At 69.4% G+C, this 57,671-nt stretch carries 46 protein-coding genes (2 of these 46 cut by a window edge); 16 read left to right on the top strand and 30 right to left on the bottom strand.

The genetic code is table 11. The features are described from left to right. A protein-coding gene (locus tag BUR99_RS01235) for a hypothetical protein (protein ID WP_143231324.1) crosses the window boundary here: on the bottom strand, window positions 1-1,812 show its 5' portion. 42 nt of this gene lie to the left of the window's left edge; the window shows 1,812 of its 1,854 coding nt (coding positions 1-1,812); it begins with the start codon at window positions 1,810-1,812; its stop codon lies beyond the left edge, outside the window. A gap of 84 nt (window positions 1,813-1,896) precedes the next feature. Here BUR99_RS01235 and rfbA point away from each other — a divergent pair, with 84 nt between their 5' ends. From rfbA to BUR99_RS01215, 4 genes are read left to right on the top strand one after another with little or no spacing between them, the layout of a single operon-like run. Next, complete coding sequence (gene rfbA, locus BUR99_RS01230) at window positions 1,897-2,769, top strand: glucose-1-phosphate thymidylyltransferase RfbA (RefSeq protein ID WP_074258569.1); 873 nt, start codon at window positions 1,897-1,899, stop codon at window positions 2,767-2,769. Next, on the top strand, window positions 2,766-3,764 hold the full coding sequence (rfbB, locus tag BUR99_RS01225) for a dTDP-glucose 4,6-dehydratase (protein ID WP_074258568.1): 999 nt from the start codon (window positions 2,766-2,768) through the stop codon (window positions 3,762-3,764). The genes rfbA and rfbB overlap by 4 nt, the downstream gene beginning before the upstream one ends. Beyond that, window positions 3,764-5,179, top strand: a complete 1,416-nt coding sequence (locus BUR99_RS01220) for a sugar nucleotide-binding protein (RefSeq protein ID WP_074258567.1) — start codon at window positions 3,764-3,766, stop codon at window positions 5,177-5,179. The genes rfbB and BUR99_RS01220 overlap by 1 nt, the downstream gene beginning before the upstream one ends. Before the next feature lie 3 nt (window positions 5,180-5,182). Next, window positions 5,183-7,180, top strand: a complete 1,998-nt coding sequence (locus BUR99_RS01215) for a DUF7657 domain-containing protein (protein ID WP_074258566.1) — start codon at window positions 5,183-5,185, stop codon at window positions 7,178-7,180. 96 nt (window positions 7,181-7,276) lie between these two features. Here BUR99_RS01215 and BUR99_RS01210 read toward each other — a convergent pair whose 3' ends face one another. Both BUR99_RS01210 and BUR99_RS01205 read right to left on the bottom strand, forming a co-directional pair. After that, complete coding sequence (locus BUR99_RS01210) at window positions 7,277-8,098, bottom strand: glycosyltransferase (RefSeq protein ID WP_074258565.1); 822 nt, start codon at window positions 8,096-8,098, stop codon at window positions 7,277-7,279. Then, a complete protein-coding gene (locus BUR99_RS01205) occupies window positions 8,095-9,045 on the bottom strand; it encodes a glycosyltransferase (protein WP_074258564.1) in 951 nt (316 codons plus the stop codon). Before BUR99_RS01205 ends, BUR99_RS01210 begins: the two co-directional genes overlap by 4 nt. Before the next feature lie 149 nt (window positions 9,046-9,194). Here BUR99_RS01205 and BUR99_RS01200 point away from each other — a divergent pair, with 149 nt between their 5' ends. After that, entirely contained in the window at window positions 9,195-10,343 is a 1,149-nt protein-coding gene (locus tag BUR99_RS01200; RefSeq protein WP_074258563.1) for a glycosyltransferase family 4 protein, read from the top strand. Between the two features lie 90 nt (window positions 10,344-10,433). On the opposite strand, the gene BUR99_RS01195 is transcribed toward BUR99_RS01200, so the two are convergent. The 3 genes from BUR99_RS01195 to BUR99_RS01185 all read right to left on the bottom strand — a co-directional run bounded on the left by BUR99_RS01195 (window position 10,434) and on the right by BUR99_RS01185 (window position 13,510). Then, entirely contained in the window at window positions 10,434-11,804 is a 1,371-nt protein-coding gene (locus BUR99_RS01195) for an LCP family protein (protein WP_074258562.1), read from the bottom strand. Further along, the gene (gene purE / locus BUR99_RS01190) at window positions 11,801-12,268 is read right to left on the bottom strand and encodes a 5-(carboxyamino)imidazole ribonucleotide mutase (protein ID WP_200802675.1); all 468 of its coding nucleotides are present in this window, start codon (window positions 12,266-12,268) and stop codon (window positions 11,801-11,803) included. The genes BUR99_RS01195 and purE overlap by 4 nt, the downstream gene beginning before the upstream one ends. Before the next feature lie 111 nt (window positions 12,269-12,379). Further along, window positions 12,380-13,510, bottom strand: a complete 1,131-nt coding sequence (locus BUR99_RS01185) for a 5-(carboxyamino)imidazole ribonucleotide synthase (RefSeq protein ID WP_074259396.1) — start codon at window positions 13,508-13,510, stop codon at window positions 12,380-12,382. 87 nt (window positions 13,511-13,597) lie between these two features. Between BUR99_RS01185 and BUR99_RS01180 the strand changes: the two genes are divergently transcribed. Further along, complete coding sequence (locus BUR99_RS01180; protein ID WP_234980705.1) at window positions 13,598-14,158, top strand: GtrA family protein; 561 nt, start codon at window positions 13,598-13,600, stop codon at window positions 14,156-14,158. 1 nt (window position 14,159) lies between these two features. On the opposite strand, the gene BUR99_RS01175 is transcribed toward BUR99_RS01180, so the two are convergent. From BUR99_RS01175 to BUR99_RS01165, 3 genes are all read right to left on the bottom strand, one after another. Further along, entirely contained in the window at window positions 14,160-14,906 is a 747-nt protein-coding gene (locus tag BUR99_RS01175; protein WP_159440930.1) for a DarT ssDNA thymidine ADP-ribosyltransferase family protein, read from the bottom strand. A gap of 190 nt (window positions 14,907-15,096) precedes the next feature. Next, a complete protein-coding gene (locus tag BUR99_RS01170) occupies window positions 15,097-15,660 on the bottom strand; it encodes a PH domain-containing protein (protein WP_074258560.1) in 564 nt (187 codons plus the stop codon). Between the two features lie 6 nt (window positions 15,661-15,666). Then, a complete protein-coding gene (locus BUR99_RS01165) occupies window positions 15,667-16,599 on the bottom strand; it encodes a biotin--[acetyl-CoA-carboxylase] ligase (protein ID WP_084183506.1) in 933 nt (310 codons plus the stop codon). 124 nt (window positions 16,600-16,723) lie between these two features. Here BUR99_RS01165 and BUR99_RS01160 point away from each other — a divergent pair, with 124 nt between their 5' ends. Together BUR99_RS01160 and BUR99_RS01155 are read left to right on the top strand one after the other, a co-directional pair. Then, a complete protein-coding gene (locus tag BUR99_RS01160; protein WP_074259394.1) occupies window positions 16,724-18,322 on the top strand; it encodes an acyl-CoA carboxylase subunit beta in 1,599 nt (532 codons plus the stop codon). Between the two features lie 10 nt (window positions 18,323-18,332). After that, window positions 18,333-18,560, top strand: coding sequence for an acyl-CoA carboxylase epsilon subunit (locus BUR99_RS01155; protein WP_074258558.1), 228 nt, complete (start codon window positions 18,333-18,335; stop codon window positions 18,558-18,560). Window positions 18,561-18,952: 392 nt separating this feature from the next. Here the strand turns inward: BUR99_RS01155 and BUR99_RS01150 are convergent, their stop codons facing one another. The 4 genes from BUR99_RS01150 to BUR99_RS01135 form a co-directional block, all read right to left on the bottom strand. Then, the gene (locus BUR99_RS01150; protein ID WP_234980704.1) at window positions 18,953-19,843 is read right to left on the bottom strand and encodes a hypothetical protein; all 891 of its coding nucleotides are present in this window, start codon (window positions 19,841-19,843) and stop codon (window positions 18,953-18,955) included. A gap of 112 nt (window positions 19,844-19,955) precedes the next feature. Continuing rightward, window positions 19,956-21,185, bottom strand: a complete 1,230-nt coding sequence (locus tag BUR99_RS01145) for a sensor histidine kinase (RefSeq protein WP_143231320.1) — start codon at window positions 21,183-21,185, stop codon at window positions 19,956-19,958. Then, entirely contained in the window at window positions 21,172-21,879 is a 708-nt protein-coding gene (locus tag BUR99_RS01140; RefSeq protein ID WP_074258556.1) for a response regulator transcription factor, read from the bottom strand. Before BUR99_RS01140 ends, BUR99_RS01145 begins: the two co-directional genes overlap by 14 nt. A gap of 2 nt (window positions 21,880-21,881) precedes the next feature. Next, entirely contained in the window at window positions 21,882-23,129 is a 1,248-nt protein-coding gene (locus tag BUR99_RS01135; RefSeq protein ID WP_074258555.1) for a class I SAM-dependent RNA methyltransferase, read from the bottom strand. Window positions 23,130-23,267: 138 nt separating this feature from the next. Between BUR99_RS01135 and BUR99_RS01130 the strand changes: the two genes are divergently transcribed. Continuing rightward, window positions 23,268-23,918: a Maf family protein gene (locus BUR99_RS01130; RefSeq protein WP_074258554.1), complete on the top strand. Its 651-nt coding sequence runs from the start codon at window positions 23,268-23,270 to the stop codon at window positions 23,916-23,918. A gap of 96 nt (window positions 23,919-24,014) precedes the next feature. After that, entirely contained in the window at window positions 24,015-25,787 is a 1,773-nt protein-coding gene (locus BUR99_RS01125; protein WP_074258553.1) for an acetyl/propionyl/methylcrotonyl-CoA carboxylase subunit alpha, read from the top strand. A gap of 81 nt (window positions 25,788-25,868) precedes the next feature. On the opposite strand, the gene BUR99_RS01120 is transcribed toward BUR99_RS01125, so the two are convergent. The 5 genes from BUR99_RS01120 to BUR99_RS01100 form a co-directional block, all read right to left on the bottom strand. After that, window positions 25,869-27,302 (bottom strand): flavin monoamine oxidase family protein, encoded by a 1,434-nt coding sequence (locus BUR99_RS01120; RefSeq protein WP_159440929.1) that lies wholly within the window; start codon window positions 27,300-27,302, stop codon window positions 25,869-25,871. A 212-nt stretch (window positions 27,303-27,514) separates the two neighbouring features. Beyond that, window positions 27,515-28,942, bottom strand: a complete 1,428-nt coding sequence (locus BUR99_RS01115) for a flavin monoamine oxidase family protein (protein WP_074258551.1) — start codon at window positions 28,940-28,942, stop codon at window positions 27,515-27,517. Window positions 28,943-29,114: 172 nt separating this feature from the next. Then, window positions 29,115-29,882, bottom strand: a complete 768-nt coding sequence (locus BUR99_RS01110; protein ID WP_074258550.1) for a hypothetical protein — start codon at window positions 29,880-29,882, stop codon at window positions 29,115-29,117. A gap of 148 nt (window positions 29,883-30,030) precedes the next feature. Then, window positions 30,031-31,551, bottom strand: a complete 1,521-nt coding sequence (locus BUR99_RS01105; RefSeq protein WP_074258549.1) for an APC family permease — start codon at window positions 31,549-31,551, stop codon at window positions 30,031-30,033. Between the two features lie 45 nt (window positions 31,552-31,596). Further along, on the bottom strand, window positions 31,597-33,027 hold the full coding sequence (locus BUR99_RS01100; RefSeq protein ID WP_074259393.1) for an NAD(P)H-quinone dehydrogenase: 1,431 nt from the start codon (window positions 33,025-33,027) through the stop codon (window positions 31,597-31,599). 84 nt (window positions 33,028-33,111) lie between these two features. Between BUR99_RS01100 and BUR99_RS01095 the strand changes: the two genes are divergently transcribed. Beyond that, window positions 33,112-33,939 (top strand): purine-nucleoside phosphorylase, encoded by an 828-nt coding sequence (locus tag BUR99_RS01095; protein WP_143231314.1) that lies wholly within the window; start codon window positions 33,112-33,114, stop codon window positions 33,937-33,939. Window positions 33,940-33,949: 10 nt separating this feature from the next. Further along, on the top strand, window positions 33,950-35,653 hold the full coding sequence (locus tag BUR99_RS01090; RefSeq protein ID WP_074258547.1) for a phospho-sugar mutase: 1,704 nt from the start codon (window positions 33,950-33,952) through the stop codon (window positions 35,651-35,653). A gap of 68 nt (window positions 35,654-35,721) precedes the next feature. Here BUR99_RS01090 and BUR99_RS01085 read toward each other — a convergent pair whose 3' ends face one another. The 11 genes from BUR99_RS01085 to BUR99_RS01035 form a co-directional block, all read right to left on the bottom strand. Beyond that, window positions 35,722-36,006 carry a PTS sugar transporter subunit IIB gene (locus BUR99_RS01085; RefSeq protein WP_074258546.1) on the bottom strand — a complete coding sequence of 95 codons (285 nt, stop codon included), beginning with the start codon at window positions 36,004-36,006 and terminating at the stop codon, window positions 35,722-35,724. Next, entirely contained in the window at window positions 36,003-36,461 is a 459-nt protein-coding gene (locus BUR99_RS01080) for a PTS sugar transporter subunit IIA (RefSeq protein WP_074258545.1), read from the bottom strand. Before BUR99_RS01080 ends, BUR99_RS01085 begins: the two co-directional genes overlap by 4 nt. A gap of 56 nt (window positions 36,462-36,517) precedes the next feature. After that, entirely contained in the window at window positions 36,518-37,630 is a 1,113-nt protein-coding gene (locus BUR99_RS01075) for an adenosine deaminase (protein WP_143231486.1), read from the bottom strand. 153 nt (window positions 37,631-37,783) lie between these two features. Continuing rightward, on the bottom strand, window positions 37,784-39,085 hold the full coding sequence (locus BUR99_RS01070; RefSeq protein ID WP_074258543.1) for a thymidine phosphorylase: 1,302 nt from the start codon (window positions 39,083-39,085) through the stop codon (window positions 37,784-37,786). Beyond that, the gene (locus BUR99_RS01065; protein WP_074258542.1) at window positions 39,082-39,501 is read right to left on the bottom strand and encodes a cytidine deaminase; all 420 of its coding nucleotides are present in this window, start codon (window positions 39,499-39,501) and stop codon (window positions 39,082-39,084) included. The genes BUR99_RS01070 and BUR99_RS01065 overlap by 4 nt, the downstream gene beginning before the upstream one ends. A gap of 52 nt (window positions 39,502-39,553) precedes the next feature. Beyond that, the gene (locus BUR99_RS01060; RefSeq protein ID WP_394327823.1) at window positions 39,554-40,852 is read right to left on the bottom strand and encodes an ABC transporter permease; all 1,299 of its coding nucleotides are present in this window, start codon (window positions 40,850-40,852) and stop codon (window positions 39,554-39,556) included. Then, complete coding sequence (locus BUR99_RS01055) at window positions 40,849-42,138, bottom strand: ABC transporter permease (protein ID WP_084183504.1); 1,290 nt, start codon at window positions 42,136-42,138, stop codon at window positions 40,849-40,851. Before BUR99_RS01055 ends, BUR99_RS01060 begins: the two co-directional genes overlap by 4 nt. After that, window positions 42,135-43,679: an ABC transporter ATP-binding protein gene (locus tag BUR99_RS01050; protein WP_074258541.1), complete on the bottom strand. Its 1,545-nt coding sequence runs from the start codon at window positions 43,677-43,679 to the stop codon at window positions 42,135-42,137. Before BUR99_RS01050 ends, BUR99_RS01055 begins: the two co-directional genes overlap by 4 nt. Before the next feature lie 166 nt (window positions 43,680-43,845). Continuing rightward, window positions 43,846-44,946 (bottom strand): BMP family lipoprotein, encoded by a 1,101-nt coding sequence (locus BUR99_RS01045; RefSeq protein ID WP_074258540.1) that lies wholly within the window; start codon window positions 44,944-44,946, stop codon window positions 43,846-43,848. Window positions 44,947-45,124: 178 nt separating this feature from the next. Then, complete coding sequence (locus BUR99_RS01040) at window positions 45,125-46,186, bottom strand: BMP family lipoprotein (protein ID WP_200802643.1); 1,062 nt, start codon at window positions 46,184-46,186, stop codon at window positions 45,125-45,127. A gap of 67 nt (window positions 46,187-46,253) precedes the next feature. Continuing rightward, the gene (locus BUR99_RS01035; protein ID WP_074258538.1) at window positions 46,254-47,372 is read right to left on the bottom strand and encodes a mannose-1-phosphate guanylyltransferase; all 1,119 of its coding nucleotides are present in this window, start codon (window positions 47,370-47,372) and stop codon (window positions 46,254-46,256) included. A 194-nt stretch (window positions 47,373-47,566) separates the two neighbouring features. Between BUR99_RS01035 and sdhC the strand changes: the two genes are divergently transcribed. From sdhC to BUR99_RS01015, 4 genes are read left to right on the top strand one after another with little or no spacing between them, the layout of a single operon-like run. Next, entirely contained in the window at window positions 47,567-47,989 is a 423-nt protein-coding gene (sdhC, locus tag BUR99_RS01030; protein WP_074258537.1) for a succinate dehydrogenase, cytochrome b556 subunit, read from the top strand. A 13-nt stretch (window positions 47,990-48,002) separates the two neighbouring features. Then, window positions 48,003-48,449: a succinate dehydrogenase hydrophobic membrane anchor subunit gene (locus BUR99_RS01025; protein WP_074258536.1), complete on the top strand. Its 447-nt coding sequence runs from the start codon at window positions 48,003-48,005 to the stop codon at window positions 48,447-48,449. Window positions 48,450-48,456: 7 nt separating this feature from the next. Beyond that, on the top strand, window positions 48,457-50,265 hold the full coding sequence (sdhA, locus tag BUR99_RS01020; protein ID WP_074258535.1) for a succinate dehydrogenase flavoprotein subunit: 1,809 nt from the start codon (window positions 48,457-48,459) through the stop codon (window positions 50,263-50,265). Between the two features lies 1 nt (window position 50,266). After that, a complete protein-coding gene (locus BUR99_RS01015) occupies window positions 50,267-51,022 on the top strand; it encodes a succinate dehydrogenase iron-sulfur subunit (RefSeq protein ID WP_074258534.1) in 756 nt (251 codons plus the stop codon). Between the two features lie 155 nt (window positions 51,023-51,177). Here the strand turns inward: BUR99_RS01015 and BUR99_RS01010 are convergent, their stop codons facing one another. Beyond that, window positions 51,178-57,671, bottom strand: partial view of a VWA domain-containing protein gene (locus BUR99_RS01010; RefSeq protein WP_074258533.1) — the 3' portion only. 2,950 nt of this gene lie beyond the right edge of the window; the window shows 6,494 of its 9,444 coding nt (coding positions 2,951-9,444); its start codon lies off the right edge, out of view — the gene reads right to left on this strand; it ends in the stop codon at window positions 51,178-51,180.

Below are 57,671 nucleotides of genomic sequence, written 5' to 3'. Positions count from 1 at the left end.
CTCGCCCGCATCGGGGCACGTCGCGACGGCGGCATCCCGGATCGCCTCATCGGCGGTGACCACCGTGACCGGGGGGTGCATGAGTTCCCGGATACGGCAGAGATCGTCGACGGAATCGAGGTCGCGCTGGTACGCGAAGATCCGAAGGTCGTAGTCGGTCGCCCCCGGCGATGCGAGCTGGATCGCCCAGAAGATCGTGCGGGCTTCGTCGGGGTGGCCGGTCTTCCACGGAAGCACGAGCGGGTCGGCGTCCGCGTACTTCATGATGTGCTGTGCCAGCTCGTCGCCTCCGGCGCCTGAATACGTTCCGGTGGCGATGCGCACCAGCGGCGAATCCGCCTGTTCCGAATAGACGTCGGCCCCTGGAACCCACGCAGCCCTACTGAGGACCGTGACCGCGACCGCCCCGGACGCCACGAGGAGGAACGGGAGCAGCCGTACCGAAGCTGTCAGGGCCAGCGCGATCGCCGTGATCAGGAGGATGACGGCGACCAACCACAGGATCTTCAACGTGTAATAGCCCCAGAACGTCTCGGCGTCCCGCCGGAGCCACATGAGGGCGGCCAGACCGATCGCACCGCCGATCGGCACTGGAGCGAGCGACCACACGGCGCGCCAACCCGCGAGCACCCCGTGAGCCACGGCGGCTGCGCTCCAGCACACTGCGATGGCGATGAACAGCCAGTGCTCGAACGTGAACGACCCGCCCGACGCGTCGGCGAGGACCGAGCCGAAGGAAAGCAGACTGCGCAACGGGAGAACAATGGCGAATCCCAGCATGACCGCGAGCGAGCCGCAGACCGCGACGACACGCAGCCGGCCCGAGCCGAGCAGGATTCTGCGCTCTCGAACGAGCACCAGAAGCAGCATCAGGCCGGGGATCAGGACGAGCGGGCTCCAGGTGGCGAGCACGAGCGTCGCCCCGAGCGCGAGACCGATCGCGGAGAGCACCGGATTCCTGCCCGAACCGAGCACGAGAATCGCGCAACACAACAGCAGGAGCAGGATGAGATGCACATTGATGAAGCCCCGCTCGACCGACGGCGCGAGAGCGAACCACGACAACGGCAGCAAAGACACCAGAGCCGCCCCGACGCGACCGAGCGGGGTGTCCGCCCGCTGCAACTGGCGCACGAGCAGGCCGCTCGCGACGGCGCACGCCGCGATGGTGAACGACCACATCTGGACCAGGCCCGAGATGTCGCCTGCCGCCGTGGGTGCGGCGAGGGTCCGTCCCGGGAGGATGAACGATGAGACGAGCGCCGCGGTCAGCGGCACCGGGTCGCTCCCGACGCTCAGCGCCACGCCGTTGGCGTCGATGAGCGCGCGAGCGAACAATGTGACGTTCGCGGCGTCGCCCGCCAGCGCCCACGACATCCCGCTGCCACCGGTGAGGTTCGCGACCAGGAGAACGGCGAGCCAGACGAACGCGCCGGTCGCCGCCACCGCCATGCCCGAGAGTTCCCGCTTCCACGCGAATCCAGCGCGCGGGGTACGTCGAGAGAGGAGCGGGAGGGCGCCTGCCAGCGCCTGGGCGATCACCAAGGTGACGAGGGCGGGAACCACGGGAAGCAGCCAGCTCACCACCAAGGCGGCGAGCACGGCGCCGAGACTCGCAAGCGCTCCTGCCGCTGCCGCCACGGGAAGTCCGCTGTTCGGTGCGAGGGCGAACACCCAGGCGGCTGTGCAGACCACGATTGCGAGCCAGAACGGGGCCCCGAGCGACACCGCGAGCGCAGTGAGGACGAGGACCGCGACGACCACCGCCACCGCGAGAGTCCGCCTCGACGGCGCCGTTGCGTATGAGGACAACTCCGAATCCTCCAAGCTCCGCGGATCTGCGGAGAGACAGCATGGGCAGGGGCAACGTTTGGCTACATGGCAGGATAGACGATTGTGAAGGGCATCATTCTCGCGGGCGGCTCAGGCACCCGGCTCCACCCGATTACGCTCGGGGTCTCGAAACAGCTCATTCCCGTGTACGACAAGCCGATGGTGTACTACCCACTGTCGACGCTCATGTTGGCCGGCATCAGCGAGATCCTCGTGATCACGACTCCGCACGACGCGCCGTTCTTCGAACGGCTCCTCGGCGACGGGTCGCAGTTCGGCATCTCGCTGACGTTCGCCCAGCAGCCGTCGCCCGACGGACTCGCCCAGGCGTTCACGATCGGCGCCGACTTCATCGGCGACGACAAGGTCGCGCTCGTCCTCGGTGACAACCTGCTCTACGGCCCGAGCCTCGGCACCCAGCTCAAGCGCTACACCGACGTCGATGGCGGTGCGGTCTTCGCGTACTGGGTGGCCGATCCGCAGGCGTACGGCGTCGTGGAGTTCGATGCCGAGGGACGAGCGATCTCGCTCGAGGAGAAGCCCGTCGCACCGCGCAGCAACTACGCCGTCCCCGGGCTCTACTTCTACGACAACAGCGTCATCGAGATCGCTCGCGGTCTGAAGCCGAGTCCGCGTGGCGAGTACGAGATCACCGACATCAACCGCGCCTACCTCGAGCGGGAGAAGCTCCAGGTCGAGGTCCTCCCCCGCGGCACGGCATGGCTCGACACCGGCACCTTCGACCAGATGACCGACGCCGCGGAGTACGTCCGCACCATGCAGCGCCGCACGGGCCTCTCCATCGGCGTCCCCGAAGAGGTCGCGTGGCGGCAGGGCTTCCTCAGCGACGACGGCCTCCGCGAACGCGCCGAGAAGCTCGTGAAATCGGGCTACGGCACCTACCTGCTCGACACCCTGGAAAGAGGCCACGCATGACCCGCCTGCTCGTGACGGGAGGCGCCGGTTTCATCGGTTCCAACTTCGTCCACCACGTCATCGACCACACCGATCACGACGTGACGGTGCTCGACAAGCTGACCTACGCGGGAAACCGCGCGTCGCTCGACGGCATCCCGGCCGACCGGCTCTCCTTCGTGCACGGCGACATCACGGATGTCGCCGTGGTCGACGAACTCGTCGCCCAGGCGGATGCCGTCGTCCACTACGCGGCCGAGTCCCACAACGACAACTCGCTGCACGACCCGAAGCCCTTCCTCGACACCAACATCGTCGGCACGTACACGTTGCTCGAAGCGGCTCGTCGGCACGGTACTCGGTACCACCACATCTCCACCGATGAGGTGTACGGCGACCTCGAGCTCGACGACCCCGCACGGTTCACCGAGTCCACGCCGTACAACCCGTCGTCGCCGTACTCGTCGACGAAGGCGGGCAGCGACCTGCTCGTGCGCGCCTGGGTGCGTTCGTTCGGGGTGCAGGCCACGATCTCGAACTGCTCCAACAACTACGGGCCGTACCAGCACGTGGAGAAGTTCATCCCGCGACAGATCACCAACGTCGTCCGCGGCATCCGCCCGAAGCTCTACGGCGCAGGTGAGAACGTGCGCGACTGGATCCACGCCGACGACCACTCGTCGGCCGTGCTCACCATCCTCGAGCGCGGCGCGATCGGTGAGACGTACCTCATCGGCGCCGACGGCGAGCGCAACAACAAGCAGGTCGTCGAACAGATCCTCGAGCTCATGGGGCAGCCGCGCGACGCCTACGATCACGTGACCGATCGTGCGGGCCACGACCTCCGCTACGCGATCGACTCCTCGAAGCTCCGCGCCGAGCTCGGATGGCAGCCGAGGTACAGCGACTTCGACGCCGGGCTCGCCGCCACGATCGAGTGGTACCGCGCGAACGAAGCGTGGTGGACCCCGGCCAAGGATGCGACCGAGGCGTTCTACGCCTCGAAGGGACAGTAGTGGCAGAGTTCGGCAAGCAGCTCCGCACCATCGAGACGCCGATTCCCGGTCTCGTCGTCTGGGAACTCCCGGTGCACGGGGACAACCGCGGTTGGTTCAAAGAGAACTGGCAGCGCGCGAAGATGACCGCACTCGGGCTCGAGGACTTCGGCCCGGTGCAGAACAACATCTCGTTCAACGACGCCGTCGGCACGACTCGCGGCATCCACGCCGAGCCGTGGGACAAGTGGGTCTCGATCGCCACCGGACGCATCTTCGGCGCGTGGGTCGACCTGCGCGAGGGGCCGACGTTCGGTGCCGTCTTCACGACCGAGCTCGATCCGTCTCGCGCGATCTTCGTTCCGCGGGGCGTCGGCAACGCCTACCAGACGCTCGAACCCGACACCGCGTACACCTACCTCGTCAACGACCACTGGTCGCCCGACGCGCAGTACACCTTCCTCAATCTCGCCGACGAGACCGCCGACGTGCCCTGGCCCATCGCGCTCTCGGACGCGGAGGTGTCGGAGAAGGATCTCGCACACCCCCGTCTGGCGGAGGTGACGCCGGTGCCGCCGAAGAAGATCCTCGTCGTCGGCGCAGGTGGCCAGCTCGGCACGGCGTTGCGCGCCGAGTTCGGCGGGTCCGACCGCGTCGAGTTCGCCGGACGAGCCGAGCTCGATCTCACGTCGCCGGAACTCGACGGCGCACGCCGGTGGGGCGACTACGCCGCCATCGTCAACGCTGCCGCCTACACCGCCGTCGACCTCGCAGAGACCCCCGAAGGGCGACGCGACGCATGGGCCGCCAACGTGGCGGGCGTCGCGGCGCTTGCGCGTGTCGCAACCGCTCACCGAATCACGCTCGTGCACGTCTCGAGCGACTACGTGTTCGACGGCACACTCGAGCGCCCCTATCGCGAGAGCGACCCGTTCTCCCCGCTCGGCGTCTACGGGCAGACGAAGGCCGCCGGCGACGCGATCGTCTCGACAGTGCCGGGCCACTACGTCGTCCGCACGTCGTGGGTCATCGGCGAGGGCAAGAACTTCGTCTCGACGATGGCATCGCTCGCCGACCGCGGCATCGACCCGAAGGTCGTCTCCGATCAGATCGGCCGGCTCACGTTCACCGACGACCTCGCCCGAGGCATCCGCCATCTCCTCGAGACCCGGCCCGCGTACGGCGTGTACAACCTCTCGGGTTCCGGCGAACCGATGTCGTGGGCGGATATCGCCCGACGAGTCTTCTCGCTCACGGGCCACGATCCTGCGCGCGTCTCGTCGGTGTCGACCGACGACTACTTCCGCGACACGACGGCTCTGGTCGCTCCGAGACCTCGAAACAGCGTCCTCGAGCTCGCGAAGCTCGAGGACACGGGTTTCACGACCACGCCGATGGTGGACTCACTGACGAACTATCTGACCGCGGAGCAGTAGCGGATGACTGAATCGTCGCGGACCGGCGCCACTCGCAGCACGTTCCGGAAGTGGTCGACGCGCGCGGTGGTGTGGCTGAGCGTGAACGATCGTTGGGCGCACGTCCTGCTGTTCGCGGTCTTCGCGGCGCTCGTCCTCACCGGCACGACCACGTCCAACCTCACTCAGGACTACCTGCAGCAGACAACGGGCGGTCGCGACGGAATCCTGGCCGGCAACGCTCAGGAGATCCGCTGGGACGAGTACCTCGGCGGCACGCCGACGTTCCTGTCGATCATGTCGACCAATGGGTTGCCGTCGTTCCCGCCCCTCGCGGAGCAGGCCGGGCTCGCCATGCGCTACAGCGAGGGCGGCCCCGTCGGCGCCCTCGTCTTCTTCGATGGGACGATCCTCCGTCTCGCGGGGATCATCCCCGACGCGATCCTGTTCAGCCTCCACTGGTGGCTGCCGACGATCCTGTTCCTGGCGTGCATGCCGATCTGGTTCCGGCAGCTCGGATTCAACAGCAGACTCGGGTGGCTCGCCGGCCTCCTCATCGCGGCCTCGCCCGCGGTCGCGTGGTGGTCGCTGCAGCCCGTCAACGTCATGGGATTCACGCTCGCGGGGTGCGTCGCCCTCCTGGCCGGGTACCGGCGAATCGCTGCCGGACGGATCTGGCGCGCCCTGCCGTTCGGCATCGTCGCGGCCATCCTGCTCGCGGGAATCCCTTCGGCCTACCTGCTCTGGTCGCTCCTGCTCGGTGTCCCGCTCCTCATCGTGAGCGCCCTGCGCATCCTCCTCGACCGCGAGGCCCGGCCGAGGATCCGATGGGGCTATCTCGTCGGAGTCGGTCTGCTCACCGTCGTCCTGATGATCGGCATGCTGGCCGATGTCCGCGATGGCCTCGTCGCGATGGGCAACACGCTCTACCCGGGTGACCGCCGGCTCCCCTCGGCCCCGACCATCTTCGAGATGCTGTTCGGGGCTCCGTCGGCGCTCGCGGTCGATCGCGGTGAACTGACCTCGTTCGGCGGGATGACCAACAAGAGCGAACTCGCCGCATCGTGGACGGTCGCGTTCGTCATGGTCGCGCTGCTCGTCACCGGAGCATTGGTGCGCCTCGTGAAGCGCGAATGGCGGCTCTGGCTGCCGGTCGGCGTCCTCCTCGGCTGGGGCCTGGTGTGGCTCGCATGGGCCTCGCTGGCATTCGGTGACGCGAGCGCCCGGCTTCCGATCTTCAGCCAGATGCCGTCGCAGCGTGCCGCGCAGGTCGTCGGCATCATCGGCGTGCTGGTGCTGTGCCTGATGCTCTCCCGCATACGCACGAGCACGGCGCGCGCGGCCGGCATCGCGGTGGTGGTGGCCGCGATCGGTCTGTACGCGGGTTCCCTCCTGCAACGGTTCATCATTCCCGACATGTCGACGGCCGCGGTCTGGATCGCCGGCATCCTGTCGGGTGCGGCCGCCTTCCTCATGGTCCGATGGGGCGACAAGGTCTGGGCGATCGCGATCGTCGCACTCCTCGCCGCCGGGTCGACCGCAACCGTGAATCCGATCACGGTCGGGCTCGGCGGATACCGGGATTCGGATCCGGCGCGCTATTTCGCCGCTGCGGCCGACGACGTCCGTGCGGCGGGCGAGGTCTGGGCCAGCGACTTCCGGGCCATGGACGCGATCATGCTCGCCAACGGATTGCCCTCGCTCTCGGGGCCGCAGCCGTCAGGTCCGCGAGCGGAGCAATGGGAGCGGCTCGATCCCTCCGGCGCGGCAGAGGAGGCCTGGAATCGCGGTGGCAGCCGGATCCGGATCGTCTGGACCGAGGAGCCGGGCGTCGAGGTCGAGGCGACGAACTACAACGTCATCACGATCACCGCGAACCCGTGCAGCCTGCGCGAGTCCTACCCCGAGCTGACGACGGTGATGTCGCGCGACGAACTGCCCCAGGGCTGTCTCGTCGAGCGCGACGTGATCCAGTGGAAGGACACCCCCGTGCACGTCTACGAGTTCGACGACGCCGAGTGACTCCCCTGATGCTGTTCCGGGCGTGTCCGCGCGGAACAGCATCGGGCGGCCTCCCGACGACCGGGTCGTGCGCGTCGCACACGACCGATCGCCGGATCAGCCCTTCGCGATGAGTCGCCGGTAGGCGATCTTGCGCACGCCTTCGGGAACGAATCGGTACACGCCGCGAACGCTCACGTTGCGCACGTACTCCCAGCGGCTCGTGAAGCGGATGCGCCGCAGCGCGCGCTGCAGCTCCAGCTCGCTGCGCCACTGGGCCTGGCCGCCACGGCGCGCGTAGGCGCCGGCGCCGACTCGGTACATCACGAGCGGGTCGGGGATGTTCTCGACGGATGCACCAGCATCGATCATCCGCGCGAACAGCCAGTAGTCCTCCATGAGGCCGAGCGGCTGGTAGCCGCCCGCGCGCTGCACGGCGCTCCGCCGGTACATCACGGTCGGGTGGCTGAACGGGTCGTGGAACCTCGCGTACCGCGAGATCTCGTCGTGCCCGGTGCGCGGAACACGACGGGCGACGATGGCGCCCCCGTCATCGAGGAACTCGAACATGCCGGTGCCGACGAGGTCGACACCGCCTTCGACGACCGGCAGCTGACGCGCGAACCGCTCGGGCAACGAGATGTCGTCGGCATCCATGCGGGCGACGATCTCGTGCTCGCACAGGGTCAGGCCGACGTCGAGCGCGCGGGCAAGTCCGACGTTGTCCTCGATCCGATGCCGGGTCACCGGCACCGGGCTGGACTCCACCGCGTGGTCGATCGCTGCGGCGAGCACGTCGCCGACCGGTCCGTCCTGCACGAGCACCACTTGCGCAGGCTTCACAGTCTGTTCGCCGACGCTCGACGAGAACGCCTTCGCGAAATGAGCGGGGTCGTCGCCGCGATAGACGGGGATCAGCAGCGAGAAGGCACCGTTCACGCCTGCTCCACCGCCTCGACCGAGGCGGAGGCCGGTCCGAGGCCGGCAAGCGACGACGCGTTCGGCCGCGGCCGGGTGCGCGTGCCGTCGCGGTAACCGCGCCGCCAGCCGTCTCGGAGCACCGCACGATCGGACGAGCGGACGAACGTCCTGATCCACCGTCGCACGCTGGACGCCCCGTAGAGCGCCTTCTCGAACGCCGACAGGCTCTGCGACCGCCGGAACATCCACAGCTTGTTGCGCACCTCGTAGTAGAAGCGCGGCCCCGGGTCGGCGTCGGTCGAGCCGAGCACCTTCGTCTTGTGCACGACGACGGATGCCGGCACGTGCAGGCCCCGGCGACCGCGCAGCACCCGCGTCGAGTACTCGAAGTCGTCGTTCCAGATGAAGTAGTCGGCGATCGGCAGTCCGACCTCGCGCACGACATCGGCGCGAACGAGCATCGAGACGAACGAGGTGCTCCGGATGGCGACGGCGCCGCGACGGGCGGCCGCGACGCGTTCGGCCTTCGAGACGAACGGCTTGGCCCTCGGCGTGTTCATCGGATGTTCGGAGCCGTCGGTCCAGATCACCCGGGAACCTGCGGCGACGACATCGGTGCCGTCGACCGCGGCGAGCAGGGCGGCGAGCGCATCGGGGGTCGGCACGGTGTCGTCGTCCATGAGCCAGAGCCAGTCGGGCTCGTGGCGGTCGAGTGCGACGGCCATCCCGGCGGCGAAGCCGCCTGCGCCGCCCGTGTTGCGCGGCAGCGAAACGAGGTCGACGAGGCTGCCGGCAGCGAGCGCGACCTGGGCCGAGTCATCCGTCGAGGCGTTGTCGACGACGACGACGCGAGCGAGCGGATGCCGCTGGGCGGCGAGGGCCTCGAGCACCTCGACGAGAAGATCGCGCCGATTGTAGGCGACGACGACCGCGATCACGCGAGGGCTGGCAGCTGACGAACTCATTGACTCTTCGGGTTCGAGGACGGGGAACACTCCATCTTGCCCTGTCGCGCGGCCCGTTCCCTCCACAGGCGCTGGATTCCCGCTGATTCCAAGGTACGCGACGCTAGATTGGTCGAGGTGCCCGCGCACCGAACGCACGAAGGAGCCACATGCCCACGACCCTCCGCATGATCGTCGATCAGGTCATCGCGCCGGTCCCCGGCCCCCTCGGCGCCTACAGCGAGGCCCTCACCCGCGCCCTGATCCAGGCAGCGCCTCCCGGCTGCGAGGTCGAGGGCATCGTCTCCTCATCGGCTCCGGCCGACTACGAACGCCTCGAGTCGGAGTTCCCCGGCCTCGCCGGGCTCTACAAGACCACACTCGCACGCCGAGAGCTCGCCGCAGCATGGCAACTCGGCTTGACGACCTCGCCCGGCGGCGGCATGATCCACGCCCCCGGGCTCTTCGCCCCGCTCCGCCGGCACGACCGCACCGTCTCCGGCGACCAGGTCGTCGTCACCGTGCACGACCTCCTCGCCTGGACCCATCCCGAGTCGCTCACGACCACCTCGGTCGCGTGGCACAAGAGCATGCTGAAGCGAGCCCGCAAGCACGCCGACGCGGTGGTCGTGCCGACGCACGCGCTCGCGGAGCGGCTCACCCAGGTGGTCGACCTCGGCGACCGCGTGCGCGTCATCGGCACGGCTCCCCGGCCGGGACTGGTCGTTCCGACCGATGCTGCCGACTCCGCCGCCCGCGCGGCGCGGCTCGCGCTTCCGGCGGCCTACCTCGTGGCGACGGGCACGCTCGAGCCCCGCAAGGGGGTGCTCGACCTGCTCGGCGCCCTCGGCCGGCCCGGCATGCCCGACATCGACCTCGTCGTCATCGGCCAGCCGACGTGGGGCGAGTTGCATCTCGCGACCGTCGCAGAAGAGGCTGGCGTCGACCCGCGTCGCGTGCATGCCATCGACACCACCGATGCCGCCGACCTGTCCGTGATCCTCGCGGGCGCCTCGGCGTTCGTCGCGCCGAGTCACGACGAGGGGTCGGGCACCTCGCTCATCGAGGCGTTCTCGTTCGGGTTGCCGGTGATCCACTCCGACACCCCCGCCTACGTCGAAGTGGCGGCGGAGGGCGGCCTGATGGTGCCGATCGGCATCGGCGGCGGCTACACCGAGCGACTCGCGGCGGCGATCAGCACCGTGGTCGAGTCCCCGGCACTCGCCGAGCGCCTCTCCGTGACGGCCAGCGATCGCGCGCACGCCTTCAGCTGGCGGGACTCCGCCGAGCGCGTCTGGCAACTGCACGCCGACCTCTGAGCCGAGGCGCGATCCGAATCGAGCCGAGCCGATTCGTGCGCTGCCTCAGGCGATCGAGCGGATGCCGCGGCATCCGCTCGATCGCCCGGTTCACTCCTCTGTCGGCGCTTCGGTCGCCGGCGCCAGGGCGCCGTCGATGAGCGACCGGATGTAGTCCCAGTCGGGATCGGTGGGGTCGACGCCGTTCGCCGGCACGAGCTCGACCGAGGTGATCGGCAGCTCCTTCGTCTTCATGGAGAGGTTCACGAAGTAGCCGAGCATCGACTGCGGGATGTCGGTCTTCACGGTGTCCGCTCCCGCCGACGCGACCTCCTGGAACTTGGCGAGCACGTTCGTCGGCGTGAACTGGTGCAGCACCGCCTCCTGCAGCACGCGCTGGCGTGCCATCCGCTCGTAGTCGCCGCCGGCCGTGCCGTAGCGTGCGCGGCCGTACCAGAGCGCGTGGTAGCCGTCGAGGTGCTGCTGGCCGGGCTCGATCCATCCGTCGACGCCCTCGTTGTCCTCGTCGCCGCCGATCGGGATGCGGGTGTCGACGTTGATGTCGACTCCGCCGAGCGCGTCGATGAGCTGCTGGAATCCCTGCATGTCGATGAGCGCGTAGTACTGGATCTCGAGGCCGGTGATGCCCTCTGCGGCATCCCTGACCCCCTCGATGCCGGGCTCACTGCCTTCGGCGACGGCGTCCGGGTACATCTCGGGGCTCTTCAGCTCCACCTCGGTGTAGATCGAGTTGAGCTGGCAGACGTCGACCTCGCAGCCGTCGATCGCGCCGTAGCCCTCGGGGTAGACGGCCGCGAGCGGCGAGTCCTCGGGGAACGGCACGTACTCGAGGTCGCGCGGCAGGCCGATCGTGACCGCCTGCCCGGTCTCGGCGTCGATCGAGACGACGGTCATGCTGTCGGGCCGCATGCCCTCGCGGTCGGGGCCGGAATCGCCGCCGAGCAGCAGGATGTTGTAGCGGCCGTCGACCGGCGGCTGGCTCGGGCCGGCGGCGAACACCGACGAGATGAAACCGCTCGTGGTCGTGGCGAAGTAGGCGCCGTAGGCCGCCGCACCCGAGACCCCGACCATGACGAGGGTGGTGAGGCCGGCGACCCACACCCGGGCGGAGGGAGCCGTCTTCACGAGGCGCACGAGCCGCAGCGTGTCGAGGGTCAGGATCACCCAGAGCACCGCGTAGAAGGCGAGCACCAGCGCGACGATCCAGAGCGTGATCGACATCGAGAAGACCGTGTAGAGCGTCGCAGGCCAGAGGAGCCAGACCACGAGGGCCAGGATCGCCAAGGTCCACAGCACGAGCGTCGCTCCCAAGCCGAACCGCCCGAGCTTTCGACTGCCTGCGAGCACCTGCGGGGCACCCGGGATCAGGAAGTTGAGCACGACGAGCCACCACGCGCGGCGGGTCATGACCGTGCGCGAGGCGGCGTCCGGATAGCGGATCGGGCTTGCGGCGAGCGTCATCGGTTCTGCTTGAGCCGTTCGTTCTTCTCCTCGACGAGTGCGGCGAGGTCGGTCGCGTACGTGCCGAGCGCGTCGGCGAGGGAAGGGTCGGATGCTGCGAGCACACGCACCGCGAAGAGACCGGCGTTCTTGGCGCCGCCGATGGCCATGGTCGCCACCGGGATGCCGCCGGGCATCTGCACGATCGAGAGCAGCGAGTCGAGTCCGTCGAGTCGCGACAGCGGAACGGGCACGCCGACCACGGGCAGCGTCGTGACCGAGGCGAGCATGCCGGGCAGGTGCGCGGCGCCGCCGGCGCCGGCGATGATGACCTTGAGGCCGCGCCCAGCCGCCTCCTTGCCGTAGGCGATCATCTTCTCGGGCGTGCGATGCGCTGAGACGACCTCGACCTCGTGCGCGACGCCGAACTCGTCGAGCAGTGCGGATGCCTCGCGCATCACGTTCCAGTCGGAGTCGGAACCCATCACGACGCCGACGAGGGGTGCGGTGTTCGTCTCAATCACTTGATCGAGTGTAGGGCCGCGTGCTGTGAGATGACCGCAGGGCACGCGGCCGATGCCGCCGACTCCGCGGCATCAGTCCTGGAAGAACGCCGCCGTGGCCCGCGCCTCGTACACGACCGCATCGAGATCGTCGCCCGTCGCGGTGACGTGACCGATCTTGCGACCGGGCCGGGGCGCCTTGCCGTAGTTGTGCACCTTCACGGTGGGGTGGCCGGCGAGCGCGGCAGCGTAACGGTCGGCGAGCGAGCCCTCGACCGGCCCGCCGAGCACGTTGACCATGACCGACCAGTCGTCGCGGCTGCCGGTGGCGCCGAGCGGCAGGTCGAGCACGGCACGAAGGTGCTGCTCGAACTGCCCGGTGGTCGAACCGTCCATCGACCAGTGGCCGCTGTTGTGCGGCCGCATCGCGAGTTCGTTGACGAGGATCCGCTCGTCGCTCGTCTCGAAGAGTTCGACGGCGAGCACGCCGGTGACCCCGAGCCCCTCGGCGATCGTGATCGCGACGTCGGCCGCGACATCCGCGAGCCGGCCCGCAGATCGGGGCGCCGGCGCGATGACCTCGCTGCAGACGCCCCCGACCTGCACCGTCTCGACGAGCGGCCACGCGACGACCTCTCCCGACGGGCGACGAGCGACGAGCTGGGCGAGTTCGCGGCGGAAGTCGACGAGCTCCTCGACGAGGAGGGCGCCGGCGCTGCCGTCTTCGACGAGCGTGACGAACCACTCGGCGACCTCCGCGGCGCTGCGCACGACGCGCACGCCCTTGCCGTCGTAGCCGCCGCGGGGCGTCTTCACGACCGCGACGCCGCCGTGGTCGGCGATGAAGTCGTCGAGTTCCGCCGCGTTCTCGACGCGGGCCCAGTCGGGCACCGGGAGTCCGAGTTCGGAGAGGCGCTCGCGCATGACGAGCTTGTCCTGCGCGATGCGCAGTGCATCGGGGCCGGGGTGCACCGCCACTCCGGCGTCGACGAGCGCCCGCAGCACGTCTTGCGGCACGTGCTCGTGGTCGAAGGTGATGACGTCGACCTCGCGCGCGAACGCGAGCACGGTGGCCGTGTCGGTGTAGTCGCCGACGCGATCGGCCGCGATCGCGGCCGACATCCCCTCGGCCTCGGCGAGCACTCGGAGGTCGACTCCGAGTTCGATCGCCGCGGGGATCATCATCCGGGCGAGCTGCCCTCCACCGATCACTCCGACCCGCACGCCATGCACTCCGTTCACCGCCGTCGACGACGCCCGCACGGGCGCCCAGTTCAGTCTAGGCCGCGCCCGAGCGCATAGGATGTGCCGGTGTCCACCCGCTTCGCGAGCGCCCTCCGACGTCTCTGGAACGGCCTGCTCGCCTACGCGGTGAAGTTCGGCGTCGTCGGCCTCATCGGCCTCGTCATCGACGTGTTGCTCTTCAATCTGCTGCGACTCGGGGTCTTCGGAGAAGACCACTGGGCGCAGTCGGCGATCGGCGCGAAGACGATCTCGACGAGCGTCGCCATCATCTTCAACTGGCTGGGCAACCGCTACTGGACGTTCCGCAACCACCGCCGCCGCAACTACGTGCGCGAGTTCGCCGAATACGCGATCGTCTCGCTCGGAGGCATGGCGATCGCGCTCGGATGCCTCTGGATCAGCCACCACTGGCTCGGCTATACGAGCCTGGTGGCCGACAACATCGCGACGAACGTGGTCGGTCTCGGCCTCGGAACCGCGTTCCGCTTCGTGCTCTACCGCTACTGGGTCTTCGGGCACCACCGGGCCGACGGCCTCTCGAACCTCGCCCGCGTCGAAGAGGCGCAGCGCGCCATCTTCGAGGAGCCCGAGGGGGCGCCGTCGCCGACGAACGCCCCCACGGCCTGACCTACTCCGCGGACTCGACGGTCGGCTGGAACCAGGGCGGGTACACCGCGACTCGGGCTCGCACGCCGGCGCTTGCGAGCTCGGCCCGCACCCGGTCGCGCACGGGCTCGTTGGCGACGGCGATGAGCGCGACGTCGTCGAGCGGAAGGCACTCGCGCACGAGCAGCTCGGCCCCGTCGAGGCCGGCACCCGCTTCGTCGCGGTGCAGACGCTGGAGCAGACGCTGCACGTCGGCCCACTCGGTCGCGACGGCGGTGCCGCTGACCGCGGCATCCGACTCGCTGACGACGATGGTGCCCGCCACCTCGGCCTTGCCCGCCTGGGCGCTCGTGAGGGAACTGACGAAGATGACGAAGTCGGATGGTGCGCGCGTGATCGCCTCCTCGCCGAGACGCGGGTCGGGCGTCGCGGTGCGCACCGCGTTCCAGACGTGCGCATCGGTCGTGAGCAGGAACGGCACGTAGTCGGCGACGACGGCATCGGTGCCGTCGATCGCGGCACCGCGGCGGTACTCGCGGGCGTGCGGCGCGGCGAGGTCGACCACCGGAACCGCTCCGGCGGCGTCGGCGAGGAGGGCGCCGGCGTCGAGGATGGGCGGCAGGTTGTCGATGTGCGTCACGTGGTAGATGCGCATCGCCTTCAGGTCGAGGCGCGGGGCATCGGGCGCGATCGTCGGCCGCGAGGCACCGGGCACTCGAGCCGGAGGCCGGCCGCTGCGGGTCGTCGTCGACCGTGCCGAGCGCGCCACCGGGGCGGGCGCAGGCTTCGCCTCCGGTTCGGGCGGGGGGAAGCAGATGGCGCAGAGGCCGTCATCGAAACCGTGTTTGCATTCGTCGGCCAAGAGAAACCCTTCATCGTGCGGCTCGCGCTCGGGCGACGCGAGACCACCTGTCCACGTTACGTCCTTTCTCGACGTCCCGCTGCACGATCACTCAGGTTCAGCGTCCGCCCCATGCCACGGTGTCGCCGTCGAGCATGGTCTGCTCGGCGCGACGACGCTCCGCGACGCGCGATTGCTCCTCGCCCATGAGTTCATGCAGCGCGCCCAGCACGAGCTCGGGCTTCGGCACGTCCTTCAGCACGAACGGCTTCTCGTGCCCTGTGTCGATGCGCACGTCTCCCGATCCGAACGCGCTCTGGCCCCAGGTTCGGCGCACGGTCACGTCGCGCCCGCGACTCAGCAGCATCTCCTGCCGCACCCGGACCCAGATGCCGCTGCGGCCGATGACCCGCCGGGTCGTGATCGTCGTGCGCCGCGTGAGCCAGGCGAGGAACGGCAGGAACGAGCCGAGCAGCACGACGAGCAGCGCTCCGCCGACGACCGCGAGCAACTGCCAGGTCTCGCGGACGACGCCCGCACCGTAGGCGGCCGCCCCGGCGACCGCGATGAGCAGGATCGCGGGGAGGATCAGCACGCGGGCGTGCCGTCGCACCCTCGCGACGACGCGCTCGGGCGGCTGCGCCGCCGGCACGACCGACTCGGGTGTCTCGGCAGGCCTCATACGCCATTAATACCGCAGGTGCGTCACGTCTCCGGCGGCGACAGACCACGGCTCACCGTTCTCACGGTCGATCACCACGAGTCGGCCGTCGGCATCGAGCCGCTCGGCATGCCCGAGGAGCTCGCGGTCGCCCGGCAGTTCGACCCGCACGTCGCTGCCGATCGTGCCGCAGAGCTCGGCGACCCGGGCGGCGACGCCGCTCGCCGCGGCATCCGCCCCCGAATCGACGAATGCGCCGAACATCCGGAGGAAGGTGGCGAGGTAGTCGGCGAGCACGGCATCGGCGTCGGGCTGCACGCCGGTGACGAGGAGCAGCGAGGTGGAGGTCAACGTGGGCAGGTCGTGTTCGTCGAGGGTGAGGTTGAGCCCCGCCCCGACGATGACGGCCCCGGAGTCGGGCAGCAGTTCGGAGAGGATGCCGCAGATCTTGTACCCCGAGACGAGCACGTCGTTCGGCCACTTGAGCTCGACGTCGACCCCGCCGCTGCCGTCGGGCTCCTCGGCCTCCTCGGCACGCAGACGACGTCGGCTCGGGCGAGCGGATGCCGTGGGCGCATCCTGCTCCGGCGACGACGGCGGCTGGCCGGCACCCGTGCCCGCCGGCACGTGCAGCTCGACGGCTCGCCGCACCGCTTCGGTCATCGCCGCCCCCGCGATGAGCGGGATCCAGCCGTAGGCGTCCGGCGGAAGGGGTGCGCCGCCGTCGAGTTCGGGACGCAGGAGCACCGAGATCGCGAGGGTCTTTCCCGTCGGGGCCAGCCAGACCCGGCCGAGGCGGCCTCGCCCGTGCGTCTGGTTGTCGGTGACCAGCACGGCACCATGGCCCCACCCCGCGGCATCCGGCCCGCTCGCGGCGGCACGCAGCTCGTCGTTCGTCGAGCCGACCTCGTCGCGGAACTCGAACCGCGGCACTGCCGCGCGCGATCGCTCCCAATCCATGCGATCACCCTACCCAGCCGTACGCGCGCGCCCACTCGCATGGCGATTGCCACCAGTGGCGCGGTCGTTTTTGTAGGAATCCGTCAAGGAAGTCGGCCAACTGCTCAGCGGTAGAGTGAACGGCGTGACCGAAGCGACTGACGGCCCCGACCTCTCCACGACCGCCGGCAAGCTCGCCGACCTCAAGCTGCGCTACCACGAAGCCGTGACGGCGTCGGGCGAGGCGGCGATCGAGAAGCAGCATGCCAAAGGCAAGATGACGGCGCGCGAGCGCATCGCCGAGCTGCTCGACCCCGGCTCGTTCGTCGAGCTCGACGAGTTCGTGCGGCACCGCACGCACGCGTTCGGCATGGAGGGCAAACGCCCCTACGGCGACGCCGTCGTCACGGGCACGGGCACCATCCACGGCCGTCAGGTGGCCGTGTACTCGCAGGACTTCACGATCTTCGGCGGCTCGCTCGGCGAGGTCGCGGGCGAGAAGATCATCAAGGTCATGGAGCTCGCGCTGAAGACTGGCGTGCCGATCATCGGCATCCTCGACTCGGGCGGCGCCCGCATCCAGGAGGGCGTCGTCGCCCTCGGCAAGTACGGCGAGATCTTCCGCCGCAACACGCAGGCCTCGGGCGTCATCCCGCAGATCTCGATCGTCTGCGGCCCCGCGGCCGGCGGCGCGGTCTACTCCCCCGCCCTCACCGACTTCGTGATCATGGTCGACAAGACGAGCCAGATGTTCGTCACCGGACCCGACGTCATCAAGACCGTCACGGGCGAGGACGTCGGCATGGAGGAGCTCGGCGGCGCGCTCACCCACAACACCGTCTCGGGTGTGGCCCACTACCTCGCGAGCGACGAATCGGACGCGCTCGACTACGCGCGCACGCTCATCTCGTTCCTCCCCGACAACAACATGACGGATGCCCCGGTCTACGACGCCGAGGTCGAACTCGAGATCACCGACGACGACCGGCGCCTCAACACCGTCATCCCCGATTCGCCGAACCAGCCCTACGACATGCACACGGTCATCGAGGGCATCGTCGATCACGGGGACTTCCTCGAGGTGCAGCCCCTGTTCGCCCCGAACATCGTCGTGGGCTTCGCCCGCATCGAGGGGCGCTCGGTCGGCATCATCGCCAACCAGCCGAGCCAGATGGCGGGCACCCTGAACATCGCAGCCGGCGAGAAGGCCTCGCGCTTCGTGCGATTCTGCGACGCGTTCTCGATCCCGATCCTGACCCTCGTCGACGTGCCGGGCTACCTTCCCGGCACCGATCAGGAGTGGACCGGCGTCATCCGACGCGGCGCGAAGCTGCTCTACGCCTACGCCGAGGCGACCGTGCCGCTCGTCACGGTCATCACGCGCAAGGCCTACGGCGGCGCGTACATCGTCATGGGCTCCAAGCAGCTCGGCGCCGACATCAACCTCGCCTGGCCGACCGCCGAGATCGCCGTCATGGGCGGCCAGGGCGCCGTGAACATCCTCTACCGAGGTGAGATCAAACGCGCAGAGGAGGCCGGCGAAGACGTCGCGGCCGTGCGCACGAAGCTCGCCAACGAGTACACGTACAACGTGGCCTCGCCGTTCCTCGCCGCCGAGCGCGGTGAGCTCGACGGCGTGATCGAGCCCGCGGCGACCCGCGTGGCCGTCGTGAAGGCGCTGCGGGCGCTGCGCACGAAGCGCGCGAGCCTGCCGGCCAAGAAGCACGGGAACATCCCGCTGTAGGGCGGCCGACATGAGCGACGACATCGACGAACGCGCTGACGCGCTGCGTTTCGAGACCCGGGTGGTCACGCCCGAAGACGCCGCCGCGGTCACTGCGGTGCTGCTCGCGGCCCTCGGCGAGCAGTCGGCCGACGAGGCATCCGTCGACCCGGGCCGCAGTGCCTGGGTCCGCAGCGGCGGCGCCATGCGCCGACCGCTCGACGTCGGCCCCGGCCGCTGGGTGCGCGCCGGAGCCTGACCGCGATGTCCCCCGAAATCCGGGCATCCGGCGGCACCGCTTCGAGCCCTGCGGCCGGAACGTCGAGGATTCGGAGGATGGGGGACATTTCTTGTCCCCCGAAATGATGACTGTGCGGATTTCAGATCGTGCACCAATATGGACAGTGCAGGCTCCACAGGAGTCGCCACCGTCATCGGTCGGGTAACCGTTGACAGTTGGGGGCGAGTCAGGGTGACATTCGGGTTGTCGCTGTGACTCGGGCTTGATGGGGGGTCGATCTCGGATCGGCCCCCCACCTTCATGTCCGGCCGGGTTCAGGACTTCAGACCCTCACGTCCGGCCGGGTTCAGGACTTCAGACCTTCATGTCCGGCCGGGTTCAGGACTTCAGACCCTCACGTCGGGCCGGGTTCAGAACGCGCGGGGGATCTCCAACCACAGTTCGACCTCGGCCTCGTCGGTGTCCGCAACATCGCCGACCTGTTCCCGGAGCCCCACGACCGTGACCGCCACGGGCGATGCCTCGGCCGCGGTGCGGACGATGATCCGATCGGCCGAAGAGCCCGCCACCGCGTCGGCGAGACGCGAGAGCACCCGGTTCCGAGTCGCCTCGTCGAGATCGTCGATTCCGCCCTCGTCGAGGAGGGTGACCGTGATGCCGCGGGCTCGGGCGCGCTGCACCTCGAACCGCACCGCATCGGTGAGCAGCATCCTGCCGCGGATCTCGTCGCGGATGGCCGCCTCGAGCATGCGGCACTCGGCCTGCTGCGCCGCGGTGAGCGCCCCGCCCCGGTCCGCGATGCGTCGCAGCATCGGAGCCGCGAGCCGATTGGTGTGGGCGAGGCGCATGCGCCCCTCGAACAGGTGCGCGTCCTGTGCGGCCTGCCATGCCGCGGCCTCCCGCTCGGCCTGTGCGTAGCGTCGCGTCTCGCGCGCGGCACTGGTCAGCGCGCTCGTCAGCATGTGCGCGATGCCCACCCACACGATGCTGCCGATCACGCCGAGCCCGCCGAGCGAGAACGGCCCCGCCCAGACGATGCTCTGCACGGCCAGAGCGATGACCCCGAGCCATGCCGCCGTCAGCTGGCGACGTGCCGCGGTGATCGTCATGAGCGTGCCGACCGCGGCGACGTACCACGTGGCGTACCCGTTCTCGGCGTCCGGGTCGAGCTGGCTCGTCACCAGCAGCGGCATCACGATGGAGACGGCGAGGTCGAACGCCGCGAGCCAATCGGGCATGCGCACGCGCTTCGCGGGCCAGAGGCTCATCGTCGTGGCCGTCGAGTAGAGCAGCAGCGCCACGACCGCGGGCCACGGCGATGCCGCCTGGCCCAGCGAGTAGAGATGCCGAGCACGACGTGATAGGCCGAGAACAGGGCGCCGAGCACGAGAAGCAGCCAGCGGGGAATGGAGATCATGCGCCGCCCGCCCCCTGCGGCCACGCCAGGGTGACCGTCGTCCCGTGTCCGATGCGCGACTCGATGTGCGCGGCGCCGCCCGCGTTGACCATGCGCTCCTCGATCGAGACGCGCAGGCCGAGGCGCTCGGCGGGCACCTCCTCGAGCACGAACCCGCGGCCGCTGTCGGCGACCTCGATGACGCACCCGCCTGCGCGCACTCCCCTGATGCGGAGCTCGCGTCTCGTGGACAGACCCGGCTCGTCGGCGTGCTGCAGGCTGTTGACCATCGCCTGCACGGCCGCGGCGTGCAGGGCCTCGACGGCCTCGACCGGCAGCTCGACGCCGCCGGCGTTGACGACCCGCACCGTGAACGGCGTGGTGAACGTCGTGAGCGCGGCGCGCAGCCGCCGCACGAGGACGGGAAGACCGACCCGATCGAGCGCGCGGGGGCCGGTGGCGCCCGCTTCGTCGAGTCGCTGCACGGCGTCTCGTGCCATCCGCGCCGCGAGCTGCTGCTGGTCCGGCGTCGTCGCCGCCGCCGCGGAGAGCAGCGTGGTCAGCACGCTGTCGTGCACGAGCGCGTCGACCTTGACCCGCTCGATCTCGTTCGCATGCAGGCGCGCGGCCAGGTCGTACCGTTCCAGCGCCGCCTCCTGTGCGCTGTCGACCGCTCCTGCGGCCTGGCGCAGCATCGTCACGATGACGAGCACGACGACGCCCAGCACGACCGCGTACATCGCGTCGAGCACCGCGAGCAACGGTCCGGCGTCGCCACCGGAGGGCATGAACCGGATCACCCCGTAGACCGCCGGCACGACGAGCGTGTACACGGCCGCCCAGGCCGGCGGTACCGCGACGACGGCGGCCGTGGTCGCGACGGTGCACAGGTAGTAGAGCCACGGCGTGGCGCCCTCGAGCGCCGCCGGGTCGTCGACGAGGAACGGCCAGGCCACGAGGGCGAGCGCGTACAGCAGCGCGAAGGCGAGACTCGCGGTGCGAACCGCGACCTTCGTGATGGTCGCGACCGCGAGACCGACGATCGCGCCGTAGAGCACCGCCATGAGTGCGGCACCGGCACCCGGCATGAGCGCTCCGGCCTGCGCGAGCGCCATCGGCACGGTCTGAGCGCCGAACACGAGACCGAACACGCCGAGCGCACGGCCGACGACGGTCTCGACCTGAGCCCGGGTCACCGTGGAGCGGCGACGCGAGAGTCGCGTCACCCGCCAGTCAACGGCGGGCATCTCCGCCATCGTCGAGCCCGGGGAGGATCCCGTCTTCGACGGCGCGACGCAGCAGGTCGACCTTCGTCGGCGCCGGGCGACCCACCTCGATGTACTTCGCCCGAACCCGATCGAGGTATTCGCGGGCCGTCGAGTGCGCGATGCCGAGCTGAGCCGCGACGAGCTTCAGCGGGAGCCCGGAGGCGTACAGGTGCAGCACGTCGTGCTCGCGGCGGCCGAGCTGCGCCTTCGCGAAGTCGCGGTCGGCCTCGATGGCGCTCGCCCACTCGACGTTGTTGAGCACCTCGCCCCTGGCGACCGTGGCGATCGCGCTGATCACGGCGGACATCGGCGAGGCCTTCGGGATCACCCCGGCGGCGCCGGCTGCGAGCGACTCGCGCACCGCCGCCACACGATCGGCGATGCTGTGCACGAGCACCGCGCTGCCGGTGGCGAGCACGGCCCGCACATTCTCGGTCACCGAGGATCCGTCGCCGAGCGAGAGGTCGAGCACCACGACGTCGCACGACCGACCGGCGAGGCCCTCGAGCAGCTCCGGCACGCTCGCCGCGTCGACCACGACGTCGTACCCGGCGTCGCGGCACGCTGCGCGCAGGCCGAGTCGCACCGCTTCATGGTCGTCGACGATCGCGACCGTCGCAGCGGCATCCGATTCCCGTGTCGGCACCGCAGCCCCGACGTCCCCCGTTTCCACGTTCACACGATAGCGCGGAGGCGGGCGACCGCCTCGACGTGGTGGGTGTTCGGGAAGAGGTCGTAGGCGCGCAGCTCGTCGAGCTCGTAGCCGCGTTCGCGGAAAAGACCGACGTCGCGGGCGAAGGCGACCGGGTCGCAGGCGACGTAGACGAGCTGTCGCGGGCGCAGCTCGGCGAGCCGTTCGACCACCTCGCGCCCGGCGCCGGCGCGCGGCGGATCGAGCACGACCGTCGCGTCACGGAGACGCGCACGCTCGGAGGCGCCCGAGTCGGCCGCGAGCTCGGCGAGGTACCGGTCGACGCGGGCGGTCACGGCACGGGCGCCGAGCCATTCCGACAGGTTCGCCCCCGCGTGCTCGGTCGCGCGCACGTCGGACTCGACCGTCGTGATGCGCACGGTCTCGCCGAAGCGGTCGCCGACGGCGGCGGCGAGCAGCCCGACACCGCCGTAGAGGTCGTGGTTGGCGGCGCGGGGGTCGAAGAGGTCGCCGTCGATGAGCTCCTGCACCGCGCGGGTGAGCGTCGCGGCCGCGCCGCGATGCACCTGCCAGAAGCCGTCTCGGTCGAGCCGGAAGCTGCGCTCGCCCACACGCTCCTCGATCGTCGGGCGCGCGCCGCGCACCGGACGGTCGCCCTCGACCATGACGATCGCGGGGTCGCCGGCGCTCGGGGCGATCAGGTCGATCGCGGCAGCACCCGGGAAACGGTCCCCGAGCGGCGCGAGCGCGGCCAGTTCGGGTACGGCGAGGGGAACGGAGGTCACGGGCACGATCGTGTGGCTCCGGGCCGCGTACGGTCCGACACGTCCATCCGGGCCGACGTGCAGGCGCATCCGCGTGCGCCAACCGGTGCCGTCGTCGCTCGAGACCCCCGGCGCGAGGCCGGGATCGACCGGGTCGACCTCGACGGCGACCTCGACGCCCGCCATGCGGGAGAGCGCCTCGCGCAGCACCTCACCCTTCAGGCCGCGCTGGCGCGCCATGGCGATGTGGCCGAATTCGGCACCGCCGGGCCGCAGCTCGGGAGCACGGTCGACGGATGCCTCGGCCCACACGTGCGCGCGGCGGTCGGACGACGCCTCGAGCACCTCCACGGTCTCCGCGCGCCAGAACTTCTCCTTGCCCTGATCGCTGACCCGAGCGGCGACCCGCTCCCCCGGGATCGCGTCGGCGACGAACACGACGCGCCCCTCGTGCCGGGCGACGAACACACCGCCGTGCGCGACACGCTCGACCTCGAGCTCGATCACGGGGCCATCGGTGGCCGGCGGCTTCGGGGCGGGGCGGGGCGATCGCGAGGGCTTGCGCCCACCGCTTCGACGTGGGCGTCGGTTGTCTGGCATGCATCGAGCATTCCACAGCGACGAGCCGGCGGGCAGGATGGACGCATGCGCCTCTATCTCGCCTCGACCTCGCCCGCCCGATTGCAGACCCTCCGCGCGGCCGGCATCGAGCCGATCGCGGCACCGCCTGGCGTCGACGAGGAGGCGGTGGTCGCCGCCCGCGAGGCCGAATCCGGTCCGCTCGCCGCGCGCGAGATGGTGCAGCTCCTCGCGCAGGCGAAGGCCGAGGCGCTCATCGGGGCCGAGCCGGACGGCGAGCCGATCGACGGCCTCATCCTCGGCGGCGACTCCGCGTTCCTCACGGGCGGCGCGATCCATGGCAAGCCGCACCTGCCCGACGTCGCGAAGCAGCGCTGGCTCGCCCAGAACGGCGGGCACGGCGAACTCTGGTCGGGCCACTGGCTGATCGACCATCGCGGCGGCCGGGTGAACGGGGCGGTCGGGCGAGCGGATGTCGCGACCGTGCGCTTCGCGGCGCTCGACGATGCCGAGATCGACGCGTACATCGCGACCGGCGAACCGCTGCTCGTGGCCGGAGCGTTCACGATCGACAGCCTCGGCGGGCCCTTCATCCGCCGTGTCGAGGGCGACCCGTCGACGGTGGTCGGCCTCTCGCTCTCGACCCTCCGCGACCTCGTGCGCGAGCTCGGCGTGGCATGGCCGTCCCTCTGGAATCGTCGTCCCGAAGCCGGCTGACCGTTCCGTCGATTGTCGGTGTCCGCAAGAGACATCCGCTCTTTTTGTGGAAGGCACCCAAAGAGCCGACCGTCGCGCGCAATAGGCTTGAGCATTATGCCGCGCATCTCCAAGGTCCTCATCGCCAACCGTGGCGAGATCGCCGTCCGCGTCATCCGGGCCGCCCGTGACGCCGGTCTCGGTTCCGTCGCCGTCTACGCCGATCAGGACCGCGACGCGCGGCACGTGAAGCTCGCCGACGAGGCGTACGCCCTCGACGGCACCACGAGCGCCGACACGTACCTCGTGATCGACAAGATCCTCTCGGTCGCTCGCCGCTCGGGCGCCGACGCCGTGCACCCGGGCTACGGCTTCCTCGCCGAGAACCCCGACTTCGCCCGCGCCGTGATCGACGCCGGCCTCGTCTGGATCGGCCCCTCGCCCGAAGCGATCGAGCGGCTCGGCGACAAGGTCTCCGCGCGCCACGTCGCCGAGAAGGTCGGCGCCCCGCTGGCTCCCGGCACGCTCAACCCCGTCGCAGATGCCTCCGAAGTGCTCGACTTCGTCGACGTGCACGGGCTGCCCGTCGCGATCAAGGCCGCCTTCGGCGGCGGCGGCCGGGGCCTCAAGGTCGCCCGCACCCGCGAAGAGGTGCCCGAGCTCTTCGATTCGGCGACCCGCGAGGCCGTGGCCGCGTTCGGTCGCGGCGAGTGCTTCGTCGAGAAGTACCTCGACAAGCCGCGACACGTCGAGACCCAGTGCCTCGCCGACGCGCACGGCAACGTCGTCGTCGTCTCGACGCGCGACTGCTCGCTGCAGCGTCGTCACCAGAAGCTCGTCGAGGAGGCCCCCGCGCCGTTCCTCACCGACGAGCAGACCGTGCAGCTCTACGAGTCCTCGAAGGCGATCCTCCGCGAGGTCGGCTACGTCGGCGCCGGCACCTGCGAGTTCCTCATCGGTCAAGACGGCACGGTCTCGTTCCTCGAGGTCAACACCCGCCTCCAGGTCGAGCACCCCGTCTCCGAAGAGGTCACGGGCATCGACCTCGTGCGCGAGCAGTTCCGCCTGGCGGAGGGCGGCGTGCTCGACTACGCCGACCCCGTCACGACCGGGCACTCGATCGAGTTCCGCATCAACGGCGAAGACCCCGGTCGCGGCTTCCTGCCGGCCCCCGGGCCGGTGCACCAGCTCCGCTTCCCTGGCGGCCCCGGCATCCGCATCGACTCCGGCGTCACCTCGGGCGATGAGATCTCGGGGGCGTTCGACTCGCTCCTCGCCAAGCTCATCGTGACCGGCCGCGACCGCAAGGACGCACTCGAGCGCGCTCGCCGGGCGCTCGACGAGTTCGAGGTCGCGGGCCTGCCGACCGTGCTGCCCTTCCACCGCGACATCGTGAACAACCCGGCATTCGCGCCCGCCGGCGACGAGCCGTTCTCGATCTACACGCGCTGGATCGAGACCGAGTACGACAACCAGCTCGAACCGTGGTCGGGCGAACTCGCAGAGCACGCGGGCCCCGCCGAACGCACGAGCGTCGTCGTCGAGGTCGCCGGCCGCCGAGTCGAGGTCACGCTGCCGAAGCGCATCGTCGGCGGCGGGTCGTCCGCCTCGAGCACCGCGGGTGCGGCACCTCGCCGCCGCGCCGCATCGCATGCCGTCGACACCGGCACCGGCGATGCCGTGAAGGCGCCCATGCAGGCGACCATCGTGAAGGTCGCCGTCGCCGAGGGCGACAAGGTCGTCAAGGGCGACCTCGTGCTCGTGCTCGAGGCCATGAAGATGGAGCAGCCGATCCTCGCCCACAAGGACGGCGTCATCGGCACCGTGAACGCCGAGGCCGGCGCCACCGTCTCGAGCGGGCACCTGCTGCTCGCGATCGTCGACGCGTAGGCACGAACACCTCGATCGCTGCGAACCGCCGTGCGGTGCCGGGTCCGGCACTGCGCGGCGGTTCGTCGTTCGGCTCTCGCGTCAGCGCCCTGCCAGCGCCGCGAGCACCGAGTTCGCGGCGTCGACGCCGGTGTCCCGTGACCAGGCGACCGTGCTGGTGACCATTCCGGCCCAGAAGATCGTGTCGTCTACCGGCGAGTAGAGGCCGTTGGCGTTCCAGCGCGAGAACGGGCCGGGGTACGCGCCCCGTGCGAACTGGTCCTTCGACCAGTCGTAGGTCGACGACTTCGTGTACTGCAGCCCCTGGTCGCCGGTCGCCGTTCGGAGGTTGTCGAGAGCGGCGGCGAAGCGCTGCGACTCGGGCAGGTCGAGCAGCTCCTGAGCCTTTCCGCCGGTCATCCACGATACGACCACCTCGCCGGTGAAACCGGGCGTGCCGACCGAGGCGTTCCAGTTGCTCGGCGGGTTCTTCGAGAACGTCGTGAGGATGTCCCAGCCCTGCGGCACCGGGTGTCCGGCGGGGAGCACGGGGTGTGCGAACTCGAGGATGCCCTTGAACACGGGCAGGTAGCTGATCGCCTGGAAGCCGTTGCTCTTCTCGGGAGGCAGGGGCGGGTTGAACACCACGTCACCGTGCTTCAGCACACCGCCCGGCAGCGCGACCACGAGGGACTTCGCCGAGTAGGTGCCTCGGTTCGTGTGCACCTCGACGTGGCCCGGCGCGTGGTCGACCGTGTGCACGGGGGCGTTCAGCACGAGCGGGATGCCTGCCACGAGCGGCTGGAGCACCTGGTCGTAGCCGCCGATCACCCGGTAGTCGCCGTACTCCTCGGGCGGCATCGGGCCGGTGAGGCCCTGATACTTGAGGGCGGTCTCGATCGTCTTGGCGGCTTCCTTGGCCGGCAGCACGTCGAACTGCTCGGTGTCGACCTCGATCGCTGCGAGCATGATCGGGTAGTTGTCGGGCGTGATGCCGACCCGCTGCAGCCAGTGCAGCGCGGTCTCACCGCTGGTGGGGGCGGGGAGCCCGTTCGGGTACGAGGGCGCACCGAGCGGGAACTGCCAGGATTCGTAGTGGAATCCGTCGATCCACGGCGTCTCGGGCCGGAGCCTGCCCAACAGTTTCGTCTGCCGGTGCGTCATCAGGCCGAGCTGGTCGATCAGCCCCCACGTCGAGACGGTGCTGCCGTGCACGAGCTCGGCGCCGCGCTCGATCGGGATCGACATCGAGGTGCGATCGGTCCACATGCGCCCGCCGATGCGATTCCGCGCCTCGAGTACGAGCACGCTGCGGCCGGCGTCCGCGAGGGTCCGCGCCGCGCCGAGGCCGGCGGCGCCGGCACCGAGCACGATCGCATCCCAGGTGCGAGTCTGCCAGTCGCCCTGGGGCGGTTTCGCGCCGGCGGTCAGCAGGAGCCCTGCCGCACCGACGGCACCTGCCGCGAGCAGGCTTCGCCGGGTCAGGATGCCGCCGCGAGCCGGACTCGCGGGGCCGTTCGTTTCATGGTCGCGCATCGGTACTGCCTCCTGAATGTCGTGGTGCATCGGATCGGTCAATGGTGCAGCGGTGCAATCGTGCGGTCGGTGGAGCGGTCGGTGGTCTGGTGGAGCGGTCGGTGGCGCAACGAGGCGGCGCCGGTCGGTGGGCGACGCGTCGCCCACCGATGTCTGAGAGGGTCCGCCGTACCCGCGACGGCTCGGTCGATCACGGGTACGGCGGGGTCGGTTCAGCGCAGCGCCAGCGCGGCGAGGGTGGCGTTCGCCGCAGCCACGCCGGAGTTGCGCGAGGAGTGGATGGTGCTGGTCACCATGCCCGCCCAGAAGATCGTGCCGTCGATCGGCGCGTTCAGGCCGTTGCGGCGTGAGAACGGACCGGGGTAGGCGCCTCTGGCGAACTCGTCCTTCGACCAGTCGTAGGTCGAGGCGTTGACGTACTGCAGGCCCTGGTCGCCGACCGCGGTGCGGATGTTGTCGAGCGCAGCCTGGAACCGCTCGGCCTCGGGGAGGTCGAGCAGCTCCTGCGCCTTCCCGCCCGTCATCCACGCGACGATGACCTCGCCGCCGTAGCCGGGGGTGCCGACGGATCCGTTCCAGAGGCTCGGCGGGTTCTTGGAGAACGTCGTCATGATGTCCCACGCTCGCGGCAGCGGGTGGTCCTCGGGGAGCACGGGATGAGCGAACTCGAGGATGCCCTTGAAGACCGGCAGGTATTCGATCTCCTGGAACCCGTCGCGCTTGTCGGCGGGCAGTGGCGGGTCGAAGGCGATGTCGCCGTGCTTCAGCACCCCGCCCGGCAGCGCGACCACGAGCGTCTTGGCCTTGAACGAGCCGGCACTCGAGTGCACGTCGACCCGGCCGGCCCGATGCTCGACCGTGTGCACCCGCGCGCCGTGCACCAGCGGAAGGCCGGCGACGAGGGGCTGCAGCACCTGGTTGTAGCCGCCGATCACCCGGTAGTCGCCGTACTCCTCGGGCGGCATCGGCCCCGAGAGATCCTGCGTCTCGAGCCCCGCGACCACGGTGTCGACGACGAACCACGCCGGGAGCACGTCGAACTGCTCGGAGTCGACCTCGATCGCCGCGAGTGCGGTCGAGTAGTTCTCAGGCGGGATGCCGACGCGTTCGAGCCAGGCCAGGGCGGTCTCGCCGTCGACCGGGTCGGGCAGCCCGTTCGGGTAGGAGGGAGCGCCGAGCGGGAAGTGCAGGGATTCGAAGTCGAACGCGTTCGTCCACGGCGTCGTGGGCGTCAGCCGGGAGTGGATCTCGGTCTGCCGGTGCGTGGCGAGGCCGAGCTGGTTGATCAGCCCCCAGGTCGAGACGGTGGTGCCGTGCACGAGCTCGGCGCCGCGCTCGATCGGGATGCCCATCGACGTGCGGTCCGTCCACATGCGCCCGCCGATGCGATCACGGGCCTCGAGCACGAGCACCCGCTTGCCGGCATCGGCCAGCACGCGAGCGGCGCCGAGGCCCGATGCGCCTGCGCCGATCACGATCGTGTCCCACATGCGGTTGTACGAGGCCGGGACGGCGGCGCCGGGGCGGGCCCCGGCGGTGAGGAGCACGCCGGCGGCGCCGGCGGCGCCGACGCCGAGGATCGTACGCCGGGTCACCCCATGCGTGTGGTCGGTGCTGTCGATCTCGCTGCGTTCGTTCATGTCCGCCTCCCGGGACTCCACTGTCAGGGGTGGTGTCTGCGGGCAGGGGAACCGCTCCGGCGCCGCGGACGCCATGGTGCTGACTCGGACGCTAGCAACGAACGGTGGTGGAAATCAACAGCGTTGACACGGTTGTTGTGGAATTGATTGCGGAAACACTGACACCGACCGTTCAGACGTGCCCGATTCCGAAGTTCCAGGGCGCCTGGAGCACGCTCGTCACCGCCGGATCGCTGCTGCGGCTCCACAGACTCACCGCGACGGCGTTCGCGTTCGCGTACTCCCAGTACGTGCCGGCCCACTCGTCGTAGCCTCGTTCACCGATGTCGGGGCCGGTCTCCGCAGGGAACTGGTCGAATCCGTTGCCATGCCAGGTCACGCCCACCTCGGCGGCGAACGCCTGCGCATCGTCACCGGGACGGAATCCCTGCACGGTGGCGACCGAGATCCCGTCGCCGACGACCGGATGGGTGAACTCGACCGCCACGTTCATGTCGGATGAGATGCCCTCGGGCTCATGGTCATCGATGACGACCGCACCCGGCCAGGTGTACTTCGTCCAGGGAAACCACTCATGGCCGCCCGGCCGCTCTTCCACGTCGGGTGGACCACCGAGCACGTTCGAGATCGTGTCGACGAAGGCGACCGCTTCCGCGTCGTATGAGAGTTCCCCGACGACCACTCCTGCGCGGTTCACGAGGTCGAGTTGCTCGGGTCGGACGACGATGCGCGTCACGACCGGATCCACGACCTCACCGGGCTCCGTCGGCGGTGCGGATTCGGTCGGTGCCGCCGACGCGTGCGGCGTGGGAGCAGCGCTGGGCGTGCGGGTGGGGTTGGGCGTGCGGGTGGGACTGGGATCCGGCGATGGCACGCATGCCGTCAGGGCCAGCACCGCCGCGAAGAGCACCGCTGCGAGCCGCGTCGAGACCCGGTCCATGTCGCCTCCGTCTTCTGCCGGAGCCGCCCGGCAGGACGAATCTACTGACCCGCAGCCATCCGGACGCGATCCTCCGGATCACGTTTCGATCACACCGGTGGAGCAGGCCGCAGTCGATCGCCCCGACTGACCGATCGACACCGCGTCGTCAGGAACTCGGCGGCTCCGAGCCCTGCGCGGTGGGCAGCTCGACCTCGCTCACGCGCAGCTCGAGGCCGAGCCGCGAGCGACGGCGCCCGTACAGCAGGTAGATGACGATGCCGATCACGAGCCAGACCAGGAACCGCACCCAGGTGAGCGTCGTCAGGTTGAACATGAGCCACACGCAGAGCGCCGCCGAGAGGATCGGCAGCACGGGCGACCACGGCACGCGGAAGCCGCGCTGCAGATCTGGACGGGTGCGCCGAAGCACCACGACGCCGATGCTCACGAGCACGAAGGCCGAGAGCGTGCCGATGTTGATCATCTCCTCGAGGAGCCCGACGTCGGTGAACGCGGCGACGAACGCCACGACCGTGCCGGCGATGATCTGGATGCGCGCGGGCGTCTTCGTGTGCTCGGTCGTCTTCGACAGCCACCGCGGCAGCAGCCCGTCGCGGCTCAGCGCGAAGACGATGCGCGAGAGGCCGAGGAGGATGATCATGATCACGGTCGTAAGGCCCGCGAGCGCCCCGAGCGAGATCACCGCCGACGCCCAGTCCTGCCCGACGAGCCGGAAGGCGGTCGCGAGCGACGGCGTCTCTTCAGCCGCGAGCTCGGTGTACGAGACCATGCCCGTCATGACGATCGACACGAGCACGTACAGCAGCGTCACGATGCCGAGTCCGATGAAGATGCCGCGGGGCAGCCGCTTCTGCGGATCGCGCACCTCTTCGGCGCTCGTGGCGACGACGTCGAAGCCGATGAAGGCGAAGAAGACGAGCGCGGCCGCCGAGAGCATGCCGAAGACGCCGTACTGCGCGGGTGCGGCTCCGGTCATCCAAGCGAACAGCGACTGCGTCCAGACATCCGTCGCACCGCCCTCGGTGGGCACCGACTCAGGGATGAACGGCGTGAAGTTCGCCGCCTTGACGAAGAAGAACCCGACCACGATCACGAAGAGCACGATCGCGACCTTGATGATCGTGAACACCGCACCGACGCGCGCCGTGAGCTTCGTGCCGGCGACGAGCAGCACCGTGAACACCGCCACGATGAGGAACGCGGGCCAGCTCACCTCGATGCCGCCCAGCTGGAACGTCGATGGGAACGGCAGCCCGAACGCGAGCAGCGCCTCGCCGAGGTAGACGCCCCAGTACTTCGCGAGCACCGCTGCTGCGGTGAACAGCTCGAGGATGAGGTCCCACCCGATGATCCAGGCGAGGAGCTCCCCCATCGTCGCGTAGGTGAACGTGTAGGCGCTGCCGGCGACCGGCACGGTCGAGGCGAACTCCGCGTAGCACATGATCGCGAGCCCGCACGTGACGGCGGCGAGCACGAAGGAGACGATGACGCTCGGCCCGGCGAAGTTCGCCGCGGCCTGCGCACCGACCGAGAAGATGCCGGCGCCGACCGCGACCGCGATGCCCATCAGGGCGAGGTCCCACGTGCCGAGCGAGCGTTTCAGGCTCCGCTCCTCGTCGTGGGAGTCGGCGATCGACGATTCGACCGATTTCACTCGCAGGTTCATCGTTACCCCCAGAGAACGGCGCGCCGCCCCCGCGGCGCTGCAACCTCAGCGTACCACGTGCATGGCCCGCGCGGCATCCGTCAGCGAACCGCTGAGCGAAGGATAGACCGGGAACGCCTCGGCGAACTGGTCGACCGTGAGCCGGTGCTCGATGGCGAGCGCGAGCGGGAAGATGAGCTCGGACGCCTTCGGCGCCACGATGACGCCGCCGATGATCGCGCCCGACCCGCTCGACGCGAAGAGCTTGACGAAGCCGTCGCGGATGCCCATCATCTTGGCGCGCGGGTTCGACGACAGCGGCAGCTTGTAGACGACGCCCGGCACGACGCCCTCCTCGATCTCCTTCTCGGTCCAGCCGACCGTGGCGATCTCGGGCTGCGTGAAGATGTTCGAGGTGACGTTGCGCAGCTCGGGCGGGTTCACCACGTCGCCCATCGCGTGGAACACCGCGGTGCGGCCCTGCATCGACGCGACCGAGGCGAGCGGCAGGAACGTGGTGCAGTCGCCGGCCGCGTAGATGTTCGGCATCGAGGTGCGCGCGACCCGGTTCACGCGGATGTGACCGCTCTCGGAGAGCTGCACGCCGGCGTCTTCGAGTCCGAGGTCGAGGGTGTTCGGCACCGAGCCGACCGCCATGAGGCAGTGGCTGCCGCGCACCTCGCGACCGTCGGTCAGCGTCGCGACGACGCTGTCGCCGTCGCGCACGACGGATTCGGCGCGCGACTTGTTCATGACCTTCATGCCGTTGCGCTTGAAGACCTTCTCGATCACGGATGCCGCGTCGGCGTCTTCACCCGGAAGCACCTGGTCGCGGCTCGAGATGAGCGTGACCTTCGCGCCGAGCGCGCGATACGCGGAGGCGAACTCCGCGCCCGTGACGCCGGATCCGACCACGATGAGGTGCTCGGGCACGACCTGCAGGTGGTACAGCTGGGTCCACGTGAGGATGCGCTCGCCGTCGGGGACCGCGGTCGGGAGCACGCGAGGCGAGGCGCCGACCGAGATCACGAGCGTGTCGGCCTCGATGCGGTCGAAGTCGGTGCCGCCCTTGGCGGTGGAGACGATGACCGCGTTCGGCCCGTCGAGGCGCCCTTCGCCCTGCACGAGGTGCACGCCGGCCTCGATCAGGTTCGAACGCATGTCTTCGGACTGCTGGGCGGCGAGGCCGAGGAGGCGCTTGTTCACCGCGGCGAGATTGATCGCGACGTTGGGCTTGACGGCCTTCTCGGAGTCGCCCTTCGCGAAGAACTGCACGCCGAGATCGGCGGCCTCCTTGACGGCGTTCGAGGCCTCTGCGGTCGCGATGAGGGACTTCGACGGCACCACGTCGGTGAGCACCGCGGCGCCGCCGACGCCGGCACGCTCGATGAGCGTGACCTCGGCCCCCAGCTGCGCGCCGGCGAGCGCGGCCTCATAGCCTCCAGGCCCTCCTCCGAGTACGGCAATACGTTGGGTGCGCTCGAACTCATAGGCCATGCTCACATTCTGCCAGTTGTCGCGCTCCGGCCAGCAAACGAGCACGCCCTCGCCCCGGCATCCGCGGCTCATTAGAGTGGGATGATGCACGTTGTGAATCCGCTCGACGACCCCACTGCCGACCCGTTCGCGATCGCCGCCCTCGCGGCCGAGCGCATCGCAGAACTCACCGGGGTGGAGCGCCACGACGTCGCGCTGACCCTCGGCAGCGGCTGGGGCCGCGCCGCCGAACTCATCGGCGAGACCACGCACACGATCGCCGCGACCGAGGTGCCCGGGTTCTCCAAGCCCGCGCTCGAGGGCCACGTCGGCACCCTGCGCTCGGTGCTGCTGCCGAGCGGCAAGCGCGCCCTCGTCATCGGCGCCCGCACGCACTACTACGAGGACCACGGCGTGCGCCGTGTCGTGCACTCGGTGCGCACCGCGGCCGCCACCGGCGCGAAGACCATGATCCTGACGAACGGCGCCGGCGGCATCAAGGAGCACTGGACGCCCGGCACCCCCGTGCTCATCAGCGACCACATCAACCTCACGGCCGACTCGCCGCTCGAGGGCGCGACCTTCATCGACCTCACCGACCTCTACTCGAAGCGTCTCCGCGACCTCGCGCACTCGATCGACCCCACGCTCGACGAGGGCGTCTACTGCCAGTTCCGCGGGCCGCACTACGAGACGCCCGCCGAAGTGCAGATGGCGAAGATCATCGGCGGCCACATCGTCGGCATGTCGACGGCGCTCGAGGCGATCGCGGCACGTCAGGCCGGCATGGAGGTGCTCGGCATGTCGCTCATCACGAACCTCGCCGCCGGCATCCAGCAGACACCGCTGAGCCACGAAGAGGTCATCGAGGCCGGTCGCATGGCCGAGCCGGTGATCTCGAGCCTGCTCGCCAAGATCGTGGCCGAACTCTAAGGGGCAGCGGATGTCGCAGACCGACGCCGACCAGCAGCGCATCGCACTCGCCGAGGCGTGGATCAGCCAGGATCCCGACCCCGAGACGATCGCCGAGCTCTCGGCGATCATCGACGCGGTGCGCGGCGGCGACCCCGCGGCATCCGCCGACCTCGCCGATCGCTTCGACCAGCGGCTCGCCTTCGGCACCGCGGGCCTCCGCGGTGAGATCGCGGCCGGACCGAACCGCATGAACCGGGTGCTCGTCTCCCAGGCGGCGGCGGGCCTCGCGGCCCACCTCGTCGAGCACGCCGTGCTCGGTCAGACCCCGTCGATCGTGATCGGGTACGACGGCCGCAAGAACTCCGCCGTGTTCGCCCGCGACACCGCCGAGATCATGGCGGGCGCAGGCGTCCGCGCCATCCTGTTGCCGCGGCTGCTGCCGACGCCCGTGCTCGCGTTCGCCGTGCGCCACCTCGCGGTGTCCGCCGGCGTCATGGTGACCGCGTCGCACAACCCGCCGAACGACAACGGCTACAAGGTCTACCTCGGCGGCGACGACCACGGCTCGCAGATCGTCGCTCCCACCGATGCCGAGATCGCGGCGCAGATCCAGCGCGTCGCCGATACGGCGCTCGTGCCCGAACTGCCCCGTGGCGTGTTCGAGACGGCGGCCGAGTCGGTCGTCGACGAGTACATCCGCCTGACCGCGCAGGTCGCCGCTCCCCCGGCGGTGCAGCCGCGCGTCGTGTACACCGCGATGCACGGTGTGGGCTGGCAGACCATGGCGAGCGTGCTGGCGGCGGCGGGCTTCGACGCGCCCTCGCTCGTCGACGCGCAGATCGAGCCTGACCCGGCGTTTCCGACCGTGTCGTTCCCGAACCCCGAAGAGCCCGGCGCGATGGATCTCTCCTTCGCCCGGGCGCGCGAGGTCGACGCCGAGCTCATCGTCGCGAACGACCCCGACGCCGACCGCCTCGCGATCGCGATCCCCGACGCCTCGTCGGAGATCGGATACCGACGCCTCACCGGCAACGAGGTGGGACTCGTGCTCGGCTGGCAGGCGGCGGAGCGCGCCTCGGCGGTCGGCGGCGACTCCGGCCCGAACGGCTCGCTCGCGTGCTCGATCGTCTCCTCCCCCGGACTCGAGACGATCGCCCGCGCGTACGGCCTCGACTTCGAGGCGACCCTCACCGGGTTCAAGTGGATCTCGCGCGCGCCGGGCCTCGTCTTCGGCTTCGAAGAGGCGCTCGGCTACCTCGTGAACCCCGGCACCGTGCGCGACAAGGACGGCATCTCCGCCGGTCTCGCCTTCCTGTCGCTGGCCGCTCAGCTGAAGGCCGAGGGCCGCACGGTCGCCGATCACCTCGACGCGTTCGTCGAGCGGTTCGGATGCCACGACTCCGGCCAGATCTCGATCCGCGTCACCGAGCTCGCCCGCATCGGCGAGATCATGGCGCGGCTCCGTGCTGAGCCGCCGGCGTGGATCGGCGGCATCCGGGTCGAACGCATCGAGGACCTCGCCGACGGGTTCGGCGAGCTGCCGCCCTCCGACGTGCTCCGCATCGTGCTCGAGGGCGGCGGCCGTGTGATGGTGCGACCGAGCGGCACCGAGCCGAAGCTCAAGATCTACATCGACGCGGTGTCCGAGACGGGCACCGCGGAGGAGCGTCGCGCCGCGGCATTCGCCGCAGTGGCTGCGCTCGATGCCGGCATGCGGGAGCTCGTCGCGTAACGAACGCTCGTCGCGTCGTGCTCGTCGCGTCGTGCTCGTCGCCCGCTCGGGCGACGCGCGCGGCGACCTCAGCCGAGCGAGGTCTCGAGCTTCGCGCCGATCTCCTCGACATCGAAGTAGTTCGACACCTCGACGATCTCGGCGAAGCTGCGACCGATGGCGGCACGCACGGCGTCGGCGAGCTCGCTCGAGGTCAGGATCACCTGCGCATCGGCGGCCGCGGTGGCGATGCCGGCGAGGTCGCTGGCATCGACGTCGGCCGTGAGCCCCAGCCGATCGAGGGCGCGCTCGGCGTTGACCTTCAGGATCGCCGAGGTGCCGATGCCCAGTCCGCAGACGGCGACGATCTTCACGCCCCCACCCCTCCTTCGAAGCCGAGCAGCGCGCGCAGCTCGTCGGCCGTCTCGGCGCGCGCCATGCGACCGACGATGCCGCTGTCGTTGAACGCGTTCGCGAGGCGTGCGACGGAGGCCACATGCTCTTCGGCGTTGGACACCGCGAGGCCGACCACGACCCGCACGGGATCGTTGTGCGGATGCCCGAACGGGACCGGCTCGGCGAGGGTGACGACGGCCAGCCCCTCGTGGCGCACGTCGGGACCCGGCCGGGCATGCGCGAGCGCGAGCCCCGGGGCGATCACGACGTACGCGCCGAACTCCTCGATGACCGCGATCATGCGATCCGCGTACTCCGAGCGGGTCGAACCCGACCGCACGAGCGCACGGCCGGCTTCGCGCACGGCGGCGCGCCAGTCGTCGACGTGCGCCTTGATCACGATCGCTTCGTCGGGGAGCGGCGGGAGGGTCATCGGGTTCCGTTCAGGATGATGCAGGCTGAGGCGCAGTCGTCGATCGCTTCCAGGCGTCAGGCGTCGTCGAAGCCGTCTTGGATCAGCTCTGCGAGCTCTTCGCGGTCGTCGAGCGGCAGGAACGCCGCAGCGGCGGCATTGAGCTGGAACGCCTCGAAGTCGTCGAGGTCGTAGCCGAAGGCGTCGCTCAGCAACGCGAGTTCGCGGGTGAGCGTCGTGCCCGACTGCAGGCGGTTGTCGGTGTTGACCGTCACCCGGAAGCCGAGCTGGTACAGCAGGTCGAAGGGATGGTCGACGAGCTCGTCACCCCAGGCTGCGATCGCGCCGGTCTGCAGGTTCGACGACGGGCTCGTCTCGAGGGCGATCTCGCGATCGCGCACCCACTGGGCGATCGGGCCCAGCGAGACGTAGGTGTTCTCATCGTCCTGACGATCGATGATGAGGTCTTCGGCGATGCGCACACCGTGACCGAGCCGCAGCGCACGACCGTCGAAGAGGGCGCTGCGGATGGACTCGAGGCCGTCGGCCTCGCCGGCGTGCACGGTGACCGGCAGGTACTGGCTCGCGAGGTAGTCGAACGCGGTGCGGTGACGACTCGGCAGGAAGCCCGCCTCTGCGCCCGCGATGTCGAATCCGACGACACCGCGATCGCGGTGACGCACGGCGAGTTCGGCGATCTCGAGGCCGCGATCGGCGTGGCGCATCGCCGTGACGAGCTGACCGGCACGGACGCCGTGGCCCTGCGCGCGCGCGTCGTCGATGCCCTGCTCGATGCCGGCCTGCACGGCTTCGACGGTCTCGTCGAGGCTGAGCCCCCGCGTCAGGTGCTGCTCTGGCGCCCACCGGATCTCGCCGTAGATGACGCCGTCGGCCGCGAGGTCCTGCACGAACTCACGAGCGACCCGCGTGAGGCCCTCGCGGGTCTGCATCACGGCCGTCGTGAGGTCGAAGGTCTTCAGGTACTCGACGAGTGAACCGGAGTTCGACTGCTCGGCGAACCACTGGCCGAGGCTCTCGGCATCGGTCGCCGGCACCTCGAGGCCGATCTCGTCGGCGAGCTCGATGAGCGTCTGCGGCCGCAGGCCGCCGTCGAGGTGGTCGTGCAGCGAGATCTTCGGCAGGGCCTGGATGTTCGTGCCGTCGCCTTCGAGGCGGTACTCCGTCGGAATCGTGTTCACGAGTCAACGATAGCGACAGGGCGCCCGCGAAGTCTCGGCAATCTCGAAGCAACCCTCGCGGGCGACGCATGCGGTCACGGAATCACCGGTGCGCAGACGCGATGTTCGCGACCGCGCCGCGCGCGGTCCGGGTCGTCGCGCCCGTCAGCGACCGATGCGGTCGGCGATCAGCGGACCGCCGTCCTCGATCGGATCACCCGCGTTGCCGATGCGCCACGCGCCCTCGACGGACTCGAGGGCCCGGGCGAAGCGAGCGGGCTCGTCGGCGTGCAGGGTGAACAGCGGCTCGCCCTTGCGCACGACGTCTCCGGGCTTGGCATGCAGGTCGATTCCTGCGGCGTGCTGCACCGGGTCCTGCTTGCGGGCACGCCCTGCGCCGAGACGCCAGGCGGCGATGCCGAAGGGCAGTGCCTGCTGCTCGACGAGCACGCCGTCACGGTCGGCCGTCACGACGTGCTGCTCCCGGGCCACCGGCATCGGGGCGTCGGGGTCGCCGCCCTGAGCGCGGATCGCGCGACGCCAGGTGTCCATGGCCCGGCCGTCGTCGAGCGCTGCTTCGACATCGGCGTCGGGCTGCCCCGCGAGCGCGAGCATCTCGCGCGCGAGGGCCACGGTGAGCGCACGGACATCCGACGGACCGCCGCCGGCGAGCACCTCGACCGACTCGCGCACCTCGTTGGCGTTGCCGATCGTGAGGCCGAGCGGCACGTTCATGTTCGTGATGAGCGCGGAGGTCGCGACGCCCGCGTCTTCGCCGAGCTCGACCATGGTGCGCGCGAGTTCTCGCGAACGGTCGATGTCGGTCAGGAACGCGCCCGAGCCGAACTTGACGTCGAGCACGAGCGCACCGGTGCCCTCGGCGATCTTCTTCGACATGATCGACGAGGCGATGAGCGGGATCGCCTCGACCGTGCCCGTGATGTCGCGCAGCGCATAGAGCTTCTTGTCGGCCGGAGCGAGCCCGGCACCTGCGGCGCAGATCACGCCGCCGACATCGCGCAGCTGCGCGAACATCTCGTCGTTCGTGATCTCGGCGCGCCATCCCGGAATCGACTCGAGCTTGTCGAGCGTGCCGCCGGTGTGACCGAGCCCGCGGCCCGACAGCTGCGGCACCGCCACGCCGAAGGTCGCGACCAGCGGCATGAGGGGCAGCGTGATCTTGTCGCCGACGCCGCCCGTGGAGTGCTTGTCGCTCGTGGGCTTGCCGAGGCCCGAGAAGTCCATGCGCTCGCCGCTCGCGATCATCGCCATCGTCAGGTCGCGGATCTCGCGGCGCGTCATGCCGTTGAGGAAGATCGCCATGGTCATGGCCGACATCTGCTCGTCGGCGACGTAGCCGCGCGTGTAGGCGTCGACGAGCCAGTCGATCTCGGGCGTCTCGAGTTCGTGGCCGTCGCGCTTGGCGCGGATCAGGTCGACGGCGTCGAACGGTTCGACGGTGCTCATGACTTCACTCCTCTGAATTCGGCGAGCTGCCGCGGGCCGAACGCGTCGGGCAGCACCTCGTCGATGGTCTTGATTCCCGACACGGTGTCGAGCAGCATGCCCTCGGCGGAGTGCTCGTAGAGCAGCTGCCGGCAGCGCCCACAGGGCATGAGCGCGGCGCCGTGGCCGTCGACGCAGGTGAACGCCACGAGCTTGCCGCCGCCCGACATCACGAGTGCCGAGACGAGCGAGCACTCCGCGCACAGGGTCACCCCGTACGACGCGTTCTCGACGTTGCAGCCGCTCACGATGCGGCCGTCGTCGACGATCGCCGCGGCGCCCACCGGGAACTCCGAGTACGGCGCGTACGCCTTGGCCATCGCCTCGCGGGCGCGCCCGCGGAGATCGTTCCAGTCGATCGCATCCGTTGCGGTCATGGTGCTCCCCCGTTCCAGGATGGTGTGCTTCGGCCCGGCAGCGCGGGCCGCATCAGGATTTGATGTACGGCTTTCCGGATGCCGCCGGGCCGCGAGACTGCCCGACGAGTCCGGCCACCGCGAAGATCGTGACGAGGTACGGCAGCATCAGCATGAACTCGCTCGGCACGGGCGAGCCGATGATGCTCAGCACGTTCTGCAGGTTCGACGCGAAGCCGAACAGCAGCGCCGCGAGCGTCGCGCGAATCGGATCCCATCGACCGAAGATCACGGCAGCGAGCGCGATGAAGCCGGCGCCCGCCGTCATCTCCTTCCCGAAGGCTCCGACGGACCCGAGCGTGAAGTACGCGCCACCGAGGCCTGCGATCGCACCGGCGAGCGAGACGTTCCAGAAGCGGGTGCTGTTCACGTTGATGCCGACCGTGTCGGCCGCCTGCGGGTGCTCGCCCACTGCACGAAGCCGAAGGCCCCAGCGCGTGTGGAAGATGCCGATGTACACGGCGGCGATGGCGATGTACATGAGGTAGACGATGAGCGTCTGGCGGAACAGCACCGGTCCGAGGATGGGGATCTCGGACAGGATCGGGATGTCGATGCGCTCGAACCTGGGCGGCGCGTTCAACGTCGCGGCGTTCGGCGCCAGCAACTGGGAGAAGAGGAACCCGGTCAGGCCCGTGACGAGCACGTTGAGCACCACACCGACGATGACTTGGTCGACGAAGTACTTGATCGAGAACGCCGCGAGCACGAAGGAGACCAGCATGCCGGCCACCATCGCCGCGAGCAGGCCCAACAGCGGCTGTCCGGTGATCGAGGCGACCAGCGCCGAGGTGAACGCACCGGCGAGGAGCTGCCCCTCGATGGCGACGTTCACGACGCCGACCCGCTCGGAGATCACGCCGCCGAGCGCACCGAAGATGAGCGGCACCGCCAGGCTCAGCGACCCGAACAGCAGCCCGGGAACCGGGATCGTCGCATCGGCGGCCGCCCAGACGAGGAAGCCGACGAGAGCGAGCACCGCGAAGATCGAGATCAGCCAGATCGGCGTCTTGCGCCGCTGCACGACGAGCCAGAAGCTCACGGCGGTGATCGCGAACAGCAGGATCGTGATGACGATGCCGGTCTCGCGCGTCGGCAGGTGCACGTCGGGCAGCTGGATGACATCGCTGGCGGTCGAGAGGCGCATCGTGCTGACGCCCTCGCGACCGAACACCACGAGGAGGACGAAGGCGAGGATGCTGAACACGCCGAGCGCGACGGGCGTCTTCCAGTTCCGGATGAGTCCGACGGCAGGGCCGGGCGGAGGCTGGTGCGGCTCGGTCGGCCGGCTCACGGGTGCGACGGTGCTCACTTCGCTGCCACCTCCTTCGTGACGGACGGGGTGGCTCGACGCACGGTGTCGGGCGAAGGCAACCGGAAGATCGCACGCACGAGCGGCGGCGCCGCGATGAACAGCACGATGAGCGACTGCACGACGAGGACGATGTCGATCGGCACGCCTTCTGCGGCCTGCATCGAGAACCCGCCGGCCTTGAACGCTCCGAAGAGGATGCCGGCGATGAACACGCCCCAGGGGCGGGACCGGCCGAGCAGGGCGACCGTGATCGCATCGAAGCCGATGCCGGAGTCGATGCCGGCTCCGAACCCGCTCGTCGTGGTGCCGAGCACCTGGTTGACGCCCGCGAGGCCGATGAGACCGCCGGAGAGCAGCATCGCGTACACGTACATGCGCTTGACGCTGATGCCGGCGACGCGAGCCGCATTGGGGTTCTCGCCGACCGCGCGGAACTTGAATCCGAGGTTCGAGCGCGACAGCAGCCACCACGCGAACACCGTGGCCGCGATCACCAGGATGAAGCCGAAGTGCAGGTTGTACTCCGGACCGAGCAGGTCGGGGAACACCGCGGTCGCCTTGGTCGCCGGGCTCTTGGGGTTGTTCGAGCCGGGGGTCTTCAGGAAGCCCTCACGGAGCCAGTAGCTGACGAGATAGAACGCGACGTAGTTCAGCATGATGGTCGTGATGACCTCGTGGGCACCGGTGCGCGCCTTCAGCAGGCCGACGATGCCGGCCCAGAGCGCGCCGCCCGCGATGCCGACGAGCAGTGCGACGACCATGTGCAGCACGGGAGGCAGGTCGAGCGCGAACCCGACCCAGCCGCCGAGTGCTGCCGCGATCAGCATCTGACCGCGACCACCGATGTTGAAGAGGCCGACGCGGAAGCCGAGCGCGACGCCGAGACCGGCGGCGATGAGCGGGGTCGCGAAGGTGAGCGTCTCGGTGAACGGCTTGATGCCGTCGGCGAAGCCCGGCCGCCTGAAGTTGTAGATCGACCCCTGGAAGAGCGCCGAGTACGCTCCGGCGACCGAGTCCCAGATCGCGGCGAGCATGTCGCCGGGCCGAGCGAAGAAGTAGACGGATGCCGCCTGCACGTCTTTGTTCGTGAACGCGATCATGACCGCGCCGACGATGAGGGCGAGCACCACGGCGAGCACCGAGATGATCGCATTGCCCGTCGTGATCTCGCGGAACACGTTGTGCCATCGCGAGGGCTCAGGAGCCTCCGCGGGATCGGCGGTCTTCGCGGGCTGGGCCGGCTGGGCCTCGCTCTGCGGCGACTCGGGTCGGTCGGCGCTCATGCCGCGGCTCCTTCTCCGGTGGGGGCGGTCGGATTCTCGCTGCCGCCGCTGGCGCCGGCCATCATGAGACCGAGCACGGAACGAGGGGTGTCGCCGGGGACGATGCCCACGATACGGCCCCGGTACATCACCATGATGTTGTCGGCGAGTGCCGTCACCTCGTCGAGCTCGGTCGAGACGACGATGACGGGCGTGCCGGCGTCGCGGGTGGCGACGATGCGCTTGTGGATGAACTCGATGGAGCCCACGTCGACGCCGCGGGTGGGCTGGGCTGCGACGAACAGCCGGAGGTCGCGGCTCAGTTCGCGCGCGAGCACGACCTTCTGCTGGTTGCCGCCCGAGAGCCGGCGAACCGGCTCGTCGATGCCCTGGGTGCGCACGTCGAACTCCGCCACCTTCTCACGGGCGAAGTCCTCGAGTGCGCCGCGTTGGATGTTGCCGAACCGCACGAACGGCGCACCGTCGGCCCGGTCGAGCATGAGGTTCTCCGCGATCGTGAATTCGCCCACGAGGCCGTCTTCGGTGCGGTCCTCGGGAATGAAGCCGACGCCGACGTCGAGGATCTTGCGCACGGAGTGGCCCCGGATGGCCTTGCCGTCGAGCGACACCTCGCCGAGCACTCGCGGCTGGAGGCCGAGGAGGGCCTCGGTGAGCTCGGTCTGCCCGTTGCCCTGCACTCCAGCGATGGCGAGGATCTCGCCTTCGGCGACGCTGAAGCTGACGTCGTCGACCACGATGTTGCCGAGCGGGTCGAGCACCGTGAGGTTCTGCACCACCAGCGCGGGCTTGCCCGCCTTCGCCGGCGCCTTGTCGACCGTGAGATCGACGGCACGCCCCACCATGAGGGTCGCGAGTTCCTCGTTCGTGGCGGTGGGCGAGGCCTCGCCGACGACCTTGCCGAGCCGGATGACCGTGATGCGATCGGCGACTTCGCGCACCTCGCGCAACTTGTGCGTGATGAAGACGATCGACGTGCCGCTCTCCTTCAGCTGTCGCATGATCGACATGAGCTCGTCGGTCTCCTGCGGTGTGAGCACCGCAGTGGGCTCGTCGAAGACGAGCACGCGGGCGTCGCGCGAGAGGGCCTTGATGATCTCGACCCGCTGCTGCACCCCGACGGGCAGTTCTTCGACGAGCGCGTCGGGATCGACGTCGAACCCGAAGCGGTCGGAGATCTCGCGCACCTTCGTACGAGCGGTCGCGAGGTCGAGGACGCCGCCGGCCTTGGTCGACTCGTGGCCGAGCATGACGTTCTCGGCGACCGTGAAGACGGGGATCAGCATGAAGTGCTGGTGCACCATGCCGATGCCGGCCTTCATCGCATCGCCGGGGCCGGCGAAGTGCTGGACCTCGTCGTCGAGGAGGATCTCGCCGCCGTCGGCCTGATACAGGCCGTACAGCACGTTCATCAGGGTGGACTTGCCCGCGCCGTTCTCGCCGAGCAGGGCGTGGATCTCACCCGCCTCGACGGTGAGGTCGATGTGGTCGTTGGCGACCAGGGCACCGAATCGCTTCGTGATGCCGCGAAGTTCGAGCTTCATGCTTCCAGATTCTATTGAGGGCTGTGCGATCGCGCGACGTTCTGCTCCGATGAGCAGACGACCGCGCCGATCGCACCACGGCGGCGCAGCCTGCCGGGAGCACGCAAGAGGGAGGTCGGCTCGTGCCGACCTCCCTCCGGTGCGGGTGCTCCAGGCTCGCCAGGAACTACTTCGGGGTCGAAGGCGATTCGACCGTGATGTCGCCGCTGACGATGTCAGCCTTGAGCTGCTCGATCTCGTCCATCAGCGCGGGGTCGACCTTGGACTCCCAGTCGTGCAGCGGGGCCAGGCCGACGCCGTCGTTCTCGAGGGTGCCGATGTAGGGGTCGGCCGAGAAGTCGCCGTTGCCGGCGTTCACGATGATCTCCTTGGTGGCGGCCGTCATCTGCTTCATGACCGAGGTGAGGTACATCTCGCCGAACTCGGGAGCCGTGAGGAACAGGTCGCTGTCGACGCCGATGATGGCGACGTCCTTGCCGGAGTCCTGGATGGCCTGAGCCGAGCCCTGGAAGAGCGGACCGGCGACGGGGAGGATGATGTCGGCGCCCTGGTCGATGAAGCCCTGGGTCAGGGTCTTGCCCTGGTTGATGTCATCGAAGCTGCCGGCCATCGTGCCGTCCTGTGCGGCCTTGTCCCAGCCGAGCACCTTGACGTCGGTGCCCTTGACCTCGTTGTACTTCGCGACGCCGTCGACGAAGCCGTCCATGAAGATCGTCACCGACGGGAAGGGCAGGCCGCCGTAGGTGGCCACGGTGCCGGTCTTGGTCGTTCCCGCGGCGAGGTAGCCGGCGAGGTAGGCGGCCTGAGCCGTGTCGTAGAGCACGGGCTTGACGTTGTCGAGCGTCAGCGGCGTGAAGTCGTCGTTCGACAGCGCCGAGTCGATGAGCGCGAACTCGGTGTCGGGGCTGCCCTGAGCGGCGTCGCGCGTGGCGTTGGCCAGTGCGAAGCCGACCGTGAGGATGAAGTCGCAGCCCTGGTCGACCATGCTCGAGACGTTCGACTCGTACTGGTCTTCGGACTTGGACTCGGCCTGCTTGAACTCGACGCCCAGCTCTTCAGCCGCCTCGGTGATGCCGTTGAAGCTCGACTCGTTGAACGAGTTGTCGTCGAAGCCGCCGAAGTCCGAGACGATGCAGGGAAGGAAGTCGGGGGCGGCGGACTCGCCGGATCCGCCTTCTTCGGGTGCGGCTGCACAGCCGGCGAGCAGCACGGCTGCGCCGAACAGGGCGAGACCGCCGAGAGCGGCCTTCTTGGTCGTGACCTTCACAGTGTCCTCCAAAGACAGCGCCCCGACCGTTCCGAGGCTCGTGCAGTCACGTTACCGAATGTTGCGTCGCGCGCCACGGCCGGAGGCTCGACGACATCCAATGGTTATCAAGACGCGATGTTCTGCTCACATGAGCAGTCGACGTCTCCCCCGCGAACGGGGGTGACCGGGTCGACGATCAGGGCCGACTCGGCGATTCCACGACGATCTCACCGGCGATGATCGCCTGGCGGAGCCCCTCGACCTCCCCGTCGAGGCCGGGGCTCACGAGGGGGGCGAGATCGTGGTACGGCGCGATCGCGACGCCGCCGTTCTCGAGGGTCCCGACGAACGGCTCGTCGTCGAACTCGCCGTCGATCACGTCGCCGACGATCTCGACCATCGCGTCCTGCGTGTTCTTCAGCACGCTCGTCAGCACGTACCCGCGATACTCGGGCGGCAGCACCTCGTATCCGTCGCTGTCGACCCAGATCACCGAGACGCCGGAGTTCTCGCTCGCCGCTGCGGCCGCGCCCTCGCCCACCTGACCCGCGACCGGCAGGATGACGTCGGCCCCCTGGTCGATGAAGCCCTGCGTGAGCGTCTTGCCCTTCGAGATGTCCTCGAAGTCGCCGGTGAAGGTGCCGTCCTGCGTCTCCTTGTTCCAGCCGAGCACGCGCACCTGCGCGCCGTGCACCTCGTTGTACTTCGCGACGCCGTCGACGAACCCGTCCATGAAGAGGGTGACGGGCGGCTGATTGCCGCCGCCGAAGGTCGCGACCACGCCCGTCTTCGATACGCCCGCGGCGAGGTAGCCGGCCAGGTACGAGGCCTGAGCGGTGTCGAAGACGACGGGCTTGACGTTGTCGGCCTCGACGGTCTCATCGACGATCGCGAACGCGATCTCCGGGTTCTTCCCGGCCTGGTCGAGCGTCGCGTCCGCGAGCTCCCATCCGACCGTGACGATGAGCTCGCACCCCGACTCGACGGCCTTCTCCACGTTCGGGGCCAGGTCGGTCTCGCCGGTCGAGACGATCGCCTGCGCTTCGATGCCGTACTCGACCTCGGCCTGCTGCAGCCCCTCCCAGCTCGACTGGTTGAACGAGCGGTCCTCGAGCCCGCCGGAATTCGTGACCATGCGCGCGCACGTTTCGCTCGCGGCACCGTCGCCTGCCGGTTCGGGAGCGGGCGCGCAGGCGGCGAGCGCGACGGATGCCGCGGCCAGCGCGGCCGCGACGGAGATGCTTCGGCGCAGCGCCATCCGACCACCGGCACCTCGCCGGCGCGACCCTCGACTCTGAGACATCCGGAACCCGCTCTCTCGTGCCCTACAGCACGTCGTTGGACCCGCCGAGCCTGAGTGCGTCGACGACGGCCTTGACCCGTTGTGCGTGCTCGCTCGTCGTGACGAGCAGCGCGTCGGGCGTGTCGACCACGACGATGTCGTGCACGCCGATCAGGCTGATGACCCGCTTCGACCGGCTGACGACGATGCCGCTCGACGCGTCGGAGAGCACGCGGGCGTTCTCTCCGAGGATCGCGAGTTCGCCCGATCGGCCCGCGGTGTTGAGCTTGGCGAGGGAGGCGAAGTCGCCGACGTCGTCCCACGCGAAGTGGCCGCGGATGACGGCGAGACGACCTGCAGCGGCCGCCGGCTCGGCGACCGAGTAGTCGATCGCGATCTTCTCGAGGTTCGGCCAGATGCGGTCCACCGCGGGGCCGCGGGTCGCGGGGTCATCCCATGCCGCGGCGAGCTCGACGATGCCGGCGTGCAGCTCGGGCTTGTTCCTCGCGATCTCGGCGAGCAGTGCGTCGGCCCGTGCGATGAACATGCCGGCGTTCCAGAGGTGCTTGCCGCCCTCGAGGTAGCGCTTCGCGGTGCCGAGGTCGGGCTTCTCGACGAAGCTCGCCACCGCTTCGGCGTGCGCCGCACCCTCCACGTCGAGCGGCGCGCCGCACTCGATGTAGCCGAACCCGACGGCGGGCTCCGTCGGCGTGATGCCGATCGTCGCGATGTACCCGGCGCGCGCCGCCGCCACGGCGTCGGCGACGGCGGCGCGGAAGAGCGCGGCACCCGAGATCACGTGGTCGGCCGCGAACGATCCGATGATCACTCCCGGCTCGCGACGTTCGAGGATCGCCGCGGCGAGGCCGATCGCGGCCGTCGAGTCGCGCGGCTCGCTCTCGAGCACGACGTTGTGGTCGGCGAGCCCGGGCAGCTGCGCCTCGACCGCGGCACGGTGGGCACGCCCGGTGACGACCATGATGCGATCGTCGCCCGAGAGCGGCGCGAGCCGGTCCCACGTGTCCTTGAGGAGCGTCTGTCCGGATCCCGTGAGGTCGTGCAGGAACTTGGGCGCGTCGGCACGGGAGAGCGGCCACAGCCGCGAGCCCACGCCGCCGGCGGGAATGACGCTGTAGAAGCCGTCGATCGGGGATTCGTCCATCAGCACAGCGTAACCGGAGCACCCGACGACCACACGGGCAACGGATGCCGCGGCATCCGATATCTCGACGTCGAGAGAGTTAGGCAGCCCTCAGCGGCGACGTCCCCCTGCTCGGGTCTAGACTCTGATCGGGCCGTGTGCCCGTCATGCCCCGGCATCTTCGGGGCGATTCACACAGCCAGGGAGGGTTGTTCATGCCAGAGACTTCGGCAGGAACCCTGACCACACCCGCGAAGCCTGCGAAACAGAAGCCTGGTGGCACGCTGTACCGCGGCCGTGAGGGAATGTGGTCATGGGTGCTGCACCGCATCACGGGTGTCGCGATCTTCTTCTTCCTTCTGGTGCACATCCTCGACACGGCGCTCGTGCGCGTCAGCCCCGAGGCGTACAACGCGGTCATCGGCACCTACCAGACGCCCATCATGGGCCTCGGCGAGGTCGCCCTGGTCGGTGCGATCGTGTTCCACGCGTTCAACGGACTGCGCATCATCCTCGTGGACTTCTGGTCCTGGGCCACGCGCCACCAGAAGGTCCTCTTCTGGATCGTGATCGCCCTCTGGGTCGTGACGATGCTCGCGTTCACGCCGCGCCACCTCATCAACGTCTTCAGCCACTAGGGAGCCGCGGGACATGACTGCCATCGAAACGTCGGCGCTGAAGCCAGCCGATCGCCCCCGCCGCCGCGGCATCAACCTGGAGAAGTGGGGCTGGATCTACATGCGCGCCTCGGGCGTGGTGCTGATCGTGCTCATCTTCGGACACCTCTTCATGAACCTCATGGTCGGCGACGGCGTCAAGGCCATCGACTTCGGCTTCGTCGGCGGCAAGTGGGCCGACCCGTTCTGGCAGTGGTGGGACGTGCTGATGCTCTGGCTCGCCCTCATCCACGGCGCCAACGGCATGCGCACGATCGTCAACGACTACACGAACCCCGGCGTCGTGCAGAAGGTGCTGAAGGGCGCCCTCTTCGCCGCCGCCGCCGTGCTCATCATCCTCGGCACGCTCGTCGTCTTCACGTTCGAGCCCTGCCCCGTCGGCGCCCCCGCCGACCTGCTTCCCTCGTTCTGCGCCGCTTAGGAGATCCGTGAACACCCAGAGCGCCGACGCCGAGACCACGGTCATCGACGGCGTCCACTACCACCAGTTCGACATCGTCATCGTGGGCGCCGGCGGCGCCGGCATGCGAGCGGCGATCGAGGCCGGCCCCGGGGCGAAGACCGCGGTCATCTCGAAGCTCTACCCCACCCGTTCGCACACGGGCGCGGCACAGGGCGGCATGGCCGCTGCGCTCGCGAACGTCGAAGAGGACAGCTGGGAGTGGCACACCTTCGACACCGTCAAGGGCGGCGACTACCTCGTCGATCAGGACGCGGCCGAGATCCTCGCGAAAGAGGCGATCGACGCGGTCATCGACCTCGAGAACATGGGCCTGCCCTTCAACCGCACGCCCGAGGGCAAGATCGACCAGCGCCGCTTCGGCGGCCACACCCGCGACCACGGCAAGGCGCCGGTGCGCCGCGCCTGCTACGCGGCCGACCGCACCGGCCACATGATCCTGCAGACGCTGTTCCAGAACTGCGTCCGCCTCGGCATCAACTTCTTCAACGAGTACTACGTGCTCGACCTCGTCATGACCGAGGTCGACGGCAAGCAGCAGCCCTCGGGCGTCGTCGCCTACGACCTCGCCTCGGGCGAACTGCACGTCTTCCAGGCCAAGGCCGTGATCTTCGCGACCGGCGGATTCGGCAAGATCTACAAGACGACGTCGAACGCCCACACGCTCACGGGCGACGGCGTCGGCATCATCTGGCGCAAGGGCCTGCCGCTGGAGGACATGGAGTTCTTCCAGTTCCACCCGACCGGCCTCGCCGGTCTCGGCATCCTCCTCACCGAGGGCGCCCGCGGTGAGGGCGCGATCCTGCGCAACGCCTCTGGCGAGCGCTTCATGGAGCGGTACGCGCCCACCATCAAGGACCTGGCGCCGCGCGACATCGTCGCCCGCTGCATGGTGCAGGAGGTCGCGGAGGGCCGCGGAGCCGGTCCGCACAAGGACTACGTGCTCCTCGACTGCACCCACCTCGGCGCCGAGGTGCTCGAGACGAAGCTCCCCGACATCACCGAGTTCGCGCGCACCTACCTCGGCGTCGACCCGGTGTTCGAGCCCGTGCCCGTCATGCCGACCGCGCACTACGCGATGGGCGGCATCCCGACGAACGTCGCCGCAGAGGTGCTCTCCGACAACGACACCGTCGTGCCTGGCCTCTACGCCGCCGGCGAGTGCGCCTGCGTCTCGGTGCACGGCTCGAACCGTCTCGGCACGAACTCCCTGCTCGACATCAACGTCTTCGGCAAGCGCGCCGGCCGCAACGCGGTCGAGTACGTGAAGACGGTCGACTTCACTCCCCTGCCCGGCGACCCCGCAGCTGCCGTGCGCGGCATGCTGGAGCAGCTCCGCGACTCCGACGGCACCGAGCGCATCGCCGCGATCCGCAAGGAACTGCAGGACGAGATGGACAAGAACGCCCAGGTGTTCCGCACCGACGAGTCGCTCGAGCACGTGACGAAGGTCATCGCCGGCCTCCGCGACCGGTACCGGAACGTCGCCGTGCACGACAAGGGCAAGCGGTTCAACACCGACCTGCTCGAGGCCGTCGAGCTCGGATTCCTCCTCGACCTCGCCGAGGTCGTCGTGTACTCGGCGCGCAACCGGAAAGAGAGCCGCGGCGGACACATGCGCGACGACTTCCCGAACCGCGACGACGCCAACTACATGCAGCACACGATGGCGTACCTCTCGGGCGACGCGCACTCGTCGGATGCGGCGGACCACATCCGACTCGACTGGAAACCGGTGACGATCACCCGCTACCAGCCCATGGAGAGGAAGTACTGACGTGAGCACTGCAACGCTCGAGACCCCGCCGACGGACGCGATCCAGTCGTTCACCGTCACGTTCCTGATCCGCCGCTTCGACCCCGACGTCGACACCGAGCCGCGCTGGCAGGACTTCGACGTCGAGATGTATGCGACCGATCGTGTGCTCGACGCCCTGCACAAGATCAAGTGGGAGCAGGACGGCTCGCTCACCTTCCGTCGCTCGTGCGCGCACGGCATCTGCGGATCCGACGCGATGCGCATCAACGGCCGCAACCGCCTGGCGTGCAAGACGCTCATCAAGGACCTCGACATCTCCAAGCCCATCTACGTGGAGGCCATCAAGGGCCTGCCGCTCGAGAAGGACCTCATCGTCGACATGGAGCCGTTCTTCGCGAGCTTCCGCGAGGTGCAGCCGTTCCTCGTCGCGAACTCGAAGCCCGAGGCCGGCAAGGAGCGCGTGCAGTCCGTCGCCGAGCGCGCGATCTTCGACGACACCACCAAGTGCATCCTGTGCGCGGCGTGCACCTCGTCGTGCCCCGTCTTCTGGACCGACGGCCAGTACTTCGGCCCCGCGGCGATCGTGAACGCCCACCGCTTCATCTTCGACTCGCGTGACGACAACGCGCAGACGCGTCTCGACATCCTCAACGACAAGGAGGGCGTGTGGCGCTGCCGCACGACCTTCAACTGCACCGAGGCATGCCCCCGCGGCATCGAGGTGACCAAGGCGATCGCCGAGGTCAAGCAGGCCGTCATGCGCGGCAAGCCGTAGTCGCACCACCACTGCAGGTCGAGCCTGTCGGATCCCGCTGAGGCGGGGCATCCGGCAGGCTCTTCCGTTTCCGAGCGACACGACGTCGCTTCTTCCGGGCACGAGAGAGGGCCGGGTCATCGACCCGGCCCTTCCCGTTCGCGGTGGCGGAGCCGCTACTCGGCGGACTCCCCCGCACGGCGACGACGGATCATCATCGCGGCGATCAGGAGCGCACCGGCAGCGAGCAGACCGCCCGCGCCCCACAGGAGTGGCGCTCCCGCGAACCCGGTCGAGGCGATGGCGCCCGCCTGCGGGATCTTGACCGTGACCGTCGAGTCGTCGCAGAGCACCGGCAGCTCCGGATCGATGGCCGAGAGCACCGCGACATCCTGCGGCGCCACCTCGGGCGTCGGAGCCGGATCAGCCAGGTCGTTCCAGCAGACCTCGCCCGTGTTGTCGATGCTCGACTGCTTCGAGGCGGGGTTCAGCGTCACGGCCAGCACCACGTCGGGGGCATCGGGCTGTGTGCCGCCGATCATGCCGTTCAGCACGCAGTGGAGCGTGCCGCCGTAGCCGGCCGAATCCTTGCCCGTGACCTCGCAGTCATCCCAGCGCGGGAAGGCAGGAGCGGGATCGGTCGTGATCTCGGTGACCTTGAGGTCCCCGGGGATCTCGTCGAACAGCTCCACGGCCTCGACCGCGCCGAGCCCCGAGTTGGTCACCGACAGCGTGTAGTCGAACGAACTGCCCGGCTTCGCCTCGGTCACGCTCGACGTCTTCAGGATCTCGACCGTCGGGTCGCGCTGCACCTCGCAGGCCGGGGTGGCCTGCGGGTAGACCGCGAGCACCGACTCGCTCGGGTTGACCTGGAAGGTGATCGTCATCGGGTTGAACTGGTCGGCGAACGCGTAGCTCTCGAGCTTCGAGTCCTTCACCATGTTCTCCCAGATATCGACGATGCCGTTCTCACCGACGACGTCGCCCTCTTCGATCAGGCGCCAGCCGGGCCATCCGATCGAGATGCCCTCGTCGTTGACCACGCCGTACGGCCACAGGGTGCGACCGTTGCGCTCCTCCCACGGGATCTCCATGACGATCGGAGTCGCGTCGGGGTAGACACCGGCGTCGGGCGTCCACGTGACCGTGATCGGACCCGGGGTGACCGAGCCGGTCGTCTGCACGTTGTGGTAAAGGTACGGCACATCGTTCACGCACTGCACGTAGGCGTTCGCCTGCATGGCCTTGGTGGGCACGTCTGCGGTGTCGCAGTCGTTCGTGGGATCGATGTCGAACTCGTCGACCTCGACGCACGCCGTGTTCTCGATGTTCTCGGCCGGCACGAGCGGAGGAACCTCAGCGGGATTCTCCGGCAGCTCCGGCCCGACGGCGGGAGCCGTCAGCGTCACGGGGATCGTGATCGTCGCCATCGGTCCGGACCCGAAGGTCGAGTCGCTCGTCGCGGTCAGCTTGTTGCCGTCCTTGACGAAGGTCCACGTGCCCGTCGAGTCGTAGGTGACCTCGTCGACGTCGAACTCGAGCGAGTCGGGCAGGGTGTCGGTGACGACCGCGCCCTCGACCGAGGTCGGGCCGTTGTTGGTCACCGTCAGCACCCACTCGAACGTGTTCTCATCGGTGCCCGCATCGACCGCGTCGACGCCCTCGGGCAGCACCGCGGTCTTCACGATGCCGACGTCGACGATCGGGATGTCGACGCAACCGCTGATCGGCGTCTCGATCTGGCCGTTCGTGAAGAGCGCCCCGTTGAAGAAGCCGTGGCCGCTCTCGGTCTCGACGCACTTCGCGAGGTCGATGTCGGTGATCTCCGTGACATCGACGATCGCCTGGATGTGCCAGATCTGGTCGATCCCCGCGAGGATCGGCCGACCGTCGGCGAGCACGGTGTCATCGCCGGTGCCGGTCCAGCCGGCGACCGGGTCGCCGTTCGGGTCCTCCGCCGTCGCCGTGAACGTCGCACCCGCCGGGAAGGCCGGCTCGTCGCTCAGGTCGTAGGTGAGGTCCTTGTCGGGGTCGGCGGTGACGACGACGTCGTAGTTCACCGTCCACGTGCCGTCGAGGTTGTCGATCGGAGCGCCGTCGACCGTCTTCACGGCGGTGGCGCGTCCCGGCTCGTCGCAGGCGGTCGCCTCGGTCGGCAGGTCGCCGACGGTCAGGATGGCCGTGTTGCGGAAGCCGCCCTCGCCCTCGGTGCATTCGACGGTCTCGTCGTCCCATGCGTCCTCGGTCACCGTCGCATCGACGGTCACGAAGTACTCGTGGAAGCCCTCGCCGGCGGTGAGGATCACGTTGTCCGCGAGCTCCTCGACCGGGTCGGCAGACGGATCCGCCCAGTTCCCGCTCGTCCCGCCGGGTCCGGTCCACGTCGCCTCGTCGATCGTGATGCCCTCGCCGAAGTCGGCGAGCGTGTCACTCAGGTCGTAGGTGACGGCCGACACGACGCTCTCGTCGGTGACGGTGATCTTGTACTCGATCGTCCAGGTGCCATCGGCGTTCTGGACGGTCGAGACGACCTCCTTGTCGAGCCTGTAGGTGGCCGGGGCCGCGGTGTTCGTGATCTCGCACGTCACCTCCTGCCCGGGTTGCAGCGCGACGTCTCCATCGGCCGCGTCGAGCACGAGCGGCGCGACGCCGTTCGTGGAGACGCAGTTCCAGAGCGAGGCGGTGAACTCGTCGTCACCGGCGAAGTCCGCCGCTTCGGAGAGCGTGTAGGCCAGGTTCGATTCGACGGTTCCGGTCGCCGTCCCGTCGCCCGTGACGACCGGCGGGTTGGCGCCGTCGGCAGCAGCGAGCGTCCAGAGCGTCGCTGGGTAGTCCGGCGCGATCTCGAGCGGCATCACCTTCTTGACGAGCGTCAGCTTCGGCGCGACATCCGTGTTCGTGATCTCGCACTCGACGGTGGCGCCGTACTCGGTGACCGTGAGGGTCGCGCTGGTCGAACCCGGTGCGGACACGAGGGTGAACGCATCGGCTCCCTGCTCCGAGGTGCACGACCAGGTCGACGAGACGGTGTACTCCTTGCCGTTCTCGTAGACGGTGCTCACCTCGTTGAGGGTGTAGCCGACGCCCAGCTCCACGGATCCGCTCGCCGTTCCGTCACCCGTGAAGGTGTCGGTGTCGTCGCCGACGTTCGTGCCGCTGACGGCCCAGTCCGCGGGCACTGCGGCGCCCCCGTACAGGTTGTCGACGTGCTTCTCGAGGTCGACCGTCTGCGTGCAGGTGACGGGGTTCGTCACCGTGAGGGTCGTCACCGTGCCGGCGAGCGTCTGCGCGCCGAGCCCGGTCGCGTTGCCCAGGACGCATCCTTCGGGCACGAGCACGTCGGACTCGCCGACCAGCACCTCGTCGCCGTCGGTGTACGGTCCCTGCTCGGCACCCCAGAGAACGTCCTGGCCGTCGAGGGTCGCCTGCGCGGTGAATCCGTCCGGGAGGGACGCGCTGTCCCAGGCGATCGGCGTGTCGCCGTTGATGGTCCAGAGCTTCTCGAGCACCACGACCACCGGGACATCGAAGCAGGCGTCGTCGGTGTAGGTGTCACCCGAGGTGACCGCTGCGCCGTTCAACAGGCCCTTGCCGCCGTCGCCATCGCACAGCAGCTCTGCGCTGCTGTCGGCGTCCTCGACCGTGAACGAGACGAACACGCTGAAGGTGTGCGTCGCGCCCCCGGGCAGCGTCTCGTCCTCGACGACCACGTCGGTGGCCGAGTCGGCCCCGTTCCACGCCGGGTTCACCGTGACATCCGCGCTGGTGACCTCACGATCGGTGATCGTGACATCGCCCGCGAAGTCGGGGGTGTCGGTCAGGTCGTAGAGCAGCTCCTGCGTCGAGCTGAGGTTCTCGACCGTGATGGTGTAGCTCGCCTCCCAGTGGTCGCCCACCTTCGTCACGACGCCGTCGGTGCTCTTGACGACCTCGGGCTGGGCGGGAAGGCCGCAGCCTGTGTCGGTCGACGTGATGCCGTTGGCGGTGAGCGCCGCTTCGTTGAGGAAGCCGACGTTCGGCTCCCCGTCGGTCGGGGCGCACGTGTTCGTCGTCGGATCGCCGAACGCTGCGGCTCCGACCTTCGCGGTGACCGTCACCGTGTAGGTCTGCACCTCGTCGATGCCGATGACCTTCGGCGAGGACACGATCTCGGTGGTCGGGTCGGCCTCGGGATCGGTCCAGGTGTCGTCGTCGCCCTCGCCGGTCCACGACGCCGACTGGATGTCGACCTCGGGTCCGAAGCGGAGGGTGTCGTCGAGCGTGTACTTCGAGACGAACTCGGAGTTGCCGGTGACCGTGACGTCGTAGACGATCGTCCAGAGCCCGTCGCCGTCCTGGGTGATCGTCGGGTCGTCCTTGACGACCGTGGGCTCGCCGCCGCGGCTGATGTTCGTGCAGTCGTCGTCGGTGCGGACGATCTCGCCCGACGTCACGATGGCCTCGTTGAGGAAGCCCACGCCGTCGGGGTTGTTCTCGCTCGCGCACTCGAGCTCGGCCGGTTCGATGTCGCCGACCGGTGCGTCGACGTTGAGCACGACCGTGTAGACGTCGGTCTCGCCCGCAGGGATCGCCGTGTTGGAGGCGACGGTGAAGGCGGAGCCGTCGTACGGGCTCACCGGAGCTCCGCCGTCGATCGCATAGCTGAGGTACACGACACCGGCAGGGAACGCCGGGTCATCGGCGAGCGTGTAGTACGACGGCTTCGCACCTGGATCGGTGTTCGAGACCGTGAGGGTGTACGTGACATCCCACGTGCCATCGAGCCTCTGGGACGAGGTCGCTCCCGACTTCACGATCTTCGGAGCGCTCGGCGAGTCGCAGGCGGACTTGTCCGTCGTGACGCCCGCGACCGTCAGGGTTGCGGTGTTGTTGAACGAGCCGTTGCTGCTGCCGCCCGGGCACGCGGACTGCGCCGGCGTCAGGTCAGGGCCGTCGAGCGCGATGCCCGCGACCGTGATGCGGTAGGTCGTCGCCGTACCCGTCGCCAGGTAGGCGTCGACCGCGATGTTGCCGCTGCCGGCCCACGGCGTCACGTAGGGCGCGCCGTCCTTGGTCACGGCGTAGGTCGCCGTGCCGAGGTCGACACCGGTGCCGAAGTGCAGCACGTCAGCGAGCGTGTACACGCCGCCGACCGGCCCCGTGTTGGTCACGACGAGGTCGTAGGCGATGGTCCACGTGCCGTCACTGCCCTGCGACACCGAACCGGGCACGACCGTCTTGGTGTGGCTGATCACCGGCGGGTTGACGACGACGCAACCGGTGGCGTCCGTCGTCTGGTTGCCTGAGACGAGCGTCGCCGTGTTGTTCAGTCCGCCGCCGCTCGGGCAGGTGTAGGCCGGGTCACCGGCGTCGAGACGCACGACGACCGCGATCTGGTACACGTGTGCCGCAGCACCGCCGGCGAGGGCGATGTCATTGGCGAGCAGGTCGTTCGGCACAGCGCCGGTCCAGCCTGCTTCGGTCGTGACCCCGGCCGGCTTCGAGACGACGGTCGGGAGACCGACCTGCGTCGCCGAGGCGGGCAGCGCGAGCGTGTCGCGCAGGTCGTAGACGACGCCGGTCGAGGCCGACGGGTTCGTCACGGTGATCGTGTACGGGAGGGTCCACGTGCCGTCGCCGTTGTCGACGGCGGTGCCGCCGACCTTCGCGATGGTCGGCTTGACGGGCAGCGAGCAGTCCTGGGCCTCGTAGTCGACCCCGCCGACGGTCATGACCGCGGTGTTCAGGAAGCCGACGGTGCCGGGGGTGCCGGCGTCGCAGGCGGTCGGGCTCGTGCCGCTGAAGTCGGTCCCGGGTGCGACCGTCGCGTTGACGGTCACGTGCCAGGTGTGCGAGGTGCCCTTGGCCAGCGTCGGTTCACCGACGAAGGACTGGACGTTGCCGAACGCCACGGTCCACGCCGTCGACGAGCCCGGCGGTGCGGGCAGCGTGCGCTGGTAGCTCGCGCTGTTCACGGTGACGTTGCTGCCGAAGACGAGCTGGTCCGTCAGGCTGTACGTCAGGTCCTGGAACGCACTCGGGTTCGTCACGACGATGTCGTAGCCGATGTTCCAGGTGACGCCGTCGGCGCTGGGCGTGGGAACGGCCGCGGTCTTGACGATCGTCGGCGTGATCGCCTTGAGCGTGTTCGTCACGGTGCAGTCGACCTTGTCGCCCGGTGCGAGCGGCGGGACCGAGGGACCGGGAACGGCTGCTCCCCCGTTCTTCGAGCAGAGCCACGTGCCGGCCTCGAACTGGTCGGCGTTCGGCAGAGCCGTCGACTCGGAGAGCGCGAGGGTCTCGCCGGCGGGCACATCCACGAATCCGCCCGTGCCGCCGTCGCCCTGGGCGACGATGACGGCTCCCACCTTGGCGGCGAGGTTCCACGAGGTCGGGAGCGCCACGTCGCCGGTGACGACCTTCGTCAGCTTCAGCTGCGGCGGGATCGGCTTGTTGGTGATGACGCAGGTGCCCTGTGCGAGTGCCGGCAGCGTGATGGTCGTCGTCGTGACGAACTCTCCGCCCGGGCTCGTCTTGCACTGGATGCTCAGCTGCTCGTAGCCGGCGGGGCCGCCGGTCTCGGAGATGGTGTAGCTCGTACCCGGTCGGACGAGCACGGTGTTGCCGCTCGTCGTCTGCACCGGACCGAGTCCCGGGATCGAACCGCTCGGTGTGGCGATGAGGTTCCAGT

This window comes from Agromyces cerinus subsp. cerinus, from assembly GCF_900142065.1.
GTDB classification, from domain to species: domain Bacteria; phylum Actinomycetota; class Actinomycetes; order Actinomycetales; family Microbacteriaceae; genus Agromyces; species Agromyces cerinus.
Note: the sequence above shows the minus strand (reverse complement) of the source record. Positions and strands in the feature narration are given on the sequence as shown.

Bases quoted from the DNA above. Each gene is read 5' to 3' on its own strand.
- BUR99_RS01115 (WP_074258551.1), bottom strand. From the start codon at position 28,942: ATGAACGAACGCAGCGAGATCGACAGCACCGACCACACGCATGGGGTG.
- BUR99_RS01130 (WP_074258554.1), top strand. From the start codon at position 23,268: ATGCGCCTCTATCTCGCCTCGACCTCGCCCGCCCGATTGCAGACCCTC.
- BUR99_RS01070 (WP_074258543.1), bottom strand. From the start codon at position 39,085: ATGAGCACCGTCGAACCGTTCGACGCCGTCGACCTGATCCGCGCCAAG.
- BUR99_RS01110 (WP_074258550.1), bottom strand. From the start codon at position 29,882: ATGGACCGGGTCTCGACGCGGCTCGCAGCGGTGCTCTTCGCGGCGGTG.
- BUR99_RS01120 (WP_159440929.1), bottom strand. From the start codon at position 27,302: ATGCGCGACCATGAAACGAACGGCCCCGCGAGTCCGGCTCGCGGCGGC.
- BUR99_RS01170 (WP_074258560.1), bottom strand. From the start codon at position 15,660: ATGAGGCCTGCCGAGACACCCGAGTCGGTCGTGCCGGCGGCGCAGCCG.
- BUR99_RS01155 (WP_074258558.1), top strand. From the start codon at position 18,333: ATGAGCGACGACATCGACGAACGCGCTGACGCGCTGCGTTTCGAGACC.
- BUR99_RS01100 (WP_074259393.1), bottom strand. From the start codon at position 33,027: ATGGCCTATGAGTTCGAGCGCACCCAACGTATTGCCGTACTCGGAGGA.
- BUR99_RS01215 (WP_074258566.1), top strand. From the start codon at position 5,183: ATGACTGAATCGTCGCGGACCGGCGCCACTCGCAGCACGTTCCGGAAG.
- BUR99_RS01105 (WP_074258549.1), bottom strand. From the start codon at position 31,551: ATGAACCTGCGAGTGAAATCGGTCGAATCGTCGATCGCCGACTCCCAC.
- BUR99_RS01035 (WP_074258538.1), bottom strand. From the start codon at position 47,372: ATGGACGAATCCCCGATCGACGGCTTCTACAGCGTCATTCCCGCCGGC.
- BUR99_RS01125 (WP_074258553.1), top strand. From the start codon at position 24,015: ATGCCGCGCATCTCCAAGGTCCTCATCGCCAACCGTGGCGAGATCGCC.
- BUR99_RS01095 (WP_143231314.1), top strand. From the start codon at position 33,112: ATGCACGTTGTGAATCCGCTCGACGACCCCACTGCCGACCCGTTCGCG.
- BUR99_RS01165 (WP_084183506.1), bottom strand. From the start codon at position 16,599: ATGGATTGGGAGCGATCGCGCGCGGCAGTGCCGCGGTTCGAGTTCCGC.
- rfbB (WP_074258568.1), top strand. From the start codon at position 2,766: ATGACCCGCCTGCTCGTGACGGGAGGCGCCGGTTTCATCGGTTCCAAC.
- sdhC (WP_074258537.1), top strand. From the start codon at position 47,567: ATGCCAGAGACTTCGGCAGGAACCCTGACCACACCCGCGAAGCCTGCG.
- BUR99_RS01205 (WP_074258564.1), bottom strand. From the start codon at position 9,045: ATGAGTTCGTCAGCTGCCAGCCCTCGCGTGATCGCGGTCGTCGTCGCC.
- BUR99_RS01050 (WP_074258541.1), bottom strand. From the start codon at position 43,679: ATGAAGCTCGAACTTCGCGGCATCACGAAGCGATTCGGTGCCCTGGTC.
- BUR99_RS01200 (WP_074258563.1), top strand. From the start codon at position 9,195: ATGCCCACGACCCTCCGCATGATCGTCGATCAGGTCATCGCGCCGGTC.
- BUR99_RS01025 (WP_074258536.1), top strand. From the start codon at position 48,003: ATGACTGCCATCGAAACGTCGGCGCTGAAGCCAGCCGATCGCCCCCGC.
- BUR99_RS01145 (WP_143231320.1), bottom strand. From the start codon at position 21,185: ATGCCCGCCGTTGACTGGCGGGTGACGCGACTCTCGCGTCGCCGCTCC.
- BUR99_RS01040 (WP_200802643.1), bottom strand. From the start codon at position 46,186: ATGGCGCTGCGCCGAAGCATCTCCGTCGCGGCCGCGCTGGCCGCGGCA.
- BUR99_RS01195 (WP_074258562.1), bottom strand. From the start codon at position 11,804: ATGACGCTCGCCGCAAGCCCGATCCGCTATCCGGACGCCGCCTCGCGC.
- BUR99_RS01065 (WP_074258542.1), bottom strand. From the start codon at position 39,501: ATGACCGCAACGGATGCGATCGACTGGAACGATCTCCGCGGGCGCGCC.
- BUR99_RS01055 (WP_084183504.1), bottom strand. From the start codon at position 42,138: ATGAGCGCCGACCGACCCGAGTCGCCGCAGAGCGAGGCCCAGCCGGCC.
- BUR99_RS01080 (WP_074258545.1), bottom strand. From the start codon at position 36,461: ATGACCCTCCCGCCGCTCCCCGACGAAGCGATCGTGATCAAGGCGCAC.
- BUR99_RS01090 (WP_074258547.1), top strand. From the start codon at position 33,950: ATGTCGCAGACCGACGCCGACCAGCAGCGCATCGCACTCGCCGAGGCG.
- purE (WP_200802675.1), bottom strand. From the start codon at position 12,268: ATGGGTTCCGACTCCGACTGGAACGTGATGCGCGAGGCATCCGCACTG.